50 protein-coding genes and 5 pseudogenes (1 of these 55 running past the window's edge) are annotated in these 57,671 nt (G+C 68.7%); 18 read left to right on the forward strand and 37 right to left on the reverse strand.

Translation table 11 applies throughout. The features are described from left to right. Positions 1–264: 264 nt before the first annotated feature. The 7 genes and pseudogenes from ACH492_RS25695 to ACH492_RS25725 all read right to left on the reverse strand — a co-directional run. A complete protein-coding gene (locus ACH492_RS25695) occupies positions 265–780 on the reverse strand; it encodes a hypothetical protein (protein ID WP_398990041.1) in 516 nt (171 codons plus the stop codon). 411 nt (positions 781–1,191) lie between these two features. Beyond that, positions 1,192–2,565, reverse strand: coding sequence for a beta-propeller fold lactonase family protein (locus ACH492_RS25700; protein ID WP_398990042.1), 1,374 nt, complete (start codon positions 2,563–2,565; stop codon positions 1,192–1,194). Between the two features lie 564 nt (positions 2,566–3,129). Continuing rightward, positions 3,130–3,461 (reverse strand): annotated as a pseudogene (locus ACH492_RS25705) (hypothetical protein); the annotation flags it as partial. Positions 3,462–4,054: 593 nt separating this feature from the next. Next, positions 4,055–6,547, reverse strand: a complete 2,493-nt coding sequence (locus tag ACH492_RS25710; RefSeq protein WP_398990043.1) for an NPP1 family protein — start codon at positions 6,545–6,547, stop codon at positions 4,055–4,057. Positions 6,548–6,673: 126 nt separating this feature from the next. Further along, positions 6,674–7,102, reverse strand: coding sequence for a nuclear transport factor 2 family protein (locus ACH492_RS25715; RefSeq protein ID WP_398990044.1), 429 nt, complete (start codon positions 7,100–7,102; stop codon positions 6,674–6,676). A gap of 160 nt (positions 7,103–7,262) precedes the next feature. Further along, positions 7,263–7,502: a response regulator transcription factor gene (locus ACH492_RS25720; RefSeq protein ID WP_398990045.1), complete on the reverse strand. Its 240-nt coding sequence runs from the start codon at positions 7,500–7,502 to the stop codon at positions 7,263–7,265. 27 nt (positions 7,503–7,529) lie between these two features. After that, positions 7,530–7,658: pseudogene (locus ACH492_RS25725) on the reverse strand (HD domain-containing phosphohydrolase); the annotation flags it as partial. Between the two features lie 120 nt (positions 7,659–7,778). Here ACH492_RS25725 and ACH492_RS25730 point away from each other — a divergent pair. Then, positions 7,779–8,027: a hypothetical protein gene (locus tag ACH492_RS25730; RefSeq protein WP_398990046.1), complete on the forward strand. Its 249-nt coding sequence runs from the start codon at positions 7,779–7,781 to the stop codon at positions 8,025–8,027. Between the two features lie 354 nt (positions 8,028–8,381). Here ACH492_RS25730 and ACH492_RS25735 read toward each other — a convergent pair whose 3' ends face one another. Then, positions 8,382–8,963, reverse strand: a complete 582-nt coding sequence (locus ACH492_RS25735) for a TetR/AcrR family transcriptional regulator (protein WP_398990047.1) — start codon at positions 8,961–8,963, stop codon at positions 8,382–8,384. Between the two features lie 55 nt (positions 8,964–9,018). On the opposite strand from ACH492_RS25735, the gene ACH492_RS25740 reads away from it, so the two are divergent. After that, entirely contained in the window at positions 9,019–9,396 is a 378-nt protein-coding gene (locus ACH492_RS25740) for a DUF6463 family protein (protein WP_398990048.1), read from the forward strand. A 231-nt stretch (positions 9,397–9,627) separates the two neighbouring features. On the opposite strand, the gene ACH492_RS25745 is transcribed toward ACH492_RS25740, so the two are convergent. Next, on the reverse strand, positions 9,628–10,758 hold the full coding sequence (locus ACH492_RS25745; RefSeq protein WP_398990049.1) for a site-2 protease family protein: 1,131 nt from the start codon (positions 10,756–10,758) through the stop codon (positions 9,628–9,630). A gap of 205 nt (positions 10,759–10,963) precedes the next feature. Here ACH492_RS25745 and ACH492_RS25750 point away from each other — a divergent pair, with 205 nt between their 5' ends. Beyond that, positions 10,964–11,251: a hypothetical protein gene (locus ACH492_RS25750; protein WP_398990050.1), complete on the forward strand. Its 288-nt coding sequence runs from the start codon at positions 10,964–10,966 to the stop codon at positions 11,249–11,251. A gap of 572 nt (positions 11,252–11,823) precedes the next feature. Here the strand turns inward: ACH492_RS25750 and ACH492_RS25755 are convergent. After that, a complete protein-coding gene (locus ACH492_RS25755) occupies positions 11,824–12,264 on the reverse strand; it encodes a VOC family protein (RefSeq protein WP_037694117.1) in 441 nt (146 codons plus the stop codon). Between the two features lie 510 nt (positions 12,265–12,774). On the opposite strand from ACH492_RS25755, the gene ACH492_RS25760 reads away from it, so the two are divergent. Then, the gene (locus ACH492_RS25760) at positions 12,775–13,275 is read left to right on the forward strand and encodes a tetratricopeptide repeat protein (RefSeq protein ID WP_398990051.1); all 501 of its coding nucleotides are present in this window, start codon (positions 12,775–12,777) and stop codon (positions 13,273–13,275) included. Beyond that, positions 13,272–13,463: a tetratricopeptide repeat protein gene (locus ACH492_RS25765; protein WP_398990292.1), complete on the forward strand. Its 192-nt coding sequence runs from the start codon at positions 13,272–13,274 to the stop codon at positions 13,461–13,463. Before ACH492_RS25760 ends, ACH492_RS25765 begins: the two co-directional genes overlap by 4 nt. Before the next feature lie 494 nt (positions 13,464–13,957). Here the strand turns inward: ACH492_RS25765 and ACH492_RS25770 are convergent, their stop codons facing one another. The 3 genes from ACH492_RS25770 to ACH492_RS25780 all read right to left on the reverse strand — a co-directional run bounded on the left by ACH492_RS25770 (position 13,958) and on the right by ACH492_RS25780 (position 18,302). Beyond that, positions 13,958–15,718 (reverse strand): serine/threonine-protein kinase, encoded by a 1,761-nt coding sequence (locus ACH492_RS25770; RefSeq protein WP_398990052.1) that lies wholly within the window; start codon positions 15,716–15,718, stop codon positions 13,958–13,960. A 632-nt stretch (positions 15,719–16,350) separates the two neighbouring features. Continuing rightward, on the reverse strand, positions 16,351–17,157 hold the full coding sequence (locus tag ACH492_RS25775) for a DUF1963 domain-containing protein (RefSeq protein WP_398990053.1): 807 nt from the start codon (positions 17,155–17,157) through the stop codon (positions 16,351–16,353). A gap of 377 nt (positions 17,158–17,534) precedes the next feature. Next, complete coding sequence (locus ACH492_RS25780) at positions 17,535–18,302, reverse strand: hypothetical protein (RefSeq protein WP_398990054.1); 768 nt, start codon at positions 18,300–18,302, stop codon at positions 17,535–17,537. 659 nt (positions 18,303–18,961) lie between these two features. Here ACH492_RS25780 and ACH492_RS25785 point away from each other — a divergent pair. Then, positions 18,962–19,111, forward strand: coding sequence for a hypothetical protein (locus ACH492_RS25785; RefSeq protein ID WP_398990055.1), 150 nt, complete (start codon positions 18,962–18,964; stop codon positions 19,109–19,111). Positions 19,112–19,117: 6 nt separating this feature from the next. Further along, a complete protein-coding gene (locus ACH492_RS25790) occupies positions 19,118–19,600 on the forward strand; it encodes a hypothetical protein (RefSeq protein ID WP_398990056.1) in 483 nt (160 codons plus the stop codon). A 235-nt stretch (positions 19,601–19,835) separates the two neighbouring features. Here ACH492_RS25790 and ACH492_RS25795 read toward each other — a convergent pair whose 3' ends face one another. Together ACH492_RS25795 and ACH492_RS25800 are read right to left on the reverse strand one after the other, a co-directional pair. Further along, positions 19,836–21,077: a cation:proton antiporter gene (locus ACH492_RS25795; RefSeq protein WP_398990057.1), complete on the reverse strand. Its 1,242-nt coding sequence runs from the start codon at positions 21,075–21,077 to the stop codon at positions 19,836–19,838. Positions 21,078–21,081: 4 nt separating this feature from the next. Continuing rightward, entirely contained in the window at positions 21,082–21,567 is a 486-nt protein-coding gene (locus ACH492_RS25800) for a cation:proton antiporter regulatory subunit (RefSeq protein WP_398990058.1), read from the reverse strand. 272 nt (positions 21,568–21,839) lie between these two features. Between ACH492_RS25800 and ACH492_RS25805 the strand changes: the two genes are divergently transcribed. The 6 genes from ACH492_RS25805 to ACH492_RS25830 all read left to right on the forward strand — a co-directional run bounded on the left by ACH492_RS25805 (position 21,840) and on the right by ACH492_RS25830 (position 30,300). Next, positions 21,840–22,319 (forward strand): cation:proton antiporter regulatory subunit, encoded by a 480-nt coding sequence (locus ACH492_RS25805; RefSeq protein WP_398990059.1) that lies wholly within the window; start codon positions 21,840–21,842, stop codon positions 22,317–22,319. Between the two features lie 2 nt (positions 22,320–22,321). Then, a complete protein-coding gene (locus tag ACH492_RS25810) occupies positions 22,322–23,512 on the forward strand; it encodes a cation:proton antiporter (RefSeq protein ID WP_398990060.1) in 1,191 nt (396 codons plus the stop codon). A gap of 331 nt (positions 23,513–23,843) precedes the next feature. Continuing rightward, on the forward strand, positions 23,844–26,441 hold the full coding sequence (gene lanKC / locus ACH492_RS25815) for a class III lanthionine synthetase LanKC (RefSeq protein ID WP_398990061.1): 2,598 nt from the start codon (positions 23,844–23,846) through the stop codon (positions 26,439–26,441). Between the two features lie 65 nt (positions 26,442–26,506). Beyond that, positions 26,507–26,638: a SapB/AmfS family lanthipeptide gene (locus ACH492_RS25820; RefSeq protein ID WP_398990293.1), complete on the forward strand. Its 132-nt coding sequence runs from the start codon at positions 26,507–26,509 to the stop codon at positions 26,636–26,638. A 126-nt stretch (positions 26,639–26,764) separates the two neighbouring features. Beyond that, positions 26,765–28,543, forward strand: a complete 1,779-nt coding sequence (locus ACH492_RS25825; protein WP_398990062.1) for an ABC transporter ATP-binding protein — start codon at positions 26,765–26,767, stop codon at positions 28,541–28,543. A gap of 5 nt (positions 28,544–28,548) precedes the next feature. Then, positions 28,549–30,300 (forward strand): ATP-binding cassette domain-containing protein, encoded by a 1,752-nt coding sequence (locus tag ACH492_RS25830; RefSeq protein WP_398990063.1) that lies wholly within the window; start codon positions 28,549–28,551, stop codon positions 30,298–30,300. Between the two features lie 15 nt (positions 30,301–30,315). On the opposite strand, the gene ACH492_RS25835 is transcribed toward ACH492_RS25830, so the two are convergent. Then, the gene (locus tag ACH492_RS25835) at positions 30,316–30,867 is read right to left on the reverse strand and encodes a LuxR C-terminal-related transcriptional regulator (protein ID WP_398990064.1); all 552 of its coding nucleotides are present in this window, start codon (positions 30,865–30,867) and stop codon (positions 30,316–30,318) included. A 299-nt stretch (positions 30,868–31,166) separates the two neighbouring features. Here ACH492_RS25835 and ACH492_RS25840 point away from each other — a divergent pair, with 299 nt between their 5' ends. Continuing rightward, on the forward strand, positions 31,167–31,406 hold the full coding sequence (locus ACH492_RS25840; RefSeq protein ID WP_398990065.1) for a hypothetical protein: 240 nt from the start codon (positions 31,167–31,169) through the stop codon (positions 31,404–31,406). A gap of 55 nt (positions 31,407–31,461) precedes the next feature. Continuing rightward, entirely contained in the window at positions 31,462–31,707 is a 246-nt protein-coding gene (locus ACH492_RS25845) for a hypothetical protein (protein WP_398990066.1), read from the forward strand. A 140-nt stretch (positions 31,708–31,847) separates the two neighbouring features. On the opposite strand, the gene ACH492_RS25850 is transcribed toward ACH492_RS25845, so the two are convergent. The 5 genes from ACH492_RS25850 to ACH492_RS25870 form a co-directional block, all read right to left on the reverse strand. Beyond that, complete coding sequence (locus ACH492_RS25850) at positions 31,848–33,374, reverse strand: SDR family oxidoreductase (RefSeq protein ID WP_398990067.1); 1,527 nt, start codon at positions 33,372–33,374, stop codon at positions 31,848–31,850. 136 nt (positions 33,375–33,510) lie between these two features. After that, on the reverse strand, positions 33,511–34,737 hold the full coding sequence (locus ACH492_RS25855) for a cytochrome P450 (protein WP_398990068.1): 1,227 nt from the start codon (positions 34,735–34,737) through the stop codon (positions 33,511–33,513). A gap of 109 nt (positions 34,738–34,846) precedes the next feature. After that, complete coding sequence (locus ACH492_RS25860) at positions 34,847–35,047, reverse strand: hypothetical protein (protein ID WP_398990069.1); 201 nt, start codon at positions 35,045–35,047, stop codon at positions 34,847–34,849. A 127-nt stretch (positions 35,048–35,174) separates the two neighbouring features. Then, a complete protein-coding gene (locus ACH492_RS25865) occupies positions 35,175–36,392 on the reverse strand; it encodes a DUF418 domain-containing protein (RefSeq protein ID WP_398990070.1) in 1,218 nt (405 codons plus the stop codon). Continuing rightward, positions 36,389–37,420: an alpha/beta hydrolase family protein gene (locus ACH492_RS25870; RefSeq protein ID WP_398990071.1), complete on the reverse strand. Its 1,032-nt coding sequence runs from the start codon at positions 37,418–37,420 to the stop codon at positions 36,389–36,391. The genes ACH492_RS25865 and ACH492_RS25870 overlap by 4 nt, the downstream gene beginning before the upstream one ends. A 210-nt stretch (positions 37,421–37,630) precedes the next feature. On the opposite strand from ACH492_RS25870, the gene ACH492_RS25875 reads away from it, so the two are divergent. Further along, positions 37,631–38,251: a GNAT family N-acetyltransferase gene (locus tag ACH492_RS25875; RefSeq protein WP_398990072.1), complete on the forward strand. Its 621-nt coding sequence runs from the start codon at positions 37,631–37,633 to the stop codon at positions 38,249–38,251. Positions 38,252–38,292: 41 nt separating this feature from the next. Continuing rightward, positions 38,293–39,192 carry a PaaX family transcriptional regulator C-terminal domain-containing protein gene (locus tag ACH492_RS25880; RefSeq protein WP_398990073.1) on the forward strand — a complete coding sequence of 300 codons (900 nt, stop codon included), beginning with the start codon at positions 38,293–38,295 and terminating at the stop codon, positions 39,190–39,192. A 15-nt stretch (positions 39,193–39,207) separates the two neighbouring features. Here ACH492_RS25880 and ACH492_RS25885 read toward each other — a convergent pair whose 3' ends face one another. Further along, entirely contained in the window at positions 39,208–41,673 is a 2,466-nt protein-coding gene (locus tag ACH492_RS25885) for a PQQ-binding-like beta-propeller repeat protein (protein ID WP_398990074.1), read from the reverse strand. Between the two features lie 504 nt (positions 41,674–42,177). Here ACH492_RS25885 and ACH492_RS25890 point away from each other — a divergent pair. Continuing rightward, positions 42,178–42,789 (forward strand): hypothetical protein, encoded by a 612-nt coding sequence (locus ACH492_RS25890; protein ID WP_398990075.1) that lies wholly within the window; start codon positions 42,178–42,180, stop codon positions 42,787–42,789. Here the strand turns inward: ACH492_RS25890 and ACH492_RS25895 are convergent. From ACH492_RS25895 to ACH492_RS25965, 15 genes and pseudogenes are all read right to left on the reverse strand, one after another. Then, positions 42,737–43,339 carry an immunity 49 family protein gene (locus ACH492_RS25895; RefSeq protein WP_398990076.1) on the reverse strand — a complete coding sequence of 201 codons (603 nt, stop codon included), beginning with the start codon at positions 43,337–43,339 and terminating at the stop codon, positions 42,737–42,739. The genes ACH492_RS25890 and ACH492_RS25895 overlap by 53 nt on opposite strands. Before the next feature lie 46 nt (positions 43,340–43,385). After that, positions 43,386–43,592, reverse strand: a pseudogene (locus ACH492_RS25900) (Imm49 family immunity protein); the annotation flags it as partial. 208 nt (positions 43,593–43,800) lie between these two features. Then, positions 43,801–44,172, reverse strand: coding sequence for a toxin-antitoxin system YwqK family antitoxin (locus ACH492_RS25905; protein ID WP_398990077.1), 372 nt, complete (start codon positions 44,170–44,172; stop codon positions 43,801–43,803). Positions 44,173–44,253: 81 nt separating this feature from the next. Next, positions 44,254–44,580 (reverse strand): immunity 49 family protein, encoded by a 327-nt coding sequence (locus ACH492_RS25910; RefSeq protein WP_398990078.1) that lies wholly within the window; start codon positions 44,578–44,580, stop codon positions 44,254–44,256. Between the two features lie 160 nt (positions 44,581–44,740). Then, positions 44,741–44,932 (reverse strand): annotated as a pseudogene (locus tag ACH492_RS25915) (Imm49 family immunity protein); the annotation flags it as partial. Positions 44,933–45,111: 179 nt separating this feature from the next. Continuing rightward, positions 45,112–45,732 carry an immunity 49 family protein gene (locus tag ACH492_RS25920; RefSeq protein WP_398990079.1) on the reverse strand — a complete coding sequence of 207 codons (621 nt, stop codon included), beginning with the start codon at positions 45,730–45,732 and terminating at the stop codon, positions 45,112–45,114. Between the two features lie 44 nt (positions 45,733–45,776). Beyond that, positions 45,777–46,561 (reverse strand): annotated as a pseudogene (locus ACH492_RS25925) (immunity 49 family protein). Between the two features lie 62 nt (positions 46,562–46,623). Further along, entirely contained in the window at positions 46,624–47,484 is an 861-nt protein-coding gene (locus tag ACH492_RS25930; protein ID WP_398990080.1) for an immunity 49 family protein, read from the reverse strand. Next, the gene (locus ACH492_RS25935) at positions 47,481–50,582 is read right to left on the reverse strand and encodes a hypothetical protein (protein ID WP_398990081.1); all 3,102 of its coding nucleotides are present in this window, start codon (positions 50,580–50,582) and stop codon (positions 47,481–47,483) included. Before ACH492_RS25935 ends, ACH492_RS25930 begins: the two co-directional genes overlap by 4 nt. After that, a complete protein-coding gene (locus ACH492_RS25940) occupies positions 50,579–51,001 on the reverse strand; it encodes a DUF6507 family protein (RefSeq protein ID WP_398990082.1) in 423 nt (140 codons plus the stop codon). The genes ACH492_RS25935 and ACH492_RS25940 overlap by 4 nt, the downstream gene beginning before the upstream one ends. A gap of 157 nt (positions 51,002–51,158) precedes the next feature. Next, complete coding sequence (locus ACH492_RS25945; protein WP_398990084.1) at positions 51,159–51,473, reverse strand: pore-forming ESAT-6 family protein; 315 nt, start codon at positions 51,471–51,473, stop codon at positions 51,159–51,161. A gap of 47 nt (positions 51,474–51,520) precedes the next feature. Continuing rightward, on the reverse strand, positions 51,521–51,853 hold the full coding sequence (locus tag ACH492_RS25950; RefSeq protein WP_398990085.1) for a hypothetical protein: 333 nt from the start codon (positions 51,851–51,853) through the stop codon (positions 51,521–51,523). A gap of 194 nt (positions 51,854–52,047) precedes the next feature. Beyond that, complete coding sequence (locus tag ACH492_RS25955) at positions 52,048–53,466, reverse strand: DUF6177 family protein (RefSeq protein ID WP_398990086.1); 1,419 nt, start codon at positions 53,464–53,466, stop codon at positions 52,048–52,050. 87 nt (positions 53,467–53,553) lie between these two features. Next, entirely contained in the window at positions 53,554–57,528 is a 3,975-nt protein-coding gene (gene eccCa, locus ACH492_RS25960) for a type VII secretion protein EccCa (RefSeq protein ID WP_398990087.1), read from the reverse strand. 34 nt (positions 57,529–57,562) lie between these two features. Beyond that, positions 57,563–57,671 carry the 3' portion of a MinD/ParA family protein gene (locus ACH492_RS25965; RefSeq protein WP_398990088.1) on the reverse strand. The gene runs 1,145 nt beyond the window's last position, so only the last 109 of its 1,254 coding nucleotides appear in the window; its start codon lies beyond the right edge, outside the window; its stop codon occupies positions 57,563–57,565.

Genomic DNA, 57,671 nt, shown 5'->3' on the forward strand with positions numbered 1-57,671 from the left:
GCAACCGACCCCGTTCGATAAAGTCCCTCCGAGGCCTCGAAGTAGCCAATATGACCGCTGCTGACCGTTCTGGATAGAGCTACGGATCAGAAGGTCACCGTGCCCTTCCCGTGCCCGTTCGGTCGGGAAACAGCGGGGAATAGCGGTCGTCGGCGGACAACGCTCACGAGAACGGCCCCTGACCGAGTTGGCTGGTCAGGGGCCGTTTCACCTGCGGTGGGTGTGGGATTTGAACCCACGGTGACATCGCTGCCACGACGGTTTTCAAGATCGTTCTCGTTCTCTGACCCGGACAGCTTCCAGCACGCGGACGTATCGTCGAACATCCCCCGGCATAGGCAACACTGGCTCATCCCGGATGTGTGCCCCTGCTAGTTCAAGCCCATGGCGGGCTATCTCGTGGCCCACGAAGCTCCAGTGCTTCCTGCACTGGTCTGCGATCGGACTTAGCCACCAGAGCACGTCCAGCACATCCTGAAGCCGTTTCCGCACATCGTGATCGGTGACGACCAGTGCATGACCTCTGAGCCTGTTCAAGTCCGAGGTATACGTGGCGGATTCCCGAATATCATCCAGCCCCTCAGGCAGGCCCGGCTCGACCCGTTCGAAATAGTTGATCAAGTCGATCAGAAGGTCCCGGATGGTTACCAGGTTGGTTCTCCCTCGGGCAAGCGCTTCTTCTCGATGCCGACGCTTGTAGTCGATCGCTTGTCCTGCCAAGGTCATCGACCCACCGAACACGGCACCTACAGCCGCAGATAGCAACGTCCCCCACTCCATGTCGCAGGTCTACCACGATCCGACGCGCCTACCCCAGGAGCGCAGCCTCTGGCATCCAGAGGGACCGCCCCGTGCCACAACCGCGCCAGATCGGTCGGGGAGCCACGGGGAACTACGGTGGCTGGCAGCGGCAGCAGCCAGCATCCGCCGAAGTCGTCCCGTCGCAGCTCACGGCCCTGCTCGCCCCACCTCGCTCCTAAAGCGGGTGTCGAGCCACGCCTTCTGTGACGAGTACGGGCCACACTGCTCGAGCCTCCGTGGCGCCGTCGTGGCCCTGCCTCCGGTTGAGGTCAGGGCCACGAGTCGTGAAGGGGACGGGATGCCCCGGCGGGGCGCGCTGTCGAGGTGATCAGTCGCGGGTCTGCGGGAGGCGGCGTGAAATCGCTCGGGCTTGGCCGCGCAGGATCACGTTCATGTCCTGGCGGCCGGCGTCAGTGCCTGGCTGAGGATGTCGTTCAGGCCTTCCAGATCCTCCAGTTCTGACGGCCAGCCGGGCTTGCCGTGTTTCCTGCAGACGGTGGCAGTGGAGGGCTCGTAGGTGCCATCGCCGGCGAAGGTGGCGGTGTAGCAGGTGTCCTTCTCCTGCTTGCCGGGGACCTTGCAGGTGGCCTTGCCTCGTTCGTCGGTGGTTTCGGTGCACAGCTGGACGGCGTTAGTGAAGGTGATGTCCTTGCCTTCCAGGGGCAGGCCCTCGGCAGTCAGCTTGGCCTTCAGCGTGAGGCTGCCATGGTCGCCGCCCAGGGCATACGGGTACTTCCCCTTCTTCTTCTGCGCCTTCAGCGTCAGCGTGGTCGGGGTCCGCTCCTCCGTGGTGACGGTCCCGATCGCCACGTCACCGGGATTGTCGCCGACGGGGACGGGGTCCCCGATGACGGTGTTGGTGGCCGCATCGATCACCGACACGTTGTCCGCGAGGCTGTTGGTGACGTAGACGCGGGTACCGTCCGGGGTCACCGCAACGCCAATGGGGAGGTCGCCGACGGGGATGGTGGTGGTGACGGTGTTGGTGGCGGTGTCGATCACCCAGACCGAGTCTGCGTTGGGGTTGGTGACGTAGACGCGGGAGCCGTCCGGGGTCACCGCCACGTCCCTGGCGGCGTCGCCGACGGGGATGGTGGTGGCGACGGTGTTGGTGGCGGTGTCGATCACCGACACGTCATCCGAGTTGAGGTTGGTTACGTATACGCGGGTACCGTCCGGGGTCACCGCCACGCCAATGGGGGCGTCGCCGACGGGGACGGTGGCGGTGACGGTGTTGGTGGCGGTGTCGATCACCGACACGTCATCCGAGGTGATGTTGGTGACGTAGACGCGGGAGCCGTCCGGGGTCACCGCCACACCGACGGGGTCGTCGCCGACGGGGACGGTGGCGGTGACGGTGTTGGTGGCCGTGTCGATCACCGCCACGCTGTCTGCGAGGAGGGTGACGTAGACGCGGGAGCCGTCCGGGCTCACTGCCACGTCATCGGGGCCGCTGCCGACAGGGACGGTGGCGGTGACGGTGTTGGTCGCAGTGTCGATCACCGACACGTTGCCCGCGTTGAAGTTGGCGACGTAGACGCGGGAACCGTCTGGGGAGAATGCCACCCCACTGGGGCCGCTGCCGACCGGGATGGTGGCGGCGACGGTGTTGGTGGCGGTGTCGATCACCGACACGTTGTCAGAGCTGAAGTTGGCGACGTACGCGAAGGTCCCGGTCTGCGCGGCGGCGGGCGTGGCCACGGCGATCGGAAGGGCCAGGCCGGCCAGGACCGCCACTCCCGCCACCCAGGCCCGCAGCAGCACCCACCACGAACCGCCACCCCCGCGAGTTTGCCCTGTACTTCCTCGTTCCGGCGGCCCCCATACTGCGATACCCGACATCAAGACCTCCTGCAGTGCACGACACCGAAGTGCGTTCCAGTGCCCCGAATGGACTCGGCGATTGATGCCCCGTCACGGACCTCGGGGGTCGCCGCGGCGCTGAAGATCGCCGCGGCAGACGCTAAGCGCCGCGATCAGCCCGAACCCGCTCACCATCCCGAATGCGGGCCGTATGGACGACTCGGATCCCCCCTTCCGGCCCCATCGCCCTCCGCCGCTCCTGACCGGATCCCTCCCGCTTCACTCGGCCCAGCCCTGCCACGTCGGCCGGACCGGCCCACGCAAGGCAGGTGTCGCCGTGCCACATGCGTGCCAGATCGGTCGGTGAGTCACGGTCAACAAGGGAACGGCGGAGCCCGAGGCAGGCACCCGCATGTGCAGCGTTCCCGCATGTCAGACCCCCCTCAATGCTTGATCGCCCCGTGATTCCCAAGCTCAGAGCGCGGGTTCGATTCCCGTCACCCGCTCCAACAGATAAGGCCTAGGTCAGGGACATGATCCCCAACCTGGGCCTTCGTGTTGTCTAGACCGATTCAAGCGCCGCGCACGCACCACTTCCGCACCACTTGGACCCTCTTCCGGCTAGAACCCTTCTTCCACGCTGCCCGGACCATCCTGCCCAGCCCGCTCGCCACCTCCTTCTGACGCTCGCGGTCCGAGTGCTCATAGATCATCGCCGCTTTCTCCGACGACTGTCCGGCGCGCACCATCGTGTCTTTGAGCGTGGCTCCGGACCGTGTGGACAGCGTGTGCCCGGTGTGGCGAAGGTCGTAGAAGCGCGGCACACCGCTCGTCGTCCGCCCCCACACAGAACGCCGGGGCAAAGCCTTCTGGATCGGCGGCCCCGTCGTCCAGACCTTCGAAGGAGCACTGGTATGACGCAGCTCATCGACACCTACGACCACGCGGCCGTGACCGAAGAGACCGAGATCCTCAAAGCCTGGCAGGACCGCCAGGAGGGCCTGAACGTGGCGCTGGTCTAGGGCGGACTGTCCGCCGAGGACCGGCTCTACATCGCCGAGAGCCCCACCAAGCAGCTTTCCGTCACGGCGCTGTCCGAGTCGCTGACGGAGATCGGCGCGTCACGGTGCTAATGCGTCAAGCAGCGGCGAGAACTTGGGTGGGAAAGGCCTGGTCCTCGTCGAACAGGATGTGTTTCTGCAGGCAGTGGTAGAGCTGGCTGATAGCCCTCCGGTCTGCCACCCCGCCCCTCCAGCCAGGACGGCACCGGCAGCAGCACCCGGATCTCGGCCCACTCCGTCCGTCGGAACAGCACCGTGACCCAGGCACTATGGGCGCACTCAGCAGAAGATCTCTGTCGGGGGTCTTCCTTGTGTGGGCATGCTTCCTGAACCCGCACGCTGCCCCACCCCTAGTGGCTGTGCATGCAGCGTGCGGGTGCCCGCTGTGATCAGGAGGGCATGTTGTTACCGCCCAGGTTCTCCCAGGCCTGTATCTGCTCGCCCTGGACTACGAGGTAGTCGGCCTTGAAGTCACCGGTGACGTCGCGGAAGGCCACGGTGGTGTCGGGGTAGGACGACTCGTTGGCGAAGTACTTGTGCTCGGTCCAGTTGCCGTCGGACATGCCCGACATGTGGTTGATGTAGGCGTGGACGGCGCCGGTGCTGCCGACGATCAGGTAGTCGACCTTGCGGTCGCCGTTGACGTCGGCCAGTCGCATCCTGGCCCGCGGGCCGGCCTCGGTTCCCGTGGCGAAAGTGTCGATCTTGGACCAGGTGGTCGTGTTCGGGTTGCGCACGTACGCGTCCATGGAGCCGGCGGGTCCCACAACCAGGTAGTCGTCCAGGCCGTCGCCGTTGACGTCGGCCAGGCGTACGTCCTCACGCTCCCACCCCAGTTCGATCCCGCTCTCGTCGCCCGGCTCCTTCGTGTCGTGGTGATAGGGGTAGATGCGGCCCTGGGGGTCCCAGTGGAACTTCCCGTCACTGCCGGGCGTGTTCAGGAACGACCACGAGGATCCCTTGGCGCCCAGGATCAGGTAGTCGTCGCGGCCGTCGCCGTTCATGTCGGCGAAGCGCACGGATTCGCCGGGCTGCCCGACACCGGGGGCGATGATGCCCTGGTCCACCCAGTGAATCCGGCCGTCGGCCTGCTGCGTGTTCAGTGCGGCCCGCACCGACCCGTCCGGGAAGATCTTCACGTAGTCGGCACGGTGGTCGCCGTTGAGCTCCACCAGGTCGGTCCGGCCGGCCGGACCGCCCATTCCGGGCGCGATCACCCCCATGGGGTCCCAGCCCTCGCCGAGGTCTCCTTGAAAGCCCTCGGCGCAGGTCTTGGGATCCCCCTCGGGGCCCTCGGGGTCCTCGATCCAGCCGCGCTCGTATGCGGTGTTGATTCCGGACAGGAAGGCCGTGGCCATGTCCCGGTAGCCCGCGTCGTTCGGGTGGGCGTCGTTCTGCAGACCGTCGGCCACGTCCACGGCGGTGTCCATGCGGACCAATGCCACGTGCTGGCCTGCGTCGCGGCGCTTTTGTACGAGCGCGGGCAGCTGCGAGTTGAACGCGTCGATCCTCGGCTGCAGTCCCGGCTTGCCCGTGGGGATCAGCGTGGCGACGAGCACGGTCGCGTCGGGCGCGTCGGTGAGCACCTGGTCGATCAGGTCGCCGAGCCGCTTCGGCGCATTGGCGAGGTCGTAGTTCTGGTTCATGTCGTTGGTGCCCAGGTGAAGGGTCACCACGTTCGGCCTCGCCCTCTTCACCGTGCAGTCGGCCATGGCCGCCACCTCGTCGATGCGGCGCCCCGGGTACCCCTCGTGGTCGTCGTCGGGCAGCCTTCCCGAATCCTGCGAACCGACGAAGGCCACCTTGTCGGTGTAAGCCTTGAGCATGTTCCACAGGTCGGCCCGGTAACCCGACTCGGTGGAGCTGCCCACGCCGTAGGTGATGGAGTCACCCAATGGCATCACCCTCAGATTCGCGTCGGTCGGTCCGGGTGGGAGCCCAGGTCCGTCGTCCGGGGGGTCGGTGGGCGGGTCGGCCGGGGGGTTCGGGTCACCGGGCGAGCCCTCGTCGCGGCCGTAGTCGAACTCGAACACAGGGATTGCGCCCCACCCGACCTGCAAGGTAGGCATGGCCCCTTCGAGGTTGCCCGCGAATTTGGCGTCCCTGATCCCGATCGAGGGGCCACCGAAGTCGTGAGCGAACAGCTTGTCGCGAAGTCCGCCCGGGAAGCCGCTATAGGAGACCAGTGTCGAGCGCCGCCACTGGCCGTCGTGGTTCTCGGGCGGTTCGTCGCCCGCTGTGGCGAAGCGGAAGGCGTGCGTCAAGATGCCGTCCTTGTGGTACACGATCTTGGGGTGGGTGCCGTCCCAGCGGACCTCGTCGGCCGGCTTGATCTCATAGTGGCCGTGCGCCGACGCGGCCACCCACTCGGCCTGGTCGTTGTGGACCCAAACCGCGATGTGCTCCCAGTCGTGGCGGTGGCCACCGGCACCTGGCCCGGCCACGTGCTCGACCGAGACGTCCTTCTCGAAGTAGTAGTCGTAGAGATAGACGCACCAACCGGAGTTGCACCGTTGGCGGGAGTAGGCGTTGGTGTTGTCCAGGTCTGACGGGTCACGGCAGTCGGAGGAGTTTGTGGTGTCTTGGTTGTCGAGGCCCTCGGAGATCCGACCGTCCGGCCCGATGGCCGGGACGTTGTAGCAACCGTCGGTGTCGTAGTCGAGGGCCGGCTGCCACTTCAGGTCCGCCGCGGTGGCGTTCTGCGGGAGCGCGCGCGGTGGTTCGGGGACAGCAGCTGCCGCGGGCGAGGCCGGGAGAACGACAATGCCACCCAGCAGCAGGGCGACGACAACGGCGCGGCCGACTAGACCGGCGAGTCTTTCGACCGTCCTTCTCTGCACGGCCGTGACGGCTGGTAGTGCCGCCTTGGTTAATTTACGCACATGAGTCCTTCCTGTTCAGCCGCCGTCCCGAGGACGACGAGAGTGCGGGTGTGGTGATCATGTGCATGCCAACATCATTCAAGAGAGGGATCTCATTCCGGGATTCCGGGATGCGGACGAGGACCGTCAGGCCATGGCGGCGACCATGACGCCGGTGTCGGCGATGGTCTCGAAGGCGACCGGCACGCCGTGCTCGAAGCGCCACACGTGCGCGAAGCGCGCCGACATCGCCCTGCCCGTCTCGCGGCGCCGCCCTTCGTAGCTGCCCAGGGCGACGACCATGTCCCCGACGGCGTGGATCTCCGCCGGAACGACCGCGAAGTCCTCCCACTCGATGTCGAAGCGGGCGAAGACGTTGGCGAGCACCTCGTCACGGCCGCGGTAGGTCCCCCCGTACGGCAGCCCGGCGGCGACGACCCACTCAATCTCGTCGCCGAGTACGGCCAGGACCGCCTCGCCGTCCCCGCGACGCAGGTCGGCGTACATCCGGGCCACCACTTCCTGGTTCTTCGACGCCTGGGCGTCGAGGAGGCGCGTACTCACACTGGCGGTCATCGTTGCTCCCCATCCTTGATCCCTGCGCGGCCGGTCCCGGCGCATGTTCGGCCGGGAGATCCGCAGGCACCAACGATTCACCAGCTGCGCCGGGGCGGCATCGGTCAACCGGCCTATCCCCGACGGACAAACGCGGTCGGGAGTAGAATCTGACGTACGGTCAGAGAAGCAACTGGTGCTCCATGGCGAACACCGCCACACCGGCCCGGCTGCGGCGGCCGGTCTTGTCGTAGACGTGGGCGAGGTGGTGGCCGACGGTCCGGCCAGAGATCGACAGCCGCTCACCGATCTGCCGGTTGCTGAGCCCCCGGGCGGCCAGGCAGAGCACCTCCACCTCCCGCTCGGTCAGACCGGCCGGCAGCACCCGGCGGGGACGCGGCAGACCCGCGGCCCCGATCACGACCGCGCAGGCGTCCCGGTCGAGCCCTCCGCTGTCGGCCTGCCGTATCAGCAGGTCGGCCGCGGCCCCGGCGGTGAACGCCTCGCGGTGTGCCCGCGGCTCGGTGAGCGCGGCAAAACCGTCAGCGGCGGCCAGGATCCGGGCTTCGAAGGGCAGTTCCCGGAAGGGTCACCGCGGTGGTAACCGCCGCCGTCGACGCGTTCGTGGTGCGCGGAGGCGATGGGGGCCAGTGCCGCCAGCGCGGGCACCCGCTGCAGGATCCGATGGGTCCAGTAGGTGTGCATCCGCACCCGTTCCATCTCCACCAAGGCCCAGTCGGCCAGGCCGGTCCCAGACACTGGCCGAAACGCCGACCCGGCCGAGGTCGCGCAGAAGCGCGGCGCACCGCAGCTCGGTGACAGCGGCCGCGTCCAGGTGCGCGAGCATACCGGCGCCCGCGGCCAGCGTGGCGACATGGTCGCTGTGGCCGAGCAGCCACCGGCTCTTCAAATCCACGACCTGGGCGAGCACCGCGCACAACTGTGACTGAGCGCTTCAGTTGGCGAGCTTCGCCACCTGAAGCGCTCAGGGCCGCACTCCGCCGCGGTGTACGGCACGGTTCCGCCCGCGCTGTGCGGGCCGAACAGGCCGGGCTCCCGCGAGGGAAGACGTACCGTCTGCCCTGCGCGACACCGGCCGCGTCTCCCTCCGGCCCGCCCGCCGGCGGGGAGGCCTGCTGCCATCGCGCAACCGCCGCCCCGCAGAGGACGCCGCGCGACTGGCCGGTCAACTCCAGGCGGCCGGCCTGTCGAATCCGGACCTCGCCCGCGCCATCAACCGCGACCCTCCCTGCTCTCCGTTCTGCACACGAGGCAGAGACGGCGCTTTCGTGGTGGCCGGTTACGCGCGTGGGGGAGCGGGCTCGGTGGCCAGCGCGGCGGCGATGAGCCGGCCCAGCTGTGCGGCCAGGCCGTCCGGGGTGCGGTGCTGGAGGTACAGCGTGGTGAAGACCGGGCCGGTCACCAGGGCGTGGACGAGGGAGACGTCAGGAAGCGTGTGGAGCTCGCCGCGGGCGACTGCCCGTTCCAGGAGTCCGCGGATGCCGGCCTGCTCGCGGACGACGAACGTCTGGTGGAAGCGGGCTGCGAGGTCGGGCGAGGCGCCGATGTCGGCGAGCAGCCCCAGGACCGCACTGGTGGCAGCCGGTGCGGTCAGGTGGCCGACAATCTCCTGGACGAGGACGGTCAGATCGCCCTCCAGGGTGCCTGTGTCCGGCGACGCGGGCAGGTCCGGGACGTGGACCGCGGCCGCGAACACCATGTCCTGCTTGGTCGCGTAGCGCCGGTAGATGGCCGCTTTCCCGATGCCCGCGCGCTCCGCCACGGCGTCCATCGTCAGGCCGGCGTATCCGCTGTGTGCGAGCAGTTCGCGGGTGGCCGTGAGGATCGCCTCGTCCACCCGGCCGTCTCTTGGTCGTCCCATGCCGAGATGATACGGTACCCACAGTTCCGAAACTATGAGTCTCGTAAGGGGAGCCATGAGTCTCTGGGCAGGTCGCATCCTGGTCGTGATGGGCGTCGGACACCTGATCGCACTGGGTGTGCAGAACGTGGAGTACGCCGACGAATGGTTCGGCGGTGCGCTCTGGGGGCTGCCTCGCGAAGAGTTCGCGCATCCGAGCGGGGCCAACGGGGCGTTCTGGATCGTGGTCGCGAGCTTCGCCGTTCCACTGCTGCTGCTCGGTCTCCTCATCAGTCAACTCGCCCGCCGGGGCGTCGCGGTGCCGCAGTCCATTGGCTGGGGTCTTGCCACGTGGTGCCTGGTGGGCGCGGCGATCCTGGAACCGACTCCGCTGCTGCTCGGCCTTGTCCCCGCGGTGCTGCTGATCCATGCGGCCCGGCGCACTGCTGAGTAAGAGTCAATACCCAGACCGGCTGGGCATGTTGTGCCGATCAGGACGGGCCCGCGGCGTACAGACGTCTCCGACCTACCCGGGGCGGTTCATCCTGGTATTGAGGCTGGCCGTTGTGAGCACGGGATGTCTTGCGTGGGCCTGGACGCCGCCCGCGCCCGTGGTTCCCGCCTCCGTGAAGTCGACGAGCCTGGCCGAGGGGTGCACATCACCGACGACGCTGCGGGACCGGGCTCAGGTGGGCCCTTGGCCCCCCAGTGTGTGCCGCTGCATCAGCCGTGAAATGTCCTTCGCGGTGACGATCCCCACCAGATGGCCCCCGTCCACGACGAGAATGCGCATGCCCATGCTTGGGCGGAGCCTGTCGAGAGCCTCACTCAGAAGATCACTCGGAGCGGCAACCGCGCACTGCGACAGCGGGATCGCCACCTCGCGCACGCGCTGGGCCTCCCGGCGCGCTGCCGGTATCCCGGCAAGCCTGCGTACCTGAACGATCCCGCTGGGACGGCCTTCGAAGTCGAGCAGCGGCACGGCGGAATGGCGGGAGTTCACTGCCACCTCGTCGATGAAACGCTGGGCGGTCAGCCAGTCGGCGCCGGTGGTCACCGGGCTGGACATGGCATCGGCCACCCGCACGCCCCGCAGGGCGGTGTGGATCACGGCGCGCTGCCGTTCCGCGCCGGCGACGACCGTGATGAAGAGACCGACGAAGACGAGCCACAGCCCGCCCGGCACACCGCGCAGGAGGAGGATCCAGCCGAAGGCCATCAGCAGCACGCCCATGACCTGACCGCTTCGGGAGGCCGCCCGATCCGCACGTTCCCGGTCTCCGGTGCGCCACCAAAACAGCGCCTGCACCACCCTTCCGCCGTCGAGCGGCGCAGCGGGCAGAAGGTTGAATGCGCCCAGGAACAGGTTCGCCAAGCCGAGCCACACCAGAACGGCGGCGGGCACCTCCCAGCCGGACAGCGGGTGCAGCCCGATTCCCGCTCCGAGCGCGGCGCCTCCGATGGCCAGGCTGGTGAGCGGCCCGCTGACCGCCACCGCGAAAGCCACCGCGGCGGACTGGGGCCGCCCCATCCGGGTCATTCCGCCCAGCGCCCACAGCGTCACATCCTGTACCGCGATCTTCTTCCTGCGGGCAGTCGCCGCGTGTGCCGTCTCGTGGAGCAGCAGGCTACCCATGAGCAGCACCGCCCCTACGACACTGGCGAAGGTGTACACGGCATCCGAGCGCCCCGGAGTCCATGCAGGGAGGGTCTGGCGGCCGAGACCGTACGCGAGCAGGACCACCAGCAGCGGCACGCTCCAGTGCATCCGCAGTGGCACCCCGGCAACTTGTCCGACACGGACCGAGCCGTTCATCGTCGTCTCCTGCCGACTCGGCAGCCGGTCCACCGGGCAGGACCTCGCGACCTGCACTCCGTAAACCGACCAGCACGGCACCCACCCACAATTGTCGCTCTCGGAATCTCCCGCGGTCGGCCAGAGGCCCAGGGACGCACAGGTACGTACAAGGAAGGGCACCGGATCTAGGCTGGACCTACCGACAGCACTGTGGAGGTGCGTCATGGGGCACAGCCACCACTTCCACGTGGATCAGGGTGACCATTCGATCACCGTGAACGTCGGGCCCGGAAAGAACGGAGAGATCGAGCTCCTGGTCAACGGCAAAGTGGTCGCGAGCCAGAAGGAGCACGGCCCCGGGACGAGCCTCCTGACCGGCGAACTGCCCGAAGAGCCCACCCGCCCGTTCCGGGTCCGGATACGCCAGCCGCACCTCATCCCCTCCAGGCCCAAATGCACGCTGGAGCTGGATGGCGTAGAGCAGCCCATGCCGGAAAGGCCCATGGTGTGAGCTCCCTGCTGCGCGGCTGCGGGCGGGATCAGGTGCACAGCGTGCTCCCCGCCAGGTCCGACGAACCCCCACGCCACTGGTGCAATGTGCTGCCGAACCCCAATTCAGGATCAGCCGCCGTGGACGCATCACGCATCTGCACTGCGGCTCCGAGCGGTTCCAGCCGAGCCCGCCGCACCCGCGTGCCACTACGTGCCATTCGTAGGGGTAAACAGCGGTCACTACGAGCACCGTCCGGCCGCCAGCCAGCCGCACACCTGTGCAGCGTTTCCGCTGGTCAGGAACATGCCCGGCGATCAAGTACTGGTTGATTCCCAAGCTCAGAGCGCGGGTTCGATTCCCCTCACCCGCTCCATAGAAAAGCCCCACCGCCACCACGAGGGTGCCCGATCCTACGGATCAGAAGGTCTCTGACATCCACGGCTGACATCGATGGCGCCGGACGGAGGCGTACCCCAGCGTCCCTGTCCGGCCGTCGTGTCAGTGAGCAGTGGCAGCCGGAGCAGGCCCGGATCGAACTCCGAGGTCCGTCTCATGGCTTCCGTTCGGCTGCATGGTTCGGTTCCTCCTTCTCAGCGCAGTTGCTCGGCCAGTCCGACGATGATGCCCTCCGGGCCGCGGAGGTAGCAGAGCAGATAGCTGTCCTCGAACCGGGCGATCTCGCCGACGAGTTCGGCGCCGTGAGGGCGCAGGCGGGCAACGGTGTCCTCGATGTCGTCGACGGCGAACATGACGCGGTGCGTGCCCAGAATGTTGTGCGGCCGGTTGCGCGGCCCGGCGCTGATCACCGCGGGGCTGCGGTACTTCGCCAGCTCGAGCCGGCTGTGACCGTCCGGGGTCCGGACCATCGCGATGTCACAGCGGACGCCGTCGAGTCCGGTGCACTGGTCGGCGAAGAGGCCCTCGACCTCCGCCCTGCCCTCCAGCTCCATACCGAGTTCCACGAAGAACGCGATGGCGGCATCCATGTCCTCGACGACGATGCCGACGTTGTCCATCCGCTGAATCGCCATGCTGGTTTCTCCTTCTTCCTCGTGCGGCCGGTGGTGGCCGCTGATGTCCCTGGGACGGAGCCGGTGGCACGTTCTCGACATCCGCAGACCGCCGAACTCCGAAAAATCTGGATCGCGCCTCAGGTGAGATTCATCCGGATGTACCAACCCACCGCCAGCACGATGAGAATGGCTCCACGAAGGCCCACACCGTGGTTGCTGCGCTGTGCGAGGTATAGATCAGAGCAAGCATGCTCAGCCAGATACCCGGCAGGAGCGGCCGTAGCCAGTGGACGTTGGCGCCCCCCTGTCGAATACGTGTCGAAGGCGCCGATCTATCGCGCTCGGCGTCCGTGGAGCACCAGGTCAGGAGGGATGCGCCGACGATCACACCAGACGCCTTCTAAGCGCCTATCCCAGCATGACGGGAAGCTCTCTGCCCTCACGGCAGCGATTGTCGGTGTCCGTCTGTACCGTCCCGCTCATGACTGAGAGACCCTCGAAGCACTGGCGCGACGGAGTGGCTGAAGCATGGTCAGCTTCGCAGGGTCGGGCATCAGCGTGCATCGTCTTCTGCAGGCCGTGCTACGCGCTCGCCTCCCACAAGACCCCCGGGCCTCGCCGCCGGGCAGGCACGAAGCCGAGCAGACCATCTTGCTGGCCCTGCCCTCTGACCAAGAGAGTGTGTCTGCGCCTTCGGACCAGTGGCAGCAGCTGATCCCTCATGTGATCGCCCTCGCAACCAGCACACCACCAGGCCATTCACCAGACGACGCCATCAGCTCCTACCTGGCCACCGCGGCCTACCTGCGACGGCAAGGTCAGGACGTACGCGCGATACCCCTGTATGAGGCCACACTTGCCCAGCGCGAGCAGGTCCTGGGCGACACCCACCCCGACACCCTAAGCAGCCGCAACAACCTCGCCTACGCGTACCAGGCGGCGGGGGACCTGCAGCGCGCCATCCCCTGTCCGAGACCACCCTCACCCAGTTCGAGCAGGTCCTGGGCGACAGCCACCCCGGCACCCTGACCAGCCGCAACAACCTCGCCCACGCCTACCGGTCGGCAGGGGACCTGCAGCGCGCCATCCCCCTGTTCGAGGCCGCCCTCACCCAGTGCAAGGAGGTCCTGGGCGACACTCACCGCGTAACCCTGATCATCCGCGACAGCCTCGACGACGCCGTCAAGGGCCTTAGCGAGCACCGAGAGCCCGGGTGATCCGGTCGTGAGACCTCAGCAACCCCTTGGCCGCTAGTTCGTATCGAGGGGATCAGTATCAGCAATGACGTAGGTTGCGCCTGCACGGCAGCGCACCAGATACGCACCAGATAGGGCAGCGATCATCGGTCAACCACGGTCACAAAGGGATGCCCGAGCACACCCTGATTCGTATCGTTTCCCCAGGTCAGCAGGTGCGTTCGTGGGAAGCGGCCGTGATTCACAAGCTCTGGCCTCAGGCGCCCTCCAGGGGGATCATGCCAGCCACGGGGATGCGGCATCGTCGGGCAGTCTCGGGGCCCTACGAGGGCGACCAGGCGGAGCGACTGCACTGAGCACGCGGCTGCAGCAGCGCAGTACCGCAACTGCAGCAACCGTCCCTGTCCAGCCAAGCTGGTGCGGGCCGCCAAAGACCGCCTCTGAAGCGGTCCCGGGCCGTCGCGGGGCTACCACGGTGGCGGCTTGCGCCCCGATACAGCACTGGTTGGGAACGCCTAGCAGCGGGGCAAGGTGCCGCTCTCCTTGGAGAGTTTGGTGCTGTGGGCCCAGCCTTCGGTGTTCGTCCCATCGATACGGGCGTAGATCCACTTGTTGCCGTAGGCGTTGGTGATGTAGCAGTGGTAGTAGAGCTTCACACCGGTCTTGACCACGGTCACGTACTGGCATTCCGCGTACGGCCCGGTGTAGAGGTGGGACGTCTCGGCCAGGTAGCCGTAGCCGTCGCTGCGGTTCTCGTGGCCCCAGCCGGTGCAGGCCGTCGACACCGGGGTGGGCTCCTTCACCGTCGGGCTGGGCCTGGTCTCTGGGGAGGCCGACGGGCTCTCGGTCGGCTTGTCGCCTTCGACGCCGGGCTTCTTCGTGGGGCCCAGCTCCTCGTCCTCGTGACCGTCCGGCTCCTCCGAGGTCGACGGCTTCGAGGACGTTCCGGGAGAACCGGAGGACGACGGGGTGCTGCCCCCGGTCGACCAGGGGCTGTCCGTGGGGGAGCCGACGCCGGGCGGCGTCGCCTGTGCGCCGTCCGTGGTCGTGCCGCCCTGTTGGGACGTCAGAGCGTAGGTGATGCCGGCGCCTGCGGCGAGGAGCACGACGGCGGCCGCTGCCGCGACGACGGTGCGGTTGCTGCGGCGCCGTGCGCGACGGGCTGCCGTCCGGCTCGTCTCGGGAGCGGGGACTGCGGCGTGGCCCGCGACCGGCGCGCCGTGCTGCGGCAGCGTCGGCGGCAGGTCGGGCTGCACGTAGCCGGCGTGCGGAGGCTCAGGCTGCGGGGCGGGCTGGGGGAACAGCGGGGGACCGAACCCGGGGGCAGGTGCGGCGGCGGCCGCAGCCCCGGGACCCACCGTGGGAGCGGGAGCGGGAGCGGGTGTCGGCGTCGGAGCGGCGAATGGGAGGTGCACCGTCCCGCCCGAGGCGACGCGCTCTAGCATGCCGCGCGCCTGTTCCGCGGTGGGCCGGTTCTCCGGCTCCTTCGCCATCAGCGCCTGGAGCACCGGCGTGAGCGGTCCCGCCCGGCGGGGCTCCGGCAGGGGCTCGGTGACGATCGCCGAAAGGGTGGACCACGCGGACGTGCGACGGAACGGCGAAGTGCCCTCCACGGCCGCGTAGAGGGTCATGCCGAGCGACCAGATGTCCGACGCGGGACCGGGCTCCCTGCCCTGCGCCCGCTCCGGCGGCAAATAGTCGAGGGAACCGACGAGTTGACCGCTCTGGGTCAGCTTGGCCATGGCGTCGTCGCCGGAGGCTTCCATGCTGGCGATGCCGAAATCGGTGAGCACGACTCTGCCGCCGTGCTCGATCAGCACGTTTCCCGGCTTGACGTCCCGGTGGAGTACGCCGGCCCGGTGCGCGGCGTCGAGCGCGTCCATCAGCTTGGCGCCGATCGCGGCCGCTTCGTGCGGCTCCAGTGTGCCGCGCTCCGTCAGCACGTCGTCGAGCGAGGGCCCGTCGACGAGTTCCATGACGATGACCGGGCGGCCCTGCTCCTCGGTCACGTCGTGCACGGTGACCACGCCGCTGTGCCGGATACGGGCGGCGGCCTGCGCCTCCCGCTGCATCCGGGTCCGCACGTCGGCCAGTTCGGCTGCGGAGGTGTCGGTGAAAGCCCGCAGGACCTTGACGGCGACCTCTCGGTTCAGGAGTTCGTCCACCGCCCGGGCGACCACTCCCATGCCGCCGCGCCCGATCATGGAGGTCACCCGGTAACGCCCGCCGAGTACCTTGCCCGTCAGCTCTCCGCCATGCGCTTCCCCCGCGGTCACCGCACGCTCCGTTCCGTCGTTGTTCGTGAACCATCAATCCGAAGTCCTCAAGGGTAGAGGCAGGGGCGTGAGGGGAAGGCGGCGGCCGTGCGCAAGTATGTGGCTGCCCATCAGGGTTGTCGCCCATGGCGGGCACGGCGGTCCCTGGCCGTGCGTCTCGGCTGGCGTCAGATGTCAGAGCCGGGTGCCAACTTCCGCCGTCCAAGGGAAAAGCGAAGACGACGGGCCCGGGGGAAGCCCCACTAGCTCAGCAATGACGCAGGATGCGCCTGCTCGGCGAGCGCACCAGATACGCACCAGATACGCACCAGATAGGGCAGCGTTCACCGGTCAACCACGGTCACAAGGCGAGGCTGGAGCACACCCCAATTCGTGTCGTTTCCACAGGTCAGCAGGTATGTCCGCCGGAAGCGGCCGGTGATTCCCAAGCTCAGAGCGCGGGTTCGATTCCCGTCACCCGCTCCATACAGAAGGCCCAGGTCATAGACCCGGGCCTTTGTTGTCGTCTGGACCACGCTAGGCGTCTCGTACCCGTTGCGTGCCCGATGCCCCTGGTCGATGTAGACGACGCCGATCGTCATCAGAGGCTCGCCGGTTACGGCGTCCTTGGCGATCTCACCGGTCTGCCGGTGTCAGTGGCAGTCGAAGCGCCAGTCCCACGGGAGGCCGGGGCACTGGCGGCAATGGAAGAAGTAGACCCCGCCGCAGTCGCCCAACTGTATGTCGCCGGTGATGGTCAGAAGGTGCTCCATGCGGTGTCCGCTCTCGCAGTTCGGCCAGTCGGCAGGCTGCGTCCAGGCGGGCCAGCCGCCGACCTTCGTCCCGATGATGTTGGAGTCGGGTGGCCACATGGAGCCGCCCGTCGGCAACCGGAGACGAGGTTCCCAGTTCTCCCACATGTCCTTGGGTAGATCAAGCCATCTCGGACAGTCCTCAGCCGTAATCGGGGACAACGTGGACGGTTCCGGCATGTGGTCCTCGTCGTACTCCCCCTCGCTCACCCCGGGGATCTCGGACAGCAGCCCTCCAGCCACGACCTCCGCCTCGTTGCGCCAGTACAGCTGCGGCATCACTGGCCCGGGATCCTGCTCATGTATCAGCGCGCACCACACCAGCTGTAGCAGATCCTTCCCCTCCGGGAACTCCAACCCCGGCACATCCTGGGCGAACAGCTGGAGGATCGGCACCATCGGCACCGCGCCCGGGACAATCTCGGTGTGGTTGCGCCAGTCGGACCCGTACGTCCAGTGGTCTTCCTGCGCGCAGTACGGCCACGGCTCGTCCGCGGGCCACAGCAGCTCGCCTCCCAGCGAGCTCTCCCGCACGCCAGGGTCGCCGGGCTCGGGGTTGAGGAGGGTGGTTTCCCGGGCAAGGCCCGCGTACTCCGGTATCAGGGTGCGCAGATCCTTCGCGGGCAGCTCGGGTGTGTCTCCGGGCATCGTGGCTCCTCAAGCGTACAAAGATCGACGGGACACTGCGGGCACGTTAGTACGTGCCACCGACAACCCCATACAGCAACGGCCGCCTCATCACACCCCCTAGATCTTGCCGCACGGGACTCGCAACATAACCGCGGCGCTATGGGCCGTCCGTGGGCCGTGAAAGGGTGCTCAACGTAGACCAACGCCGACAAGCGTCGACGCTTCGATCTCAGGTCAGCACACGGGAGGATTGCCATGCCCGAGGTCAACGCGACCGCTGGTCACTTCTTCGGCTACTGATTTAGTCCCTACGCCCGGCCTCTTCGCAGCCAAGTAGCGCATCGACACACGCCGCTGGCTACGCGGTCCGGCACCGAGGTCGCGCCCGCTGGTCGTCAATAGCGGTGGCCGGGCCAGTGCGCATCCGTCCAGCGGTCCTCGCCGGTGAGTCCGAGCAGCCGTATCCGGCGCTGCAGATCCGCCGATTCGCCCGACGCGCGGAGCCGCACTGCAGCGTGGTCGAGGAGCCAGGCGACCAGTTCGGCGCGCATCTCCTCCTCGTCGTGCTCGTACCAGCCGACGCTCCACGGCAGGCTGTCTCCCAGGAGCTCGTACTCCCATTCCGCCGCCGCCTCGGCGAGACGCTGGTCGCTGAGGTACCCGGTCTGCTTCTCCCATTCGGCGAGCCAGGGGCGGACCGTTCCGGACGCCTCGGCACACATCACGAAGACCTGGTGTGCCGGGACGACCGGATCCGGCTCAGTGAGGCTGTGCGCCCACCAGGCATGCAGAAACTCGCGTACCGGACTGGCGTAATCCTCAGGCCACTGCTGCCAGCGGCCGCGGGCGAAGGAGTACCCGGCCTCTTCCAGTCCGAACAGGGGTTCCGCGCGACCGGCGACCAGGACCGCGGCAAACTGCGGCAGGACGCGGCGCAGCACAGCCGCGTGATCGGTCCAGTCGATGGCCTGCCAGGTCCGGCGCAGGAGATCCGGCCCCAGCTCCACGTCCGGCGTCTTCAGAAGGGAGAGCTCCTCTGGACTGCCCCAGTGACACTCGCAGTTGTGCTCGTCCGGACGCGCTGTCATGCCGCGGAAGCTGACGGCAAGGTTGTCCAGGGCGGCGCTGAGACGGCGGTGTGCGGGACGGTCGGCGAGAAGCATGATGTGCCCGGCCTTCGAGGACTCCGTGCGGCTTCCGCCGGCCGAAGGTCGCCACTTTACCGGGTGAGGCGGGGCTGGCGCCGGCCGCCCTGGGACGGGTGCGGACCCGATCAGCTGACAGCAACGGTGGAGCAAGCGCTAAGCCCAGGCTGACATCCACGAGTGACATCAACAGCGCCGGACGGCAGCATGCCTGCATGGGCTGTCACAGCTGGCGCCACCACTCGGCTCCACGGCAGAGTCGAGCGCTGATTGGACCGCGTATCACTTCTCCCAGGCCAATCCGGTTTGACCGGGATGCGATAGCGCGCCCGCACTGCTGCGCCGGGTCGCCGGCACTATCGAGGCACTGGGCCCGGCGGAGATCCAGGACATCGTGATCCACTCAGAAATCACCGAGCATGGTGATTGGCCGGCGCTGGTGTACTACCACCTGCCGGAGGATTGATCAGCCGCCGAGGCGAGGAAACTCAGTGCCGGTAACGCGTGCCATAGCCGTGCCATGACGGACGGGGAACCAGGAGGAGATCCGCGACATCTCTGGAGACCAAGGGGCCATTCCACTCGCCACTGATCACACCGTGACGTGGCGGGGCGGGGCAGCGGACGGCGAGAGCATCCGCCCTGAGATCGTGTTGGGGTTTCACAGCCTGTGCCTGGTGAAGCCCATCAACGACGATGACTGGTCCATGGGCAGCATCATCCGTCGCTACCAGGGCTTCGGCGGGGAGGCGGTGGCGGACGCGAAGCTGCGGATGCCGCTCTACGCGATCCTCGAGAAGTACAACCGCATCGTCCGCGAGGCCTGACAGGTCATGATCACGGCATCCGACCCTTGGCAAGGGCACAACTTCGCAGCGCTGTTCCCCATCCTGATCGCCGGTGCGGTGACCGTGCTGAGCCTCACCGTGTACCTCTGCACACGGTTCACACGACAGGCCCGCCGACGGTACACCCCGTTCGCCGTATGGCGGGACGTGTCCCTGGCGACGACCGCCGTCGCGCTTGCCCTCTACCTGTGGGGGTGTCTCCACGTCCTCTTCCTCGAGGACCAGGAACAGGCCGAGGAGTGCGAGCGGCAGCGCCCCGAGGGAACACCGACCCTGGTCGGCCGCAGAGGCGACTTCATCCCGCTGCGGCTCGTGTGCGAGGCGTCGGACGGCCGCGACTACTCCGTCATCATCCCCGACTACATCAACCCCACCGTCGCCGTCCTGCTGCTGCTCACGCTCGCCTGCGCCCTCACCTCCGCCCTTCTCCACCAGGGGCAGCTCACGACAACACGGAAGAAAGGCTGACCTGTTGAGCCCACCGACATGACCCGCAGACACGCCGTCACCGCAGCGGCCGGTATCACCGCCGCCCCGAGCTTCACCTCCAGCAGTCCGATCGAGCAGCTCGGAGCGCCTTCGACATCACGTTCAACGACCGCCTCTCAGCAGCCCGTCAGTAACCCAACCACCCTGGTACACCCTTCGTTTGACAGTCCGGATCACTGCGATGAAGAACCTGTGCTGATCACCACAGGGAATTTCATGAGCGGTGGACGGTCCCGTTGTCCTCTGTCGCGGACGCGGCTCCCGGCAGCGCCTCGTGGGTCTCGGGGGTAAGGGCGGGCTTGCGGCGGTCACTCAGGCGGGTGGCGATGGGTTCGGTGTAGCGGGCGGTGAGCGGCCCGAGTACCACCAGGATCAGCACATAGGCGGTGGCCAGCGGGCCGAGTGACGGTTCGATGCCTGCGGTTACGGCCAGTCCGGCGATGACGATGGAGAACTCGCCGCGAGCCACGAGCGCGCCGCCCGCCCGCCACCGGCCCTTCGCCGAGATTCCGGCCCGCCTCGCCGCCCAGTAGCCGGTGGCGATCTTCGTGCAGGCGGTGACGACGGCCAGGGCCAGGGCCGGGAGCAGGACCGGGGGAATGCTGGCGGGGTCGGTGTGGAGACCGAAGAAGACGAAGAACACCGCGGCGAACAGGTCCCGCAACGGGCTGAGCAGGGTGTGGGCGCCGTCGGCGACCTCGCCGGACAGGGCGATGCCGACCAGGAACGCGCCGACGGCAGCGGAGACTTGCAGCTGCTGCGCGATTCCCGCTACCAGCAGCGTCAGTCCCAGCACCACGAGCAGGAGCTTTTCGGGATCGTTGCTGGACACGAACCGCGAGATCACCCGGCCGTAGCGGACGGCGGCGAACAGAACCAGCCCGGCCACGCCCAGCGCGATCGCCAGCGTGACGCTCCCCGCGGCCAGTCCCACGCCGGCCAGCAGCGCGGTGATGATCGGCAGGTAGACGGCCATGGCCAGGTCCTCGAGGACAAGAATGCTCAGGATCACCGGGGTTTCGCGGTTGCCGAGCCGCCCGAGGTCGCCCAGCACCTTGGCGATGACGCCGGAGGAGGAGATCCAGGTGACGCCCGCGAGGACGACGGCGGCCACCGGTCCCCAGCCCAGCAGCAGGGCCATCGCGGCGCCGGGCAGGGCGTTGAGCGTGGCGTCGACCAGCCCGGCCGGGTACTGGGTCTTGAGATTGCTGACCAGGTCGCTGGCCGTGTACTCCAGCCCCAGCATCAACAGCAGCAGAATGACGCCGATTTCGGCGCCGATGGCGACGAACTCCTCGCTGGTGCCCAGCGGCAGCAGCCCGCCCTTGCCGAACGCGAGACCGGCCAGCAGATACAGCGGGATCGGGGAGAACTGGAAGCGCCCGGCGAACCGGCCCAGCAACCCCAGGCCGAGGATGATCGCGCCGAACTCGATCAGAAAGACCGCGGAGTGCACCCGTTCACTCCCGCCCGAGTATCGCCACGGCCGCTTCCACGCCCTCGCGAGTACCGATCACGATCAGCGTGTCCCCGCCCGCCAGCCGGAACTCCGGCCCGGGCGACGGGATCGCCTCCGCGCGGCGCAGCACCGCCACGATCGACACACCGGTCTCGGTCCGCATGCGTGTATCGCCCAGCACCCGCCCGTTCCAGTACGAGACGGAGGACAGCTCGACGCGTTCGGCGACCAGGCCCAGATCGGTGGTGTGCAGCAGGTTCGGGCTGTGATGAGAGGGCATCAGCGCGTCGATCAGCGCCGTAGCCTCCCCGGCGGTCAACCGCAGCGACAACGCGCATTCGTCAGGATCGTCGCGCTCGTAGGCGTTCAGGGTCCGGCCGCCATCCCGGTGCGCGATCACCGACACGTGCCGGTGGTCGCGGGTGGTGAGGTCGTAGCGAACACCGATCCCCGGCAACGGTGTCTGGCTCAGACGTGGAGTAGGCACCACGGTCCCCCTGTTTCGCGGGCAGTCGTCAAGGCGGTGGACGCGCCGACGAGCCCGTGTCCGGAAATCTCCCTGCCCAGCCCGGCGGCATCCGCCGCCACTCTATCGATCTCCTGTTTGCCCCTGTTTATGCTGATGCCTAGTTGCCTGGGAGTGAGCTGCCGCCTACTCGAACTGGCTGTCGAGCTGAGGCACGCCGCTGGGGACAGGTGCGGTGACCCGCGTGGACGTACCCGCGCGCCCGCTGTCGTACGCCCGGCGATGATGAGGCCATGGACGTCACCGAGGTTCTCCTGCCCGGCGTCGGGCTGCGCTATGAGTTCGTCAATCACCAGGGCGACCGGGTCGGTGTCGTGGCGCGGAGGACCGGGGAGTTCGAACTGGTCGTCTACGAGGGCGAGGATCCCGACGCGGGGCGGCCCGTTCTCCAGCTCAACAGCGAGGAGGCCGACACGGTCGCCGAGATCCTTGGGGCACCACGGATCGCCGAGCGGTTCGCCGACCTCACCAAGGAGGTCCCCGGACTCCTGTCCGGACAGGTGGAGGTACGCCCGGGCAGCCCGTATGCCGGCCGACCGCTGGGCAGTACCAGGGCCCGGACGCGTACCGGAGCCTCCATCGTGGCCATCGTCCGCGGGGACGACGTGATCGCATCACCCACTCCCGACCAGATGCTCCAGTCCGGCTCTGTTCTGGTGGTCATCGGAACCCGGGAGGGTATCGCCGGTGTGGAACAGATCATCCAGGGCTGAGCGTGCACACCCCTGTCACGCTCCTGCTGGAACTCGGCATCATCCTCGCCGCGCTCAGCGTGCTCGGTACCGCGGCACGGCGCCTCACACTCTCGCCCATCCCCCTCTATCTCCTCGCGGGCCTGGCCATCGGCGAAGGAGGCATCGCGCCCGTCCCCGCCGCCGGTGAGTTCGTCCAGACGGGGGCGTCCATCGGGGTGGTCCTGCTCCTGCTCACACTCGGCCTGGAATTCTCCCTCAGCGAATTCACCGCCAGCATGCGGCGCCATGTGCCCTCCGCCGCCGTCGACCTCGTACTGAACGCGACACCGGGCGCGGTGGCCGGATGGCTGCTCGGCCTGGACGGCATCGGCATCCTGGCACTGGCCGGCGCCACCTACATCTCGTCCTCCGGCATCGTCGCCAGGCTCCTGTCCGACCTGCGGCGACTGGGCAACCGGGAAACGCCGGCCATCCTGTCGGTACTGGTCATGGAGGACTTCGCCATGGCCGTTTACCTGCCTGTGCTCGCCGTACTCGCCTCCGGCGGCCAGTGGTGGCAGGCCACCTTCGGCGTCCTCGCCGCTGTCGGCGCGGTGCTCGCCGCCTTCACCGTCTCCTACCGGTGGGGCCACCACCTCGGCCGGCTGCTCTCGCATCCCGACGCGGAACAGCTCCTGCTGCGGGTGCTCGGCCTGACGCTGATCGTGGCCGCCCTGGCCGAACTCGTCCACGCCTCCGCCGCCGTGGGTGCCTTCCTCGTCGGACTCACCCTCACCGGTGAGACCGCGACACGCAGCCGGGCGGTACTCAGCCCGTTGCGTGACCTGTTCGCCGCCGTCTTCTTCCTCGCCGTCGGACTGTCCGTCAGCCCGGACGATCTGCTGCCCGTGCTTCCGGCGGCCCTCGCGCTGGCCGCCGTCACCATCGCCACCAAACTGGTCACCGGCCGGTACGCCGCCGCCCGCGACAAGGCTGGGCGGCGCGGACAACTGCGCGCCGGAACAGCGCTCATCGCCCGCGGCGAATTCTCCCTCGTCATCGTCGGACTCGTGGGCACCATGCACGACAGTCTCGGCCCGTTGGTCACCGCCTACGTCTTCATTCTCGCCATCGTCGGCCCCCTCCTCACCCGCTTCGCGGGCACTTCCCCTCGCCCCGGAGCCCCACGACCGGCCACCAAGGACGTCGGCGGCGGTGCGGCTCATCCGTGATGGCAGACAGGCTCCACTCGTCGACCCACATCAGCGCGTACTCCTCATCCCATGCCCGGCAACATGACGGCGCTGCCCGCTGGTCGGCGGATCCGGTGGACAGTGCCCTGGCCCTGCAGCGTCCGGAGCATCGGCGGCACCTCCAATGGGCCGGTCCGGGCGAAAGGCAGCTGGACAGTCATGACGAACGCGCCGCTGAAGGCCGGGGCTCCGGCTGCGCTGAACCTCTCTGCCACCCGTGCACTTCTTCATGGGTGGTTCATGACAATCGCGACTGTTGTAGGCCCTGGCGGCGTGAAAACGTCTGAACGACACCGGCCGAAGGAGTGCGATGAACAAGGGGTACGCCGTCTTCTGCGACGCGAACCGGCAGTTCTACGACGCTCCGCACCGGTCTCACGAGGAAGGCAGCGGTTCCTCCGCTCTCTACGAGGCCGCGCGGCGCGAGCTTCCGGACGGCTGGCAGCGCCACCGGTCGGGCGACTGGCTGGCGTTCCGTCCGCTCGACAGTGCACTGCCCAACCAGGGATGGAAGATCCACATTTCCGCCTGCCTGGACAACGCGGAGAAGGTGCTCGCCCAGGTCTGGGACTACTGCGTCCCTCGATCCGTCGCCTTCAAGTGCATGCCTAGCCGGTACTTGCTGCACACCCGCAACGCCAAATACGCCGACCGCGCCGCCAGTGGGAAGTTCCTCACCGTCTACCCCGCCGACGACGACCAGTGCCGCACCATTGCGGAAGACCTGGACCGTCTGCTCGGAGGCGAGCCCGGTCCGTACATACTCAGCGACTTACGCTGGGGGGCGGGTCCGGTTCATGTGCGCTACGGCAGCTTCACAGAGCGGCACTGTTACGACGACCGGGGTGAGCTGTGCCCCGCGGTCGAGGACAACCATGGACGACTTGTTCCCGACCGGAGGGACCCGACGTTCCACGTCCCGAACTGGGTCACTCTCCCCGCGTTTCTCGAACCGCATCTGGCCGCCCGCTCCGCCACCACGCTCAACGACATCCCGTACCGGTTCGAGCGCGCGCTTCATTTCTCCAACGGCGGCGGCGTGTTCGTCGGCCGGGACCTGCGCACCGATGAGCAAGTGGTCTTGAAGGAGGCCCGGCCACACGCCGGCCTGGCCGCGGACGAAGCCGACGCGGTGGCCCGGCTGGAGCGCGAGAGGGATGCACTGCGGAGGCTGTCCGGGCTCGGCTGCACCCCCGAGGTGCGCGACTGGTTCACCCTGGGCGACCACTCCTTCCTCGTCATGGAGTTCATCGAGGGCCGCCCGCTCAACAGCTTCTTCGCACACCGGCACCCGCTGATCGAAGCGGATCCCAGCCCGGAGCGGCTCGCCGAGTACACCCAGTGGGCTATGCGGGTGCACCGCCTGGTGGAGGACGCCGTATCGGCGATCCACGCGCGGGGCGTGGCCTTCAACGACCTGCACCTTTTCAACATCATGCTGTCCGAGGACGAACGCTCGGTGGTGCTGCTGGACTTCGAGGCCGCCGCGGTCGATGACGTGAAGCGGCGTCAGGTGGTCGCCAATCCGGGGTTCGTCGCACCTGCCGACCGCAGGGGCTTCGACGTCGACCGGTACGCCCTGGCGTGCCTGCGCCTGGCCTTGTTCCTGCCCCTCACCAGTCTGTTCGCCGTGGACCGGGCAAAAGCCGCGCATTTGGCGGAGATCGCCGCCGAGCAGTTTCCGGTGCCGCGCGATTTCCTCCAGGAAGCGGTCGCCGAGATCCTTCGCGGCCATCGTGGCACGGACCTGCCGGGGGGCAGGATCCGCGGCGCAGCGGACCCCTACTTACCCGTGGAGCTCGCCGACTGGCCACGCAGCCGCGACTCCATGGTCCGGGCGATCCTGGCCTCCGCCTCTCCGGAACGGGAGGATCGTCTCTTCCCCGGAGACATAGCCCAGTTCCGGCCGGTCGGCGGCGCATGCTTCGCCTACGGAGCGGCCGGCGTCCTCCACGCCCTGGCCGAGACCGGCGCCGAACCGGCTCCGGAAGCGGAAGAATGGCTGCTGAGGGCCGCGAAGACCCCTCCTCCCGGCAGCCCACTCGGCTTCTATGACGGCCTGTCCGGCATCGCCTGGGTCCTGGACCGGCTCGGGCACCGCGAACGCGCCCTGGACCTCGTCGACACGATCACCTCCCAGAGCTGGGAGGAGATGGCCCCCGACCTGCACAGCGGACTGGCCGGACTCGGCCTGGCCCTCGATTCCCTGGCCATCTCCACGGGCGAGAGTGCCCTGCGCGACAAGGCGCTCAAGTGCGCCCGACTCGCGGCCGACGAGGCCGGCGCTTCCTCGTCCGGGCAAGCCGGCGCCGGGAACCCGCGGGCCGGACTCCTCCACGGAGCGACCGGAGCGGCGCTGCTCCACCTGCGTCTGTACGAGGCGACCGGCGACCACACCCTGCTGGACCTGGCCGCCGACGCGCTCCGCCGCGACCTGGCCCGTTGTGTACGAGGCGTGGGCGGAGCCCTCCAGGTCGACGAGGGCTGGCGGACCATGCCCTACCTGGGCGCCGGCAGCGTCGGCATCGGCATGGTGCTCGACGACTACCTCGTCCACCGCGCCGACGAGGAGTTCGAGAAGGCCAGGGGCGAAATCGTGCGGGCGGCGCAGGCCAAGTTCTATGCCCAGCCCGGGCTGTTCCGCGGTGCCGCGGGCATGGTGCTGCACTTGAGCCGCACCACGACCGGAGGCCCGGGCACCCACGCCGCCGATCTGCGCCGTCAGATCGACTCACTCTCGTGGGGCGCAATCCCCTACCAGGGGCATCTCGCCTTCGCCGGCGAGCAGATGATGCGCCTGTCCATGGACCTCAGCACCGGCACAGCCGGCTGCCTGCTCGCGCTGGGCAGCGCGCTGCACGACCAGCCCGTGCACCTGCCCTTTCTCCCGCCGCCACGGCGGCCCTGAAACCGGTCCCCCTACTCGGGGGGACCTGAGCAAGATCCGTCCCCATGAAGGAGAGGAACACCACCATGGCACTTCTCGACCTGCAGACGATGGAAACCCCCAAGTCCGAGGCCCCCGGCGAACTCGCGACCGGCGGCAGCCGCGCGAGCCTGCTGCTCTGCGGTGACAGCAGCCTGAGCGTCACCACCTGTAACTGACGCGTGGCACCACGGGACTTCGGCTCTGTGGTGACACCGGCGCAGCGGTCCCGGGCGAACAACGTCGCCCGGGACCGAGGCGTGACTGGCCCGCATCTCTCCGACGGAGGCGAGGACTGCACCCCTATGGCCCCGACGCCCCGGAATGCCCCGTCCCGCAACGCCACGGAACTCGTACACCTCTCCCGTGCTTCAGGCATCCTGGCCGGTGCGGTACGGCACAGTTCGGGCCGCACACTCGCCCTCTTCCTGTTCAGCGCCGCATCTGCCGCCGCGGCCGTCGCCCTGCCTGCCGCGCTCGGGCACACGCTCGACCTACTGCTCGAAGAAGCCGCGGGGGAAGAGGCCGCGGGGGTGGAGCGAGCCGTCGTGCTGTGCGCCGTGCTGGTCGCCGCCGAGGTTCTCTTCGATGCCCTGGAGGCCCTGGTCGGCGGCGCGACCAGCACCCGTAGTACCGCCTGGCTGCGCCGCTGCGGAGCCGGCCACCTCCTGTCCCTCGCGCCGCACCGTGCCGCCGACCGCTTCACCCCGGGCGACCTGGTGACCCGGCTGACCGGCAACGCCGCAGAGGCGGGCACCGCGCCCACCACGGCGGCCATCGGTCTGGCCTCGCTCCTCGTCCCGGTCGGCGGTCTGGTCTCCCTGGCGCACATCGACCTCTGGCTGGCCGTTGTCTTCGTTGCGGGGATCCCCCTGCTGGCCCTGTTGCTGCGGGTCTTCGCCCGCGGGTCCTCCGACAGCATCTCCCAGTACCAGCGCGTGCAGGCGGACGTCGCCGGCCGCCTCCTCGAAGCCCTCGGCGGCGCCCGTACCGTCGCCGCCGCGGGGACCGCCGAGCGCGAACTCACCCGCGTGCTGGCGCTGCTTCCCGAACTGGGCGCGCAGGGGCGGCGCATGTGGGAGGTCTACGGACGCGCATCGGTCGGCAGCGGGATTCTGGTGCCCCTGCTGACCACGGTGGTCCTAGCCGTCGGCGGGGTGCGGCTGGTCGGTGGAAGCCTGTCCGTGGGCGACTTGCTGGCAGCCGCCCGCTATGCCGCCCTCGCCGCCGGCCTGGGCGCGGTGGTCGGACAGCTCAACTCCCTCCTGCGCAGCCGCGCCGCGGCCCGTCGCATCGCCGACGTGCTCGCCCTTCCCGCCGTTCGCCACGGGACGCGTCCACTGCCCGCCGACGGTCCTGGGCGCGTCGAGCTGCGGGCGGTCACTCTCAGCCGCGGCGGCGCTCCCGTGCTGCGGGGGATCGATCTGGTCGTGCCCGGGGGCACGACGATGGCCGTCGTCGGGCGCTCCGGCGCGGGCAAGTCCACTCTCGCCGCCGTCGCCGGACGGCTGGCCGACCCCGACGCGGGGGTGGTGCTACTGGACGGCGTACCGCTGACCGAGGCCGATCCGTCCCAGCTGCGCCGGGAGGTCGGGTACGCCTTCGAACGGCCGGTCCTGTTCGGCGAAACGGTCGGCGCGGCCATCGGATTCGGACCGTACGAGCCCGCCGTCTGCGAGATCGGGGCCGCGGCGCGGGCGGCGGGGGCCGACACCTTCGTCCGGCTCCTGCCCGGCGGGTACTCGGCGCCGCTCGCCGACGCCCCCCTGTCGGGCGGAGAACTGCAACGCCTCGGGCTGGCACGGGCCTTCGCCCACGCCGGCCGTTTGCTGATCCTCGACGACGCCACCTCCAGCCTCGACAGCGTCACCGAACTCCACGTCGGCCGGGCACTCGTACACGACGTCCGGACAGGTACCCGGCTGCTGATCGCCCACCGCGTCTCCTCGGCGGCGCGTGCCGACCTGGTCGCATGGGTCGAGGACGGCCGTATCCGCAGGGTGGGCCCGCACGGACTTCTGTGGGAAGAGCCCGACTACCGGGCCGTGTTCGCGGACACCGGTCAGGACACGGGCGGGAGTTGATGACGATGACGGGCTCGCGGCTCCTGGCGCAGGCCGTGCGCTTCCTCGGCCGCCGCAAACGCGTGCTGTTGAAGCTCAGTGGCTGGTCCATGCTGGAATCGGCCCACACCTTCCTCGGCGGTTATGCCGTGGCGATGGCGCTCGACCGGGGATTTCTCGCCGGCCGCACCGGCACCGGCCTGGCGTGGCTGGCGGTGGCCGCGCTGGCCATCGTCATAGGTGGCCTGGCCACCGGCGGTGTCTTCCGAGGACTCGCCGACCTCGTCGAACCGCTGCGGGACGGCCTGGTACGCCGGGTGGTGACACGGTCGCTGAACCAGGCGCTGGCCGAACCGGCGCACGCCGCTGACAGCGCGGTGGTCTCCCGGCTGACCAACCAGACGGAGATCGCACGGGACAGCTTCGCGGGGCTGGTGCTCGTGGCCCGGTCCTTCGTCTTCACTTCAGTCGGGGCGCTTTTCGGGCTTGCGGCGCTCGCTCCCGCACTGCTGGTCGTCGTGGCGCCACCTCTGCTGACGGGACTGCTGCTCTTTCTGGCCACGCTGGTGCCGATGGCCGCCCGACAACGCGACTTCCTCTGTGCCGACGAGGCTCTGTCGGCACAGTTCGGCTCGATGGCTCAGGGTCTGCGCGACGTGGTGGCCTGCGGCGCAGGGGCACCCATCGCGGCGCAAACGCAGGCGCTGATCGACCAGGAAGCCAGGTCGGCACGGTCCCTCGCCCGGTGGGCGAGTGCCCGCTCACTGTCACTCGGCATAGCCGGACACCTCCCGGTGGTACTGCTCCTGGTCGCCGCACCCTGGCTGCTGCGTCAGGGCGTCACGGCGGGCGCCCTGCTCGGCGCGCTGACGTATCTGACCCAGGCCCTGCTGCCCGCTCTGCACAACCTGATGAACGCGCTTGGCGCGGCCGGCACCAGGCTGCTCGTGGTCCTCGGCCGGCTGTCCCCCGGGCCGGACCCCGGCCCGGCCGTCCCGGTGCCCGCGGGCAACCCCGAGCGGCCCGTGCGGGCACCGGGAAGCCTCGGCGCACCGCGGGTCGAACTGCGTGCGGTGACGTTCGCCTACGGCCCGGCGGCACAACCCGTGCTGCGCGGCCTCAACCTGACGATCGAGCCCGGCGAGCACCTCACCGTGGTGGGGCCCAGCGGCATCGGCAAGTCCACGCTGACCTGTCTGCTGGCCGGCCTGCTCCAACCGGACAAGGGCGAGGTACGGCTCCACGGCCGGCCGGCGCATGCGCAAGCCGGCCGTGGAGCCGACCCCTCCCGGCTGCGCGTGCTCATCCCGCAGCAGGCCTACGTCTTCACCGGCAGCCTCTACGAGAACCTGCTCTACCTCTGCCCGGACGGAGCTTCGCGGTCGGCGGTGGATGCCTCGTCGGAAGCGGTCGGCCTCGGCCCCCTGGTGCGCAGGCTCGGCGGGTTCGACGCACATGTCGATCCCGCGGCCCTGTCGCAGGGCGAAAGGCAGCTCATCGCGCTCGGCCGGGCGCATCTCTCCCCCGCGCCGCTCGTCATCCTGGACGAGGCCACCTGCCACCTCGATCCGGCGGCCGAGGCCCGGGCCGAACGGGCCTTCGCCCTGCGGCCCGGGACGCTGATCGTGGTTGCCCACCGGATCAGTTCGGCTCGGCGCGCCGACCGGATCCTGGTGCTCGACGGCCTCAGCGCCACCTGCGGGAGTCACCAGGAGCTGCTCGATCACTCGTCGCTCTACCGTGACTTGGTGGGACGCTGGCACGCCGAGAAGATCTGAGACGGCCCGCCCCGTCTACACCCAACCCGCCCCGTGCGAAATACGGACGGCGTCAGTCCAGTTCCGGGCGTTGGTCTTGCGGATGATTGCGGACATGTAGTTCCGCACAGTCCCCTTGCTCAGTTGCAGAGTGCTGGCGGTCTCAGGGACGTTGGCGCCGTCCGAAGCGAGTGCCAGCACGCTCAATTCACGGGGAGTCAGTGACATGTCGGCCGCCTGGACAAGGTCCGGGGCGAGCGAGGCGTCGACGTACCGCTTTCCCGCTGCCACAAGCCTGATCGCGTTCAGCAACTGGGTCGGCGACGCGTCCTTGTTCACAAAGCCCAGAGCCTTGGCCTGGGCGGCACGCCGCAGAACACCGGGCCTGCACGAGGTGGCCAGGACGAGCAGCTCGCATTTCTGCCCGGTGGGATGGGCCGGTAATCGCGAGGACCCCGGACAGTCCGCGTCCACGACACAGAGGTCGGGCCGTAACGAGCGAGCCTGGCTCGGTGCCTTCTCCCAACAGGCGGCTGTCGCCTCGATGCCGTCCGCATGTTCCAACAGCGCTGTAAGAGCCGATCGCATCAACCATATGTCGTGCACCAATAGCACCCGGGTCACGTTCGCCTCACTTCGACAAGAAGTACCGAAACTTGCGCCGCGCACGCCCACATCTACCCGGCTCGGACGGAGCGATGGCTCAGCTTTCGGCCAGCTGCGGGTGTCCCTTGCCCGAGCGGCGGGACCGGCCTCCACGGGGCGAGGTCGGCTCCCCCTCCTGCCTGGTGTTTCCATCTCCTGGCCGGACTCGGCGGCCGCTCGGGGTGCAGGGCACCGCGTCCGTTCTCCGGCTGGTCTTCCATACGGCCGTCAACGGAGTCCAGGTGGCTGCCACCAGCGCCGACGTGCTCGGCACCGAGCCGGACGTGGAGCAACCGGCCCGCCGGCGGCTGTGGCCGGTCCCCGCTGGTGGACACCGCCTGGCCGACGCGGTCACCCGCCGACGGCGCACCAGGTGCTGGACCGGTTCAAGCGTTGCGCACCAGGTCCGGGCCGGAGGCCTGCTCATTCGGCGCCTTCCGCTGAGCCTCGGCACGTCCGCCCTTCGCTCAGAGGCTCTGTAGTGCACAATTCCGCGCCGTGAACGCGGGGCAGCCAGGTTGGTAGGACACTGGTCGTATGGCCCTACCCAAAACGCATCAGTGCCCGGCCTGCTTGGACGGTGCCGCGCCGGACACGGTCCTTCACGAAGACCTCGTCGTCGGAGCACCGCTGTCCATGGAGGATCTCACCGACGCGCAGCGCCTCGACCGGTTCGCCCGCAAGTATGCCCACGACGGTTGCCAGGTCAGAGAAGTCCGGCGGGTCCCGCACGACACCTTGAGCGGCTACGCCTGGTCCGTCCGCTTCACCGAGAGTTCGTGACAAGTTGATCACCGGCCAGCTCCCGGCATATGCCCGTGAAGAGGAGCCCGGCCCAATGGACTTCCGCGTGGAGTGGTGAGGCCCGGGGCTGCTTTGTCGTCCGGGACTTCCCGGAGGGTGCTGCGCTCGGATGCACGAGCTCAGCCCGGATTCGCGCCGTGGGCGTTTTGGGCGGCGTCCCTTTGGAGTGCCGCCTGCGCGATGTTGCGGGCCATGCCGCCGAACACGACCGCGTGGAACGGCGACACGCTCCACCAGTAGACATGCCCGATCAGACCGTGCGGGTGGAACAGCGCCCGCTGCCGGTAGCAGGCCCGGCCCTGCTCGTCCCGGTCGGCGTACATCTCCAGCCAGGCAAGCCCCGGCAGGCGCATCTCGGCGCGCAACCGCAGCAGCCGGCCCGGTTCGATCTCCTCCACGCGCCAGAAGTCCAGCGAGTCCCCCACCCGCAGCCGTGCGGCGTCCCGGCGGCCACGGCGCAGTCCGGCGCCTCCGACCAGCCGGTCCAGCCAGCCCCGCACCGCCCACGCGAGCGGGAAGGAGTACCAGCCGTTGTCACCGCCGATCCCCTCGATGATCTGCCACAGTGCCTTCGGTGAGGCGTCGACAGCGAGCGCGCGCCGGTCGACGTAGAGGCTGCCGCCGGCCCAGTCGGGGTCCGTGGGCAGAGGATCGCTCGGAGCGGCGGGCAGCGATGCGGATGACCAGCGGGTGGTGACCTGAGCGTCCCGTACGCGCTGAAGGGCGAGGGTGAGGGCCTGGTCGAAGCCGATCGGTGCACCGGGCGGATCGGGTACGTACTGCGCGATGTCGTGCTCGCGGCAGACGACCTCGTGGCGCAGGGACTCGGCCAGCGGCCGGGCGAGGGAGGGGGGAACGGGCGTGACCAGACCGATCCACAGGCTGGAGAGGCGGGGGGTCAGCATCGGTACGCGCAGGATGAAACGGCGCGGCAGGCCGGCCACCACCGCGTACCGCCGCATCATCTGTTCGTAGGTCACGACGTCGGGCCCGCCGATGTCGAACGCGCGGTTCACCTCGTCGGGCATGTCCGCACTGCCCACCAGATACCGCAGCACGTCCCGGACGGCGATCGGCTGGATGCGGGTGCCGACCCAGCTCGGGGTGACCATGACCGGCAACCGCTCGGTCAGGTAGCGCAACATCTCGAAGGACGCGGAACCGGAGCCGATGATGACCGCGGCGCGTAGCACGGTCGCCGGCACCGGCGAGCGGAGGAAGGTCTGGCCGACCTCGGCGCGGGACCGCAGATGGGGTGACAGTTCGCGTTCCGGCACATCGGCCGGGGTCAGTCCGCCCAGGTAGACGATGCGCCGTACGCCCGCGGCGTGGGCCCGCTCGGCGAAGGCCCGGGCGGCCTTCCGGTCAGTTTCCTCGAAGTCGTCTCCTGCCCGCAGGGCGTGTACGAGGTAGTAGGCCACGTCGATACCGCGCAGAGCGTCGCGGACCGAATCCGGATCGGTCACATCCCCGCGGACCACCTCGGCGCGTCCTGCCCAAGGGTGGTCACGCAGCTTGTCCGGAGAGCGGGCCACGCACCGTACGCGGTGCCCGGCGTCCAGCAATTCAGGCACCAGCCGGCCTCCGATGTAGCCCGTCGCGCCTGTCACGAGACAGTGCAGGCTCTGCGTATCCCGGCCGCTCATGGGAGCCTCCGATCCGCGGGGTCCGACATTGCCACTCTCGCCCCTGTCGACGCATTCCGCCTATGGGGGGCGGCCCCGGATGCGGTGCCGCCCCCCATAGGCGCTCACCCCCTGCGGCCCTGGTGCCCGGGGGTGATCAGGAGAGGCGTACGGGCAGGGCGCGGTGTCCGTTGGAGATGAAGGAGTCCACAGGCCCCAACTCCTTGGGCGGCACGGCGAGGGCGAGGCCGGGGAACCGCTCGAAGAGCGCCGGCAGGGCGATTCGGGCCTCCATGCGGCCCAGCGGCGCCCCGAGGCAGTAGTGCACGCCGTAGCCGAAGGCCAAGTGCTCCTTGTCTGCCCGGGTGACATCGAAGCGGTCGGCATCCTTCCCGTACCGCTCGGGACTGCGTCCGGCGGCGGCGTACGCGGCCAGGATCGCCTCACCCTTGCGGATGATCGTCCCGTCCAGTGCGATGTCCTCCACGGCGTACCGCAGTGGCAGGCTGGCGACCGGGGCGTCCGACCGCAGCGTCTCCTCGATCACGTCGTCCCACGAGGCGCGGCCCGCCCGTACATGCGCGAGCTGTTCCGGGTGGGTGAGCAGTGCGTGGATGGCGTTGTCGATGAGATTGACCGTGGTCTCATGACCGGCGCTGATCATGAGCACCAGGGTGTCGAGCAGCTCCTGCTCGCTCAGCCGGGTGTCGCCCTCGTCGTCGCGTGCGGTGATGAGGCCGCTGGTCATGTCGTCGGCGGGCGCCTGTCGCTTGGCGGCGACGAGTTCACCCATGGCGGCGTAGATCCGGGTGTAGGTGGCGGTGACCTCTTCCGGATCGGCGGAGGTGTGGAAGATGCTGTCGACGATGGACCGCAGCTCCTCTCCCTTCTCCTCGGGAAGGCCGAACAGCTCGCTGATCACCTGGATCGGCAAGGGATAGGCGAACTCCTCCCGCAGATCCACCACGTTGTTCTGCTGCCCGGCCTCGGCGATGCGGTCCAGCAGATCCGTGGTGATCTCCTCGATGCGCGGCCGCAGAGCGGCGGTCCGGCGCGCGGTGAACGCCTTGGTGACCAGGGTCCGCAGCCGCTTGTGCTCGCCCCCGTACGCGGTGAACATGTTCTGCACCGCGACCCAGGTGAACAGCGGCCACTCCGGAGAGATCTCCCCGTTGATCCAGACCGGCCAGTGCCGGCGCGGGTCCTTGGATACCCGCGGATCGGTGAGCAACTCCTTCAGCAGATCGGGGCTGCTGACCGCCCACGCCTCGACCCCACCCGGGAGTTCGACGCGCGCCACCGGTCCCATCTCACGTAATCGGCTCGCTTCTCCGTGTATGTCGCGGCCGGCCGGGTCTATCACCAAGCGGGACTGGTCTCGCATCAGCGCCTCCCTGACATTCGCATTCCAATACGGCACTTGACGCACGCTACGCGTGGTACCGCTTCGGAACGAGACCGCACCGAACACGCTGCGTACGATGGCAACTTCCTTACGCCTGCGCCATGAGGGCGGCCAGTGGTAGTGCGGCGACGTTGTGGGCGCGGCGACGTTGTGGGCGCGCGGCGACGTTGTGGGCGCGCGGCGACCTGTGGCGGCAGCCGACACAATCCGGCTCGCCCGCCGCACGCTCCCAGGGTGTCGGGGCGCGCTCGCGCAGGGCAGTGTTGATCGCCTGGTGCGCATGCTCCATCCGCGACCAGCCTGACCGCGTTCAGCCCGGACCATTGCCAGAGCGAGTCGCCGTCAGACCCGGCCGCGTCGGCACGTCTCTCGCGGGAGACCGCCCCGCGCAGCGCCTGGCTGAATGTTCCGTGCCACTACGTGCCTCGACTACGCCAGTGCGGCCGGGCGGCGTTGGTCACCGCTCGCAGCAGCCACTCGACCGGACCGTAGGAATGACGGCGCAGCCACCACCGGCAGGCCACGACCTGGCACGCGAACAGGGCCAGCGCGATGCCCGTCACCAGCGGCGGTGGCACACGGCCCACCAGGGCGGCACCGAACCCGGTGAAGAGCAGGGCGCAGACCAGTGACTGGGCGAGGTAGTTGGTCAAGCTCATCCGGCCCGCCGGAGCCAGGACGGCGGCGAGGCGGCGGCCTCGACCGGTGGATATCAGCCGTAGCACGATGGCCGTATACGCGGCGGCCAGCAGAGGCGCGGTCACCACATCCGCGCCCAGCGCGAAAAGCTGGTAGGCGGTGCCCGGATGCTCCAGGCTCGCGTGCGCGTAGACCACGCCACCGGCCAGCCCGATGGGGAAGCCGACCCACTGCAGCCGCCGCAGCAACCGCTCGTGGCGGGTGACGTCGGCCAGGACCTCGTGATTGCCTGCGGCGAGACCGAGCAGGAAGGCGGCCAGAGCAGCAGGGGCTTGGAAGAAGATGAGCATGAACGCGACATCAGGCAGCTGCTCGAGGTGCGCCCCGATCACCGAACCCGGGCCACCGCGCAGCGCGTCGGTGGTCTGCTGGGCGTGGGCTGTCAAGGAGGCCGAGTCGATGCCACCATCGCCCGCCGCGTACTGAGCGAGGCCGAGCAGCAGGTAGCCGGCGGCTGTGACCGTGAACAGCACGACCGCGATGCGCACCGCCTTGCGGGGCCGGGTGCGGCGAGCGATGAGCAGGATCAGGCCCAACAGGGCGTAGGTGGTGAGGATGTCACCGGGGAAGAGAACAACGGCATGGAAGGCGCCGAGCGCGAACAACGCTGCGAGGCGGCGCAGGAACCGGGGAGCGAAGCGAACACCCCCGCGTTCGGCAGACTTCATTTGCAGGGTGAAGCTGTAGCCGAACAAGAAGGAGAACAGCAGGTAGAACTTGGCCTCGAACAGCATCGCCACCACAAAGCGCACAGCGCGGTCGGCGGGTGAGTCGAAGCCGGTGTCTTCCAGGCCGGTGCCGTGGTAAGCGGAGGCGAGGTAGGTGATGTTGACCATCAGGATGCCGAAGAGCGCGAAGCCCCGCAGCGCGTCGATGTCCGCGATCCGTCGCACTGCCGCGGTTGCGGCCGTCGGCTGCGTCGTCGTGCCGGTCACGCGGCCTCTCCCTTGCTGTGGTCGTCGACGTGATCGAGGAAGCGGCGCTGGTCGGCGAGGAACCCGCTCGCGAACAGCGCCCTGGGCGCGAAGAGCGCAGTCAGTGTGACCCTGACCTCCGAATGTTCAACACCGTGCTTCACCAGGGAGTGAGTGGCGTCGGGATAGTGCTCGACCTGCGGGCCGGGAGCCTGGAGCAGCTTGCGGTAGGCGGTTTCGGTGTCGGTGACGTCGACGTTGATGTCGCGGCCGGCCAGGATCAGCAGGACGGGCGCCCCGCGAATCGCCCGCAGGTCTGCCGTGGCGTCGGCGGTGTAGTTCTTCGAGATGAACCGCCACCGGTCTGCCGTCATGCCCTGGGTGTCTCCGGTCTTGGCCCGGTACTCCTCGAACGACGCGCCGCGGCACAGCAGTTGCAAGGTGGTCTCCCGCCGCCGCAGCGCCGTCTCGACCTGCTCGGCGGAGGCGCCGTCCTCGCGCATCTGGGCGAGGAGGTTGTAGCGGCCTTGCTGCTGCCAGTTCACAGCCGGGGATACGGCGATGACGAACCGCAGTCCGGGAGTGCGGGCCGCGACCTTGGGCAGCACCCATCCCGCCTGGCTCGCTCCCCACAGTCCGATGCGGCGACTGTCGATGTCCGGCCGCTGACGCGCCCAGGAGATGGCATCCATGGTCTCGTCGGCCCGGTCCTCCATGCTCTGGTCCAGCCAGTTGCCCGACGAACCGCCCACTCCGGGCTTGCTCCAGGACAGTGAGGCGTACCCGGCTCTGGCGAACGACTCCCACAGCGGCCGGTAGAAGGTGTCATGGGTGGCGTCGACCGGCCCGTCCCCGTGCACGAAGACGACCAGCCCGTACGGCCCCCGGCCCTCCTTCGGCGTGGCCAGCACGCCATCGAGCGCATCTCCACCATGCCGGAGGGTGACTCGCTCCTCCCGGATGTTGTAGGAGTTCTGCCAGATCACCACTGCACCCAGCCCCGCTGTCACCAGCAGTAAGCCCGCCAAGGACCAGACCACTGCTTTCACCCGGCGACGCCTGCCCCCGGGCACACCCCCGCGTTGTCTCGATCGCACACCCACCCCTATCTATCGCTTAAGAAACGATCGTTTAGTGAACGAACGTACTACAGTGGATAGTGGCATCGCTACAGCGCGCAGGACAAGAAGCGAGGAGGGCCGGGAATGGCCAACGCGGAGAACAGACGGGAAGCCAGGAGCACCGCTGAAGGCGGACCGATGACCGTCCGGCGCGGCGTGCCGGACGGAGCCGAGGAACGCGTCGCCGAGCTGTACTGGGAGGCGTTCGGCCGGAAACTGGGCGCAGCGCTCAACCCACCCGCCACAGGCAGGCACTTCATCGCGACACATCTGCACCGGGACCGGGCTGTGGTGGCACTCGCCGGCGACCAGGTGGTGGGAGTGGCCGGCTTCCAGCTCGACGGGCGCGGGCTCACCGGCGGAGGCGTGAGCGATGTCCTCAATACGTACGGCCTGTTCAGAGGAATCCCGCGACTCGCAGTTCTGGCCCTGCTCGAACGCACCCCGGCACCAGGACAGCTCGTCATGGACGGCATCGCAGTCGACGCGGACTTCCGCGGCAACGGCATCGGCAGCCTGCTCCTGAGGGAGACGTTGCGTGTCGCCGTCGACCACCTCTGCGACGAGGTCCGGCTTGACGTCATCGACGTCAATCCCCGCGCACGCGCCCTCTACGAACGGCACGGATTCACCGCGTTCCACACCGAACAGACGCCCTACCTGCGACGCCTGATGGGGTTCGGCGCCGTCACCACCATGCACCGCTCCATCGCCCCGCCCTTGGGAGAGGTCGCCCCGCCTGCCGGAGAGCGGGCGTGACCACCGGGGAAACGCGCATCCCACACGCCTATGCTCGGCCCATGCCCGAAGCCGCCCCCGAGATCCCCACCCGCCTGCTCGTGCATGCCATGGTCCGCGAGGATGGCACCGTCGACGCCGGCGAGCTCTACACCATCGCGGGCACCCTTGGAATGAGCGACCAGCAGGTACGTCTGTGCATCAAACGACTCGTTGCCGAAGGCCGCTTCACCCACGAAGGCCGCGGCCGCAAAGCCCTGCTGCGCGCCACCGCCGACGTCACGGGATCCCTTGCGCCAAACGTCGACTACGTCCGCTACGCGTACCAACAGGACCGTGGTCACGCCCCCTGGGACGGCGTCTGGCACCTCTTCGCGTTCGCCATCCCGGAATCAGCCAGAGCGGCCCGCGACATCCTGCGCGACACCCTCCTCAAGCTCGGCGCAGCCGCCGTCCAGGGCGGCCTGTACGTCAGCGCCAACCCCATCGAGAAACACGTCGAGGCCCAGGCGCGGCACCTCGGCATCCTGGATGCCGTCACCTTCCTCACCAGCAGCGACCTGCGCACAGGCGAACACCGCGCCCCCACTGACCTGGCATCCGAACTCTGGCCCCTGGCAGAGATCGCCGACCGTTACGACCGGCTCGCCGTACTCGCCCAGGCCCGACTCGACCAACTCGACCAACTCGACGACACCGCAAGCCCGACCGAAACCGAACGGCTGACCATCGCCATCGAACTCGCAGCCGAGTTCACCCGCGCCATGGAACCCGACCCCCTCCTCCCACCCGAGCTCCTCCCCCAGCCCTGGACCGGCACACACGCCCGCCACCTCGCGGCCCGCTGCTGGACCCAGCTCCTCGAGTACCCAACAGTCGCGGTGGCGGACAACCATCCACGACCGCGCCTCTTCAGTCTGTATGCCGACGTCATCCACGACGGAGCACATCAAGCACGCTGAGCCTCTGCGGTTCCGTCAGGCCCGTATGGCGTAGAGGTGGCCGTCGTCGCAGGTGACGAAGACCGCTCCGGCAGCCGCGACTGGATCCGAGGGGTTGCCTTCCAGTTCGAGCGACCAGCGCTTGCGGCCGGTGCCGGCGTTGACGGCGTAGAGCGTGTTGTTGCCGGACGCGTAGACGGTGCCGTCCCGCACGGCCGGCGCCGCGCTGGTCCCCGAGTTGCTCTCGGAGTTGTGCATGGGGAACGCCCAGCGCTTCCGGCCCGTCGCCGCGTCCAGTGCGAACAGCTCAAGCTCGTACGTGACATAGACAACGCCCCCGGACACAACCGGCGAGTAGTCCGTGACCTGGGCCGCCCACCGCCAACGCCGTTTCCCCGTCTTGGCGTCGACGGCGTGGAGGTTGCCGTCGCGGCTGCCGATGTAAACGACGCCGTCGGCCACGGCGGGCGAGGAGACGAGGTCGCTTCCGGTCGGGTAGCTCCAGCGGAGGCTGCCCGACCCGGCGTCCACGGCGTAGAGGGAATTGTCCATACTGCCCACGTAGACGGTGTCCCCCGACACCGTCGGCGTGGAGTCGAGCGCGTACCCGGCGGTGAATTTCCAGCGCTGCTTTCCGGACTGCGCATCCACCGCATACAGATTCGTGTTGTCGCTGGCGAAGTAGACGGTGCTGCCGGACACCGTGGCCGATGACCCGATGCCGGGCATTGAGCCGCCCCCGTCGCCGGTGGTGAACTCCCAGCGCTTGGCGCCCCGGGTACGGTCGATCGCCAGGAGCTTGCCCTTGATGGTGCCGACGTAGACCCTGCTGCCGTCCGTGGCGGGAGTCGACCAACTGGTCCCGATGCTGCTCTTCCAGATCCGGTCGCCCGTCCGTACGTTGACCGCGTACAGATGCCCGTCGGCGGAGGCACAGTACGCGGTGGAACCGGCGAGCGCGGGCGGGCGGCTTCCATAGTCTCCGCCATGTCCGATGTCGGTCCGCCAGAGCTGCTTGCCGGAACTCACATCGGCCGCGGGCGTGGCAGATGGCGCCCCCGACCGCGGCGACGCCGTGCTCGCCCCGCTGCTTCCCCCGGTGCGTGGCGTATCGCCACGGCTCCCGTCGCGGAGCACCCAGGCCATGGTGCCGAGGCCCGCCGCGCCCACCGACGCGGCCCCGGTCAGGACCCTGCGTCGGGTCACGCTCCCTGCTCTCCCTGCGGGCGGCCCGGAGCGTTCTGGTTTACGTAGCACCGAGCTGTCGCCGGGCGGGTGTGGCCCGGGCCCGGCGGGGGCCCGGCCGAGTTCGGTGGGCGGGTGGGGGTGCGGCTGCGGCTGCGCGTGCGGCTCGGGTTGCGGCTGCTGTTGCGGTTGCGGCACCGGGCTCGCGCCGCCCGTGGCGAGCTGAGGTTGCTCGTCGTCGTGAGGCACCGGATCCGGCGCGCTTCCCGCTTCGGGGTCTGCGCCGGTGCTCGTGCCCGCATCTCTGACGGGCGCCTTGGGCAGAAGGCCGACGGTGGTCCCTCCGGGACCGTTGCCGACCCCACCGGGGCCGTCCTCGCGCTCGGGTCCGGAGTGCTCCGAAGCGGGCAGTTCCTGCGGTGGTTCGGCCCCCAGAACCGCGGTTACCCGGTCCAACAGGTCGTGCGACACCGGAGCAGGCAGCCAGTCAGGGCCAGGCCCGCCCCCGGCGCGCTCCTGGCCCTGGGCCTCCAGCCGGAGTTCGGCGGGGGTCGGCCGGGCAACCGGATCCTTGGACAGGCAGCGCAGAGCCATGGCCCGGAGCGCGTCGGGCATCCCATCGAGCACCGGATCCTCATGGACCGTACGGAACATCATGACTTGGGCCTCGCTGACGCCGAACGGCCCTCGGCCGGTGGAGGCGAAGGCGAGCACGGCGCCCAGGGCGAAGACGTCGGTGGACGGGGCCACGGTGGACCGGCCGGTGATCTGCTCCGGCGACATGAAGCCGGGAGTGCCCACGGTGACCCCGGTACCGGTCAGCGCGCTCGCGGTGGTGGAGTACGCAATCCCGAAATCGATCAACCTAGGCCCACCGGAAGTCAGCAGGACGTTGGAGGGTTTGAGGTCCCGGTGCACGAGGCCGACGGAGTGGATGGCGTCGAGCGCCTCGGCGAGACCGCTCACGAGCGGCCAGAGCGACCGCTCGGGCAGCGGTCCGTGGGCGGACACGGCATCGGTCAAGGACAGCCCGGGAACGTACTCGGTCGCGAACCACGGTCTTTCGGCGTCGGGATCGGCGTCCACTACGACGGCGGAGTACGGACCACTGACTTCCCGCGCACTCGCCACCTCACGGGCGAAGCGCTTGCGGAACTCCGGGTCGTCGGAGAGCTCCGGCCGCGTCGTCTTGACGACCACCGCCCGGCCGCCGGCGGACCGCCCGAGGAAGACCTGCCCCATGGCCCCGCTGCCGAGTCGGCCCACGATGCGGAACGGGCCGATGGCCCGCGGGTCTTCGGTCCGTAAAGACTGCACCTGCGTTCTCCCCCTCGATGCCGTGGCATACCGGCCATACCCCGATGCACCCGGTTCCACCCGGCGGAGCCGCCCGGGTCAATGGGCGGGCCAAGTATCCCGCAGGAAGCGGGGCCTCGCTGCGCGAAAGCGGCCGGATTCGACCCATGGATGGCGGCCGATGCCCTCGGACGCGTCCAGGCTGGGTCGGTTAACCGCGCACCTCTGCCCCCTGTCCGGCCCGCAGTCAGGCCACCCTCAACGAGCGTCCCCGCGGGATGAGTTGGAGGGCGCTGCAGCGGACGCCCGAGGCGAGACCGACACCGAGCCCTGAGACCCTGCAGACGACGCTCGCTGAACTCCTCTCAGATGACGACCTGTTGGCACCACACACGCCGAACTACCGGCCGCCTGACTTCGCGGCGCTCGTGATCAATACACTTAGGGCTTGAGAGTGTTGTGCAGGCCCAACCGGGCTCCTTCGCAGCTCAAGCCCACAACACCCGGATGAACGAGGGAAATCAAGTGCTGACGCACACAAGGGCCGAGACAACGCGACGCTCCGCACGCACCGCCGGAACAGTACTGGCCATAATGCTCCTGGCCGCCTGCGGAACTTCCGGAGGCCCGAACGGCGACAGCGCCGGAAACCCGTCGAAGGGCTCGCAGGCCACCGAGAAGCCGCTGCGTATCGGGCAGCCGAGCCAAAAGACGGTAGAGCTTGGCAGCAACGGGAAAACGGGCAAGTTCACCATCACGCCGCAGCGGGTGGTCGTGGGCAAGGCAGCCGACCTGGACGAACTGAAAGATCCGAAGTACAAGGGCTGGGCGCCGGTCTGGGTGTATGTCAACGCCAAGCTCGTTGATGGGGACGCTCCGATGACAGGTCCCATGGTGATGTCGGACGTGGGCGTCCTCATCGCGGGGGACGTGCCGGTCCAGCGACTGCTCATCCTCGGCCTCGACCTGAGCAGCAAGCCCGCCGACTGCGAGGACGACGATCCCGATGCCCCGTGGCAGAAGGGCGAAGCCCACACGAGGTGTGCGCCGTTCCTGGTGCACGAGGGCAAGGCGGCAACGACCATCACATACTCCAGGGGCTACTACCAGCCCCCGCTGAAGTGGACCGTGCAGTAACAGCGAGGCCATGCTGCCTGCTGTCCCTACTGCTGCCACTGCACGGCTCGGCAGAAGGAAGCAGCGGCCGGGGCCGTGCCGTCGGCTCATGTGGGGAACTCACCAGACAGGCTCGGTTGAGCAGCTCGCTGGGCAGGTAGTCCGATTCGACCTCGATGGGGAAGGCGGCGTCGTAGGCGAGGCACGCGATGGCGAGCGGACCGAGCGCGAGGTAGCCCGCGACGCTGCGTTCCCGCTTCTCCGACGCCGTCCAGTACACCTTTATTTCCAGGGCTTCGACGAGGGCCTGGTTGAAGCCCTCGCGGTCCTTGCGCAGGAAGCGGTGGAAGATATTGAGCGGCTGGTAGAGGATCCTCTCCACAAGTTCCATGTCCGCGACTTGGATGTTCGCCGCGTAGGAGGCCTCAATCGCCGCAACCAGCTTGTCGCTCAGTCCTGGACGTTCCAGCCAATACGTCTGGAGGGCGTCGATCCAGAGGTAGACGAACTCGTCGTACTCCGTGCCCGAAGCACGCAGCACGTCGAGCGGAATCTCGCACAGCTCGGTCATCCGGCTCCTGCTCGCGGCACACGATGGCCAGCCAGAACGCGGTGATCCAGTTGCCGGGCTTGGCATGGAGCCGCGGCCCCGTCGTCGACAGGGAACGCATCTTTTCGGCGATACGGCACTCGACGGTGCCCTCGGTCCGGCCGGCGAAAGCGAACATCGCCGAGCCCACCTGCATCGCCGTCACGACGGCCTCCCAAGTCTGGAGGTCAGACGCATCGGGATTGACCGCCAGCCGCGCCTGGACGTGGAGCATTGCCGTGTCCCAGAGCTACGTCGAACATCTCAGGCGCTTCCTCCAAGAACGAGATCGTCCTCAGGAGTCCCTCGCCCAGGGACTGCGCATACGCCTGATCGTCAGGCCCTGGGCCGCCGTGCCGCGTCACCGTCACCAAGTTCTCCGTCTCGAGCTCGAGGCGAACTCTTTTTCTTCGGGAGCTGGAGTCCGCCAGAGACGAGATCGGTCAGTCCGACGCCTTTTCCCAGTTCTTCGTGGAGCAGCCGTTCTCATCCCATGCTCGATCCGCGAGCATGGTCAGTCCGTCCTCCGCGAAAACTTTCTCGGCGGCAAGCTTGCCGTTGGGATGCCATTCCTTCGAAGTTCCAACTGGGCGACCCATCAGCGCCTGCCCTTCGGAGCGAAGAGCTCCGTCCGGATACCATTCACGACTGGCTCCGTGCTGGACGCCATCGACATAGTTGTCCAAGCTGATGAGAGCGTCTCCTGTGTACTCTGTAACCTCTCCGGTGAAGAGCTCCCCCCTGTACAGCACACGACCTCCGTAATCCATGTCGACTTCGGGGTCGTCAATATCAATTCGTTCTACCGCAGCCATCAAGGGATCCAATATTCGTCAGTCGGCGGATTGCCCGTGAACCGCCCGGGAGATCGTGGCCGCCGCTGATGGTCTGCCAGCTTACGTGGGGAACTCGCCGCACCAGTTGCGCCCCAGGAGGGTGGCGGGCAGGTACTCCGACTCGACCTCGATGGGGATGCCCGCGTCGTGGGCGAAGCAGGCGATGGCGAGCGGCGCGAGCGCGACAAGGCTCGGGATGGTGAGGGCTCGGTCCTCCTCGCTCCAGTACTCCTTGTGCCACTGGAGGGCGGCGGCGAGCGCACGGTTGAAGCCCGCGTGGTCCTGGCGGACGATCCGGTGGAACATCTCCATCGGCGGGTACAGCAGCTTGCCCACCGCCTCCGGGTCGGTGGCGGCCTCCGGGTCCGTGCCGTCGACCGCGGCCACCAGCTTCTGGCCGAGGTCGGGTCCGCCAAGCCAGTAGGTCTGGAGAGTGTCGAGGCGTACTGGAACTCATCGAAGCGCGAACCGTTCTCGCGAAGCAGGGACAGCGGACCTGGCACAGGGCCGTGATCCTGTCCCGTTCCCTGCACACCACGGCCAGGTGGAAGGCGGTGAGCCAGGTGTTCGGGTGCACATACCACTGCGGGCCAGTGGCCTGGAGTATCCGGTCCTTGTGCGCAATGCGGCACTGCACGTGATCCTCGGTCGTGGTCGCGGCAGCGAACACGGCGGAGCCGACCTGCATCGCGTTCACCCAGGCATCCCACGTGGGGAAGATCGACCCCCTCGGGTCCATCAGGCAGTGCGCCTTGGCCAGGGTGAGCGTGGTGCCCAAGGCAACGCCCAGCCTGGTGGAGCGCGCCTCCAGCCCGTCGATCAGCTCCTGTGCGTTGTTTTGGAGCACGGCGAGGCTCGCTTCCGCGTTCCTCGTGGGAAAAGGGTGGCGGGGGATGATCGAGACCAACGCGATTCTCCTTAGAAGAGGTTGATTGGCGGATAGAGCACACCCTGCAGCAGGTCACGCGGAACGGTCCGCGCTACTTCGGGGTTCGACCCCTCGATTGCCGCGATGAGCTTGTCCACCAGGCCCGGACGCTGGAGCCAGTACGTCTGCAGGACATCCACCCAGTGGTACATGAACTCTTCGTACTGACCCTCGGGCGAACGCAGCCGCTCCAGCGGGATCTCGCACAGCTGCGTCATCCGCGCCTGGTCACGGCAGACGACCGCCAGCCAGAACGCCGACAGCCAGTTCCCCGCATCGGCGAACGGCTGGGGTCCGATCACCGGAACAGTCCGCATCCTCCCGTTGATACGGCACTCCACGGTCCCCTCGCTCGCACCAGTCACGGCGAACAGCGCCGAGCCCAACTGCATCGCGCTGACGGTGGCTTCCCACGTCTCCAGCTTCGCCGCTTCCGGGTCAGCCACACAGTGGGCTTGCAGTGTCAGGAGCGCGGTGCTGAAATCGAAGTCGATCATGTCTGTCGACTCTTCGAGTTCGTCGATCCGCCTGGCCACTCGCTCGCTCAATCGCTCCGCGAACTGCTCGGCATCGGGTCCCGGTACGCCATGCCGGGAAATGCTCGTGGCCACATGCTCTCCGTAACTCAGGCGTCGACCTCGCCGACCCAGCCGAACTACAGGAGTTCTTTGGACAGGTACTCGGAATCGACCTCGATCGGGAAGCCGTTGTCGTAGGCCATGCATGCAATGGCGAGCGGGGCGAGGGCTACCAGGCCGTCGCTGTTCAGGGTTCGTGCCTCGTCGCCAGTCCAGTACTGCTTGTGCCAGGTGAGGAATTCGGCCAGCGAGGCGTTGAATTTCTCGGTCTCCCCGCGGCTGTAGAGCTGAAAAAGCTCGAGCGGCGGATAAAAGATCTTCAGCAGAGTCTCCTCTTCGGCGATCTGAGCCACTTGAGGGCTGGTGCGTCAATCGCTTCAACCAAGTTGTTCCACATGTCGTCCGCCCAGCGGAACCAGTAGCTCTGCAGAGCCTCCGCCCAGTCGTAGACGTACTCGTCGAACACGGCGCCGGACTCAGGGAGGAACGTCACCGGCACCCGCATGAGCCGGTCGAGGCGCTCGTTCTCGCGGCAGATCGTCGCCAGCCAGACCGCGGTGAACCAGGCCCCGGCGTGCGTGTAGGAGGTCGGTCCGGTCGCTGGGAGATGCTTCACTTCGCCGGCGATCCCGATGCGGCACGGCACCGGGCCTTCCGCCGCCATAGCCGAATCGAACAGCGCGGAGCCGACCTGCATGGCCGTGATCCACGCCTCCCACGTCTCGAACTTCGTCCCCTGCGGATCGCCCGCACAGCACGACATGGCCACGGTCAAGGCGCAGTCAAGAGCCCGGGAACGGGACATCTCCGATCTTTCAAGGCGATCGAGGACCCGACTGGTGCTCTCCATGAGCGCTGCCATGTTTTCCTGGGTTGCCTCGGCAGGGAAGTCATGGCGAGGAACGCTGGATGGTCACTTGTGCCTCAGGTGGGGAACTCGCCGAGCCAACCACGTTCGAGCAGATACTTGGGCAGGTAGCCGGACTCGACCTCGATCGGGAGCTTCCCGTCGTAGGCCAGGCACGCCATGGCCAGCGGCCCCAGAGCCATGGTGCCGTCGATGTCTGCTTCCCGTTCCTCGTTCAGGGTCCAGTACGCCTTGTGCAGCTTCAGCGCCTCCACCAGGGCCGGACTGAAGCCCTCTTCGTGCTTGCGCACGAAGTGGTAGAAGAGGTTGATCGGTGGATAGAGCACACCCTGCAGCAGGTCACGCGGAACGGTCCGCGCTACTTCGGGGTTCGACCCCTCGATTGCCGCGATGAGCTTGTCCACCAGGCCCGGACGCTGGAGCCAGTACGTCTGCAGGACATCCACCCAGTGGTACATGAACTCTTCGTACTGACCCTCGGGCGAACGCAGCCGCTCCAGCGGGATCTCGCACAGCTGCGTCATCCGCGCCTGGTCACGGCAGACGACCGCCAGCCAGAACGCCGACAGCCAGTTCCCCGCATCGGCGAACGGCTGGGGTCCGATCACCGGAACAGTCCGCATCCTCCCGTTGATACGGCACTCCACGGTCCCCTCGCTCGCACCAGTCACGGCGAACAGCGCCGAGCCCAACTGCATCGCGCTGACGGTGGCTTCCCACGTCTCCAGCTTCGCCGCTTCCGGGTCAGCCACACAGTGGGCTTGCAGTGTCAGGAGCGCGGTGCTGAAATCGAAGTCGATCATGTCTGTCGACTCTTCGAGTTCGTCGATCCGCCTGGCCAGTCGCTCGCTCAATCGCTCCGCGAACTGCTCGGCATCGGGTCCCGGTACGCCATGCCGGGCAACAATCACGGTCACGGAAGAGTCCCCTTGCTGATGTCGAACCGCCGGTACTGGTAGCCAGTGTACGTGCCTGCGTTCTTCTCACCTTTGACGACGACGTACTCCAACTTGCTGTCCTTGAGCGCCTTCCGTAGATCATCCACGAGATCCATTTCGCCGCGCTTTTCCATGACCCGGAGAATGTCGAGGAAGTATTCCCTGCTTCCCTGGGAAACAGACCTTCTACTGGGAGGAGGAAGGGTGCGTGCGCCGAGATCCGTACCGGGGCTGCTTTTGGCCTCGATGACGACAATCCGTCCGTCGTCGTGCTTCCACACCTGGTCGAACTGGTCATTACCGTTCTTCGGGCCGAGGAGATTCTCCTTCTTGAAGTCCGGGTAACGCTCGGCGATGAAGTGGTGCTCGGCTGCCGCCTCACCGAATGCCTCGGTCGCGTTGCCCATCTCCGTGTGAGATTCCTTGTACGTCCCCCTGGCCTCTGCCCACGCCCCGGCCGAGTCGGGGGTGCCGCGGACTTCGTGGGCCCTGCCGGTCTCCGTCTTCCACGCCTCGACGAGGTTGTCCCACTCCACGGCAAAGTGGCGCGTTTGCGCGGCCTCGTCAAGCACTCTGAGCCGGGCCGGACTCGTGACGGTGTTCGCGCCCACACCGATGTAGTCGTCGTCGAGGAAGTGGGGTTCGGGGGCCTCAGGAGCGTCCTTGGCACGGATCCACGGGCCGTTCTCCGACATCTGGGTGAGCTGGGTCGGGCTGTACCCGCTCTCGTCCTTCAGTGACAGGCGCAGGCGGTGACCGTTCTTTTGGTAGTACTTCTCGCGATAGCCCGGCTCTTCGTTGGCGCGGTAGACCTGGATCTCTTCGATCTGCTCCAGCGTGAGCCGTCCGCGCGGTCCGTAGGGATTCGGACCATCCAGCATGAACTCGGGACGCGGCACGGGCTGGCGCGGGGCCGGGGTGCCGCCGGCCGGGTGGCCCCCGGCAGGCGTGGCCGCGTCGTCGCCGGCGCGGGCCGCGTCGGCGCCCGCGTTGTCCGCGCCGCTCTCACGCGCGCGGGCAGCGTCGTCGAGGGCATCCAGGCCTGGGAGCTCCGGGCGCGCCGGAAGACCTTCGTCGACCGCCCCGGTCGGGAGGTCTCGGCCGCCGCCGCCCGCGCCCGGGGTCTCGGTGCGGGGGCCCGGGACCGTGTTGTCGCCAGGCGGAGTGTTGCCGGTGGCCGGGGTGTTGTCGCCGGTCCGGCCCGCGCCGCCCGCCGTGTTGTCCAGGTTGTTCGTCGGCAGGTTGTTGCCCGCCGTGCCGCCCGGGAGGTTGTTGCCGGCCTGGCCCGTCGGCAGGTTGTCGCCCAGGCCGCCGCCCGGCGTGCGGTCGACCGCTCCGGCGCCCGGTGCGTCGTGGCCCAACCGCCCCGCATCGCCCAGGTTGTTGTCGAGGCTGTCGCCGAGCCGGATGACACCGCCCGCGTTGTCTCCGACGTGGGCCGCGCCCGCGCCGACCAGGGCCGGTTCGCGGGTCGGGTTCGGCACGCGGGGGTTGTCCGCGCCGGCGGTCGGGTTGGCAGGGTCGGCTCCCTGGCCGCCCGGTTCCTTGGTGGCCGCGGAGTGGTGTTGCTGGAGAGTGCCGTCCTCCTTGAGCAGGTTGCCCTTGCCGTCGACGTAGACGGTGTTGCCGTCCAAGTCGGTCACCTTGGCCGTGCCTTCGGGCAGGGCGGTCGTGCCCTCGGGGACCTTGATGGCGCCCTCGGGTACGGGCACCGAACCGGCCGGGGGCGGTGTGCCGTCGGGCATCTTGACCATTCCGTCGCCCAGGTCGACCGCGCCCTTGGGGATCGCCGCGCCCTCGGGCAGTTGGACCGTGCCCTTCGGGACCTCGAACGCGCCCTCCGGGATCGCCGCGCCCTCGGGCAGGTGCAGGGTGCCGTCGGGCATCTTGAACGAGCCCTCCGGCAACGTGATCGCGCCCTCTGGAAGTGCCGGGATCTCGATCTTCCCCATGCCCTTGAGGCCGGCCATCACATCGCCGATCTTCGACAGGCCCGCACCGGCGCCCTTGAAGATGTACGTCGTCGGGTCGATCGCCCGGCCCGCCTTGCCCGCGAAGGACAGGGCTTTGGCCGCCGCGCCCGCCTTGCCCGCGCCGGCCGCCGCGCCTCCGGCGCCGCCGGTGAAGACGGTCGTCACCACATTGAAGGTGACCGCGCCGGCCGCCCGGGCGGGGTTCTCGCCCCACTGGTCCCAGGCCACGAGCGCCTTGCCCGTCTCCTTCATCGCCGTACGCGAGTCCCGCAGCCAGGCGGGCATGTCCTTGTCGTCGGCCATCCAGAACGCCACGTTCGCGCCCGGGATCGAGGTGATCACCAGTCCGGTGGCGAGCTTGCCCAGACCGACCCACGCCTGGCCCGCAGCGTCCCAGCCGCTGAAGCCGACCAGGGTGCCCAGGCCCTTGATGGTGCCCCAGACTCCGTCGACGATGACGCCCTTGCCGAAGTCCCAGGCGTGCTCCCACACCTGCCACGCAGGCGTCGACTCCTCGACCGCGTCACCCCAGGGCAGGCTCTTGGACTGTTTGAGGGCCTCGGCGTCGTAGCCGTACATGCCCGCCTTGTTGGAGCCGTCGTTCACCTTCAGCGGTGTGCCGCAGACCAGGGCGACGATCTTGTTGTGGCAGGTGCGCTCGATCTCCTGAAAGGCGGCCCAGACCTCGGCGATCTCATTGCGGCGATCGAGGTTCTCATCGATCAGATCGCCGTCCTCACGCCACTTGTCGTCGTCGGCGATCTTGGTACGGAAAGCGGATGCCTCGCCCTTGAGGTTATCCAGCTTCTCCTTCAGCGGACGGGCTTCCCTCGCATAGGTGCCCAGTGCGCCCGCGATGACGCACAGGTCGGAGCTCAGCGAGAGCCCGGTGTCCGAGACCGGCTTGGTGACGGCGAACAGCTGCTCCGCCTCAGGGGCCTTGTAAAAGGCCCGCAGCCCGCCGAAGGAGGTGTGGACGTCACCGGCCGCGGTCGCGATCTTGGCGCCGCCGGTGGACAGCGCCTTCACCTTCGTGTCGAGCACTTCCAGATCGCCGGTGAAGACCGGCACCTCTGCCGGGTCGACCGGTGCGTTCCCGCTCACTTGCGCCCCCCGGCGTCTTTGAGAAGATCCAGACGTACGGACTTCGCGGCGTCCTGGGCGTGCTTGGCCGCGTCCAGGTCGCCCTCGACGTACTCATTGGTGGCCTTGGCCGCGCCCAGAACGGCGGCCTGGATACGCTCGGCCATCTCCTTGAGGGACGGGTGGCGCTTGTTCAGGTACTCGGCCAGCGCCGCACCGACCGGCCCCGTCGCCTTCTGCGTCAACGGCTTCCCCGACGCCGTCGGCCCCTGCAGGGGCGTCTCGGCCGCAGAGCCCGGCACGGCCGTACCCGCCGCCTTGGCCGCCTCCGACATGTCCGTGAGCAGGGCAGTCAAGGCCTTCTCCAGATCCCCGGCATGCGTGCCGGTGACCTTCAACTGGCCTTGCACCCCCTGCGGCTTGATGTCCCACGTCGACATGAACGCCCCCCTGCGTACTGATCTGCCTCACCGCCACCACACCCCCGCGCGGCGCGCTGCGAACCCACACACCCGACGGCCGGCACCCGCCCGACGGCCGGTGCCCACCCGGCACGTCCCGGAGGATCGCTTCTCTCCGGGACGTGTACGACACGGGTCAGCCGATGTTGTCGACCGCGGCCTTCGCCCGCGCGATCGTCTGCTGTGCCGTCGCGTCGTTCTTCTCCAGCGTCGTCTTCAACAGCTGGATGATGTTCCGGACCTCCTGCGACGTGCTGTTCCAGCGCAGTTCCTTGCCGTGGTACTCATCGGCAACGCCGTCGGCCGCGAAGTCCTTCATCGCGTTCTTCACCTGGGTGTCACGCGCGCTGATCACCTGCTCCAAGCGCCCGATCAGCGCCTGGATACTGCCCTGCACCTCCGTCGACGCACCCGTGTCGTACGAACGACGGTCACTACCAGCACCAGCCATTCCAATCACTCCCCGTTAGATCCGAGCACCTTCGCCGCACAAGCCGGTCAGCGGCCGGAGAAGCGCGCCGCGTCGAAGTTCGCCGACGCCATCTGCGTCTTCGCGTTCTCGTCCTGCTCCTGGTCACCCGAGCCGAACGCCGCGTCCATCCCCGACTGACCGCCGAGAATCGCCGACAGCGAGGCGTTCAGGTCCGCCGCGATCTCGTCGGCGCGCGACTTGAACAGGTCGAAGGCGGCCTTGCCCGCTCCGTTGAACTTTCCCTCCAGCGGCTGCGCCGCCTGCACGAGCTGACGGATCAGCAGCCCCAGATCCGTACTCGAACCCTGCGACTGCGACTGCAGGTTCGACAGAACCTGCGCCCCCATGTCGAACTTCATCAGACTCCCCCCGCGGGCTGGATGATGACCGTATGCACTGACATCCCTATCAACTCCGGGGTCACAAGTGCAATCAGCAATCGCTCCACCGTGACCATCCCACGACAATGTCACATCACGAGTGGTCAACAATGGGCAGAGCGCGCTCACTTGACGCAACACATCAAGGGCAGCGGCACCGCCCCGCAGGGGCCCTACGCGCCCTTCAAATGCCGCACCAGACGCTCGAAGTCCCGCCAGCCCGAAAGGTCCGACGGATCGCCCGGCAGCGGGTAGTACAGCGCGGGACGGGTTTTGGGACCGAGCTGGACGGGCGGCTCTGACAGCGGTGTGCGCCGGGCGCGGTCGCCGGGCATCTGTCGGACCTCCTCCGCGCCGAGCACGAAGGCCAGCGGGACGCCGGGACCCTCGAAGCGAGGCGGCACGGCCAAGTCATGTCGGGCTTTGCGCACTTGTACGAGCATCGACTGGAGGCGGTGGCGGGTGGCGAGCACCTCCGCAGCCCTGGGCACGGCGTCCACCGGCGGCTCCTCGTCGGCCCCGTAGCCGAACGCCAGCGTGACCTCCTCCTCCACGCCCGCCTTCGTACGGCTGACGCGGACCGTCGCCAGGCCGGGACGGTCCACGCTGCCGACCACCACGACCCACGTCGGCTCGGGCGCCCTCTCGTAGGCGAGGTCGGTCAGTTGGCGCAGCGACCAGGGGAGATTTGCCGGTTCCGCGGTGCCCCAGCCGGCCGGGGGCTCGCCGGTCAGCTCGCGCCACACCGACTCCAGTGCGCCGCCGAGCACCAGACGGTCGTCCGCGGGGTGGACCGCACGGAACGTGAGAGCCAGCTGGCGCTCACCGGTGTCGGTGACCTCCTGGTAGGAGGCGGCCACCGGCGTGCGCGGGTCGTCGGGGGTCGCGTCGGCCGCCTCGACCGTTGCGAACATCCCTTGCTGCCAGGCCAGTACGGCACCGGTCAGGCCGTCGTAGTAGCCCTCCCGCTCGTCCTGGACGACCCAGCGCGACGGCCAGCCGCTCAGGCTTTCGCGTACGGCCGGCGAGAGCGTCGTGCCCGCCGGGCTGACGATCTGGAGGCCCAACTCGGCCTCGGCCGCGGCCCGGAACGCGTCGGAGAGCCAGGCCGTCATGGCGACCAGCGGACGGTCCTGGATCACGACGGCGACCTTGTCGGTCAGGACGTCGACGGCGGGCTGCGCGGCAGCGGGCGTCGGGGCGACGCTCACGCCCTCACTCTTCACCACGGCGAGAGAAAGCGCCGCCTCCCGCGGCCAGGCGGAGCCGCCGGCCAGAGAGGTCAGTCTGGCCGCGAAGGTACCGGCGATCCGCTCGGCCTCCTCGACGCCGGTGGTGGCGCGGGCCTCCGTCCACCAGTACGGAACGGGCGGCGCCGTGGCGCCGAGCAACCGCTCGGCCTCGCCCGCGACCTGCACGAGCAGCGGCGCCTCGACGGAGACGAGAGGACGGCCCTCCTGATCGCAAAGCTGTACGACGGCGCCGTCGCCCTCCGTGCCCACCAGTTTGTCGGGGCCTCCCGAGAGCAGGCCGGCGAGCACGATCCGATGGTCGGGCATGCGCTGGGTGAGGGCTATGACGTCCTTGGTCATGTGGCTCGTCCGGTCCTTCGTCGTCAGTCGTCAGTCGTCAGTCGTTCATCGTGCGTCTTGCGTCTTGCGTGGCGTGGATTCCGTACGTCACTCGGCCGAGTACACGGTCTGGATCAGGCGGTTCGACTGGCCCCTGCGGATGAGCACACCGCGGCCCGCCGGCTGCTGGGAGGCGTACACGCCGGGGAACAGCTGGCCCTCGCTGCGGTCGCCCGCCATGAGGATCGCCGAGGCTCCCGACTCGCGCAGGCCCTGCACCAGCGGCTCGTACATGCCGCGCGACGCGCCCGCGACGCGGCGCGTCAGGACGAAGTGGAGGCCGATGTCGACCGCGGACGGGATGTACGGCAGGAACGGGGTGAGCGGCGCCTGGCCGGCGGTGGTCAGCACGTCGTAGTCGTCGACGAGGACCACGATCCGCGGACCGCTGCCCCAGCTGCCGGGCTCCAGGTCCTCGAGGCGTGCGCTGTCATCGGGCAGCCGCTTCTCGAGTTCGGTGGCGATACCGGCGGCGAGGCCCGCGCACATCTTGGCGTTGTACGCGTAGCCGCCGTTGAACTCCTCTGGGACCGTGCCGCGCAGGCTCCGTCGCGGGTCCATGACGGCGAAGACCAACTCGTCCTCGCCGTAGCGCTCGATGAGGCCGCCGGCGACGGTCTTCAGCAGATTCGTCTTGCCGCACTCGCTGTCACCCATGACCAGCAGGTGCTGGTCGTGTTGGAACAGGTCGAGCAGGACAGGCGCGAGTGCCGTCTGGTCCAGGCCGATCGGCACCCGCTTGGGCTCGGCGACCGGGCCCGGCAGGAGGTGGGGCTCCAGGATGTGCGGCAGGACCCGTACCGACTGGGCGACCTCGCCGCTCCAGGTGGCGCGGACCGTACGGGCCGTGCGCTCCAGGACCGCGCCCATGTCCGAGGTGTCGGTGACCCCATCCGTACGGGGCAGCGCGACCTGCGCGAAGAGCTTGCCGTCGGTGAGGACGCGGCCGGGCTCGTCGGGCGACAGGGTCTCGGCGAGCTTGCGTTCGATGCTGGACTCGGTCGGGTCGTTCAGTCGCAGCTCGACGCGGGTGCCGAAGTTCGACTGGGTGGCGATGCGGACGTCGTTCCAGCGGAGCATGCCCGCGACGACGTGGATCCCGTAGCCACCGCCGCGCTTGAGAACGTCGACGACCGCGTCGTCCAGCTCCTCGAAGTCGTCGCGCAGCGCGCCGAAGCCGTCGATGACGAGCACGATCTCGGCGGAGGTCAGCTGGGGCAGCCGGCCCGCCGCGTGCAGGGTGCGCAGCTGCTCGACGGAGTCGATGCCGTGTTCGCGGAAGATGTCCTCGCGGGTCGCGAGCATGTTCCGTACTTCTTCGACGGTGCGTCCCGCGCGCTCTCGATCGGCGCGGCCCGCGATGCCGCCGACGTGCGGCAGACCCGACAGGGCCTGGAGACCGCCGCCGACCAGGTCGAGGCCGTAGACGCCGACCTCCTGCGGAGTGTGGGTCAGCGCGAGCGAGAGGACGAGCGTGCGCAGGAGCGTTGTCTTGCCGGACTGCGGGCCGCCGATGACGGCGGCGTGGCCGCCCGCCACCGTGAGGTCCAGGTACCACTCGCCCTGCCACTGCTTCGTCGCGTCGTCGAGCAGGCCGAGCGGCACCTGGAGCGGGCCGCTCCGCTTGGCCAGCTGCATGCCGCGCGTACCTACGTCCATTGGTCCGGCGACCTTGTCCAAGGTGATCGCGTCGGGCAGCGGGGGCAGCCAGATGCGGCGCACCGGACCGGCGGCGTTCTCCAGCTGGCCGACGATGACGCCCATCTCGGTCGGCCCGGTCTCGCGGCGCCGCACCGTCTGCTCCTGCGGGCCCGAAGTGTCCGGTTCGCCCAGTGTGTTGAAGGCCTCGTACTCCAGGGCGAGGGGTCCGGTGTCCTCTTCTTCCGCGCGCTGCACGGGACCGCGGTAGGCGCCCGAGACGTAGCTCGCCTTGAAGCGCTCGTAATGGCTGGTGTCGACCTTGAGGTAGCCGAAGCCGGGCAGCGGCGGCAGATGGAAGGCGTCCGGGGTGTCCAGGACGGTACGGGACTCGTCGGCGGAGAAGGTGCGCAGGCCCAGCCGGTACGAGAGGTAGGTGTCCAGGCCCTTGAGCTTGCCGCCCTCGATGCGCTGGCTGGACAGCAGCAAGTGCACACCGATGGAGCGGCCGATACGGCCGATGGACAGGAACAGGTCGATGAAGTCGGGCTTGGCGGTGAGGAGTTCACCGAACTCGTCGATGACGACGAACAGATGCGGCAGCGGGTCCAGGTCGGGCCGCTTGTCGGCGCGCAGCGCGGCGTAGTCACCGATGTCGGCGATGTTGCCCGCGTCCTTGAGGACCTGCTGGCGGCGCTTGACCTCACCGGCGAGCGAGGCGTGGACGCGCTCGACGAGGCCCGCCTGATTCTCCAGGTTGGTGATGACACCGGCGACGTGCGGCAGGTCCGCGAACGGCGCGAAGGTCGCACCGCCCTTGTAGTCGACGAGGACCAGGGCGAGGTCCTCCGGCGGGTGTGTGGCCACCAGGGCGAGTACGAGGGTGCGCAGGAGTTCCGACTTTCCGGAACCGGTGGCCCCGACGCACAGACCGTGCGGGCCCATGCCGAGCTCGGAGGACTCCTTCAGGTCCAGGAGCACCGGCTCGTGGGAGTCGCTGACGCCGATGGGTACGCGCAGGAAGGCGCGTTCGCCGCGCGGCGCCCACAGGCGCGACAGGTCGAGGCGCGCCACGTCGTCGATGCCGAGCAGGTCGGCGAAGTCGACGGGCCCGGACAGGGGGGCGTCGACGAGCGACTCGGCGGACAGGCGCAGCGGCGCCAGCATCCGGGCCAGGCCCTCGGCGAAGGGGATGGTGACCTCGTCCACGGTGCCGTGAGCGCTGATCGGCTCCTGCTCGCGCAGGTCCTCGATGACCACCTGGTCGCCGTCGACGGTGATCCGGACGCCGACGTGTCCCGGTTCCTGGACCCGCTGTTCGAGCAGGTGGAGGACGGTGACGCCCATCTCGCGCAGGCCGACCGCGTCGTCGGGGCGCGGGAGGTCGACGGCGTCCTCGCCGTGTCCGTCGGTGACGACGAGCAGCCGGGACGACATGGACAGGGCGTCCTTGCCGGACAGGCCACGGCGCACCTCGGCGGCATAGGAGGCGCGGCGGCGCAATTCGGGGCCGATCTGCCGAGCGAGCTGGGGCGCGGAGGGGGCGATGCGCCGGGCGGCGACGGGACCGTCGAACTGCTCGGTGTCGAGCAGATGCGGCATCCACTTGGCCCACTCCCAGTCGGCGAGCCGGTCGCCGGGCACGGCGAGTGCCATCGCCACGTCGTCGGGGGCGTGCATGGCAGCGGCCTGGACGAGCAGGGCGCGCGCAACGCGCAGACAGTCCTCGCGGGGGCCGATGACGCTGATGTTGCCGACGCGGTCGAGCGGAACGGTGAGCGGGAGTTCGGTGCCGGTGCGGAAGCGGGCCATCAGCGCCGACGCCTCGTTGAGCATGAAGCGGTCGGGCGGAGTGAGGACCGACGAGCCCTGCTCGGCGATCTTCAGGTCGCGTACGGGCATCTCGCCGGTGCCGACGCGCACGCGCAGGAAATCGGCGTCGACGCGGCGGCGCTCCCACAGGCGAGCAGGGTCGCGCACGATGTCGTACAGGGCGTGCGGTGGCGGGTTGAGGATGTCGGCGCGCTCGCGTCGCTCGCGCTCCTCGGCGGAGAGCTCCTCGCGCAGGTCCTCCAGATAGGCGAGGAACGCCTCGCGCTGGGTACGACGGGTGCGCTGGGCCTTGCCTCGCTGCGAGAAGACGAGCGCGACGGAGCCGATGATGGTGACGACGAGGATGAGCGCGCCGAGCGCGGCGAACTGACTGTTGCGTACGACAGTCATCATCACGACGGACGACATGACGCCCGCGACGGGCAGCAGCGACATCGCGATGTTGCCCGACTTCCCCTCGGGGAGGTTGGGCGGGGCCTCGATGGTGCGTGCCTCGGAGGCGGCCGGGGGGCGGGTGGTCCTGGCCGGTCGGTGGATCAGTCGGGTACTCATCGTCCGTCATTCACGGTCGGGCTCGGCATCCGGGTCAGTGGCGCTTCTGGGAGAGTTGGAAGACGTCCGCGGCGAGACGGGTGGCGGCCGTCCTGGTCGAGCGAGCGAGCAGTTCGGTACGGATCGTGCCGCCGGCCGCCAAA

The sequence above is a fragment of the Streptomyces sp. NPDC019443 genome (assembly GCF_044389785.1).
In the GTDB taxonomy this organism is placed as follows: Bacteria; Actinomycetota; Actinomycetes; order Streptomycetales; family Streptomycetaceae; genus Streptomyces.

Bases quoted from the DNA above. Each gene is read 5' to 3' on its own strand.
- ACH492_RS25715 (WP_398990044.1), bottom strand. From the start codon at position 7,102: ATGACCGCCAGTGTGAGTACGCGCCTCCTCGACGCCCAGGCGTCGAAG.
- ACH492_RS25880 (WP_398990073.1), top strand. From the start codon at position 38,293: ATGCCCGAAGCCGCCCCCGAGATCCCCACCCGCCTGCTCGTGCATGCC.
- ACH492_RS25745 (WP_398990049.1), bottom strand. From the start codon at position 10,758: ATGAACGGCTCGGTCCGTGTCGGACAAGTTGCCGGGGTGCCACTGCGG.
- ACH492_RS25820 (WP_398990293.1), top strand. From the start codon at position 26,507: ATGGCACTTCTCGACCTGCAGACGATGGAAACCCCCAAGTCCGAGGCC.
- lanKC (WP_398990061.1), top strand. From the start codon at position 23,844: ATGAACAAGGGGTACGCCGTCTTCTGCGACGCGAACCGGCAGTTCTAC.
- ACH492_RS25735 (WP_398990047.1), bottom strand. From the start codon at position 8,963: ATGGGACGACCAAGAGACGGCCGGGTGGACGAGGCGATCCTCACGGCC.
- ACH492_RS25835 (WP_398990064.1), bottom strand. From the start codon at position 30,867: ATGCGATCGGCTCTTACAGCGCTGTTGGAACATGCGGACGGCATCGAG.
- ACH492_RS25955 (WP_398990086.1), bottom strand. From the start codon at position 53,466: ATGACCAAGGACGTCATAGCCCTCACCCAGCGCATGCCCGACCATCGG.
- ACH492_RS25775 (WP_398990053.1), bottom strand. From the start codon at position 17,157: ATGCCCGGAGACACACCCGAGCTGCCCGCGAAGGATCTGCGCACCCTG.
- ACH492_RS25755 (WP_037694117.1), bottom strand. From the start codon at position 12,264: ATGGCGATTCAGCGGATGGACAACGTCGGCATCGTCGTCGAGGACATG.
- ACH492_RS25845 (WP_398990066.1), top strand. From the start codon at position 31,462: ATGGCCCTACCCAAAACGCATCAGTGCCCGGCCTGCTTGGACGGTGCC.
- ACH492_RS25850 (WP_398990067.1), bottom strand. From the start codon at position 33,374: ATGAGCGGCCGGGATACGCAGAGCCTGCACTGTCTCGTGACAGGCGCG.
- eccCa (WP_398990087.1), bottom strand. From the start codon at position 57,528: ATGAGTACCCGACTGATCCACCGACCGGCCAGGACCACCCGCCCCCCG.
- ACH492_RS25875 (WP_398990072.1), top strand. From the start codon at position 37,631: ATGACCGTCCGGCGCGGCGTGCCGGACGGAGCCGAGGAACGCGTCGCC.
- ACH492_RS25905 (WP_398990077.1), bottom strand. From the start codon at position 44,172: ATGGCTGCGGTAGAACGAATTGATATTGACGACCCCGAAGTCGACATG.
- ACH492_RS25750 (WP_398990050.1), top strand. From the start codon at position 10,964: ATGGGGCACAGCCACCACTTCCACGTGGATCAGGGTGACCATTCGATC.
- ACH492_RS25790 (WP_398990056.1), top strand. From the start codon at position 19,118: ATGATCACGGCATCCGACCCTTGGCAAGGGCACAACTTCGCAGCGCTG.
- ACH492_RS25695 (WP_398990041.1), bottom strand. From the start codon at position 780: ATGGAGTGGGGGACGTTGCTATCTGCGGCTGTAGGTGCCGTGTTCGGT.
- ACH492_RS25760 (WP_398990051.1), top strand. From the start codon at position 12,775: ATGGTCAGCTTCGCAGGGTCGGGCATCAGCGTGCATCGTCTTCTGCAG.
- ACH492_RS25830 (WP_398990063.1), top strand. From the start codon at position 28,549: ATGACGGGCTCGCGGCTCCTGGCGCAGGCCGTGCGCTTCCTCGGCCGC.
- ACH492_RS25780 (WP_398990054.1), bottom strand. From the start codon at position 18,302: ATGCTTCTCGCCGACCGTCCCGCACACCGCCGTCTCAGCGCCGCCCTG.
- ACH492_RS25950 (WP_398990085.1), bottom strand. From the start codon at position 51,853: ATGAAGTTCGACATGGGGGCGCAGGTTCTGTCGAACCTGCAGTCGCAG.
- ACH492_RS25825 (WP_398990062.1), top strand. From the start codon at position 26,765: ATGGCCCCGACGCCCCGGAATGCCCCGTCCCGCAACGCCACGGAACTC.
- ACH492_RS25740 (WP_398990048.1), top strand. From the start codon at position 9,019: ATGAGTCTCTGGGCAGGTCGCATCCTGGTCGTGATGGGCGTCGGACAC.
- ACH492_RS25940 (WP_398990082.1), bottom strand. From the start codon at position 51,001: ATGTCGACGTGGGACATCAAGCCGCAGGGGGTGCAAGGCCAGTTGAAG.
- ACH492_RS25855 (WP_398990068.1), bottom strand. From the start codon at position 34,737: ATGCGAGACCAGTCCCGCTTGGTGATAGACCCGGCCGGCCGCGACATA.
- ACH492_RS25895 (WP_398990076.1), bottom strand. From the start codon at position 43,339: ATGACCGAGCTGTGCGAGATTCCGCTCGACGTGCTGCGTGCTTCGGGC.
- ACH492_RS25860 (WP_398990069.1), bottom strand. From the start codon at position 35,047: ATGGAGCATGCGCACCAGGCGATCAACACTGCCCTGCGCGAGCGCGCC.
- ACH492_RS25945 (WP_398990084.1), bottom strand. From the start codon at position 51,473: ATGGCTGGTGCTGGTAGTGACCGTCGTTCGTACGACACGGGTGCGTCG.
- ACH492_RS25805 (WP_398990059.1), top strand. From the start codon at position 21,840: ATGGACGTCACCGAGGTTCTCCTGCCCGGCGTCGGGCTGCGCTATGAG.